This is a genomic window from Pseudomonas sp. IPO3747 (assembly GCF_013385245.1).
Lineage (GTDB): Bacteria > Pseudomonadota > Gammaproteobacteria > Pseudomonadales > Pseudomonadaceae > Aquipseudomonas > Aquipseudomonas edaphica.
In genome coordinates this window covers 597740-655410 of record NZ_JACAQL010000022.1, presented here as the reverse complement: position 1 = coordinate 655410, position 57671 = coordinate 597740, and the positions used below count along the sequence as shown (strand labels likewise).

Annotated in this window: 46 protein-coding genes and 1 pseudogene (2 of these 47 running past the window's edge); 22 read left to right on the top strand and 25 right to left on the bottom strand. The window is 60.2% G+C overall.

What is annotated here, in order from left to right:
- Positions 1-312, top strand: partial view of a dimethylsulfone monooxygenase SfnG gene (sfnG, locus tag HX790_RS24380; protein ID WP_099548248.1) — the final stretch only. Its footprint begins 774 nt before the window's first position; the window shows 312 of its 1086 coding nt (coding positions 775-1086); its start codon lies off the left edge, out of view; it ends in the stop codon at positions 310-312.
- Here sfnG and HX790_RS24375 read toward each other — a convergent pair.
- Positions 296-1396 (bottom strand): GNAT family N-acetyltransferase/peptidase C39 family protein, encoded by a 1101-nt coding sequence (locus HX790_RS24375; protein WP_176992302.1) that lies wholly within the window; start codon positions 1394-1396, stop codon positions 296-298. The two genes, sfnG and HX790_RS24375, sit on opposite strands and share 17 nt — an antisense overlap.
- Before the next feature lie 94 nt (positions 1397-1490).
- On the opposite strand from HX790_RS24375, the gene HX790_RS24370 reads away from it, so the two are divergent.
- Positions 1491-3077, top strand: a complete 1587-nt coding sequence (locus HX790_RS24370; RefSeq protein ID WP_218172186.1) for a RimK family protein — start codon at positions 1491-1493, stop codon at positions 3075-3077.
- Positions 3078-3083: 6 nt separating this feature from the next.
- The gene (locus HX790_RS24365; protein WP_170038443.1) at positions 3084-4022 is read left to right on the top strand and encodes a magnesium transporter CorA family protein; all 939 of its coding nucleotides are present in this window, start codon (positions 3084-3086) and stop codon (positions 4020-4022) included.
- 104 nt (positions 4023-4126) lie between these two features.
- Here the strand turns inward: HX790_RS24365 and map are convergent, their stop codons facing one another.
- Positions 4127-4876 (bottom strand): type I methionyl aminopeptidase, encoded by a 750-nt coding sequence (gene map / locus HX790_RS24360; protein WP_176992301.1) that lies wholly within the window; start codon positions 4874-4876, stop codon positions 4127-4129.
- On the bottom strand, positions 4876-5076 hold the full coding sequence (locus HX790_RS24355) for a ParD-like family protein (protein WP_017135045.1): 201 nt from the start codon (positions 5074-5076) through the stop codon (positions 4876-4878). Before HX790_RS24355 ends, map begins: the two co-directional genes overlap by 1 nt.
- A gap of 275 nt (positions 5077-5351) precedes the next feature.
- Between HX790_RS24355 and ilvA the strand changes: the two are divergent.
- Both ilvA and HX790_RS24345 read left to right on the top strand, forming a co-directional pair.
- Positions 5352-6350, top strand: a pseudogene (gene ilvA, locus HX790_RS24350) (threonine ammonia-lyase, biosynthetic); the annotation flags it as partial.
- 260 nt (positions 6351-6610) lie between these two features.
- Positions 6611-6877, top strand: coding sequence for a DUF1652 domain-containing protein (locus tag HX790_RS24345; protein WP_017135047.1), 267 nt, complete (start codon positions 6611-6613; stop codon positions 6875-6877).
- Positions 6878-6950: 73 nt separating this feature from the next.
- Here the strand turns inward: HX790_RS24345 and HX790_RS24340 are convergent, their stop codons facing one another.
- From HX790_RS24340 to HX790_RS24295, 10 genes are all read right to left on the bottom strand, one after another.
- Complete coding sequence (locus HX790_RS24340) at positions 6951-7211, bottom strand: DUF2790 domain-containing protein (RefSeq protein ID WP_099548257.1); 261 nt, start codon at positions 7209-7211, stop codon at positions 6951-6953.
- Positions 7212-7311: 100 nt separating this feature from the next.
- Complete coding sequence (locus HX790_RS24335) at positions 7312-8250, bottom strand: carbohydrate kinase (protein WP_176992300.1); 939 nt, start codon at positions 8248-8250, stop codon at positions 7312-7314.
- 12 nt (positions 8251-8262) lie between these two features.
- Entirely contained in the window at positions 8263-9744 is a 1482-nt protein-coding gene (xylB, locus tag HX790_RS24330) for a xylulokinase (protein ID WP_176992299.1), read from the bottom strand.
- A gap of 169 nt (positions 9745-9913) precedes the next feature.
- On the bottom strand, positions 9914-11395 hold the full coding sequence (locus tag HX790_RS24325) for a mannitol dehydrogenase family protein (RefSeq protein WP_099548262.1): 1482 nt from the start codon (positions 11393-11395) through the stop codon (positions 9914-9916).
- A gap of 16 nt (positions 11396-11411) precedes the next feature.
- Positions 11412-12515, bottom strand: a complete 1104-nt coding sequence (locus tag HX790_RS24320) for an ABC transporter ATP-binding protein (protein WP_017135052.1) — start codon at positions 12513-12515, stop codon at positions 11412-11414.
- A 22-nt stretch (positions 12516-12537) separates the two neighbouring features.
- Positions 12538-13368, bottom strand: a complete 831-nt coding sequence (locus HX790_RS24315; RefSeq protein ID WP_056859282.1) for a carbohydrate ABC transporter permease — start codon at positions 13366-13368, stop codon at positions 12538-12540.
- Between the two features lie 10 nt (positions 13369-13378).
- Complete coding sequence (locus HX790_RS24310; protein WP_017135054.1) at positions 13379-14269, bottom strand: carbohydrate ABC transporter permease; 891 nt, start codon at positions 14267-14269, stop codon at positions 13379-13381.
- A gap of 166 nt (positions 14270-14435) precedes the next feature.
- Complete coding sequence (locus HX790_RS24305; RefSeq protein WP_370589435.1) at positions 14436-15719, bottom strand: sugar ABC transporter substrate-binding protein; 1284 nt, start codon at positions 15717-15719, stop codon at positions 14436-14438.
- Between the two features lie 218 nt (positions 15720-15937).
- A complete protein-coding gene (locus HX790_RS24300) occupies positions 15938-16843 on the bottom strand; it encodes an AraC family transcriptional regulator (protein ID WP_176992298.1) in 906 nt (301 codons plus the stop codon).
- Positions 16844-16915: 72 nt separating this feature from the next.
- Positions 16916-18205 (bottom strand): glycosyltransferase, encoded by a 1290-nt coding sequence (locus HX790_RS24295; protein WP_099548266.1) that lies wholly within the window; start codon positions 18203-18205, stop codon positions 16916-16918.
- A 158-nt stretch (positions 18206-18363) separates the two neighbouring features.
- Between HX790_RS24295 and tpx the strand changes: the two genes are divergently transcribed.
- The 7 genes from tpx to HX790_RS24260 all read left to right on the top strand — a co-directional run bounded on the left by tpx (position 18364) and on the right by HX790_RS24260 (position 31450).
- Positions 18364-18864 (top strand): thiol peroxidase, encoded by a 501-nt coding sequence (gene tpx / locus HX790_RS24290; RefSeq protein ID WP_017135058.1) that lies wholly within the window; start codon positions 18364-18366, stop codon positions 18862-18864.
- A gap of 230 nt (positions 18865-19094) precedes the next feature.
- Positions 19095-20399 (top strand): MdtA/MuxA family multidrug efflux RND transporter periplasmic adaptor subunit, encoded by a 1305-nt coding sequence (locus HX790_RS24285; RefSeq protein ID WP_138450584.1) that lies wholly within the window; start codon positions 19095-19097, stop codon positions 20397-20399.
- Positions 20396-23497 (top strand): MdtB/MuxB family multidrug efflux RND transporter permease subunit, encoded by a 3102-nt coding sequence (locus tag HX790_RS24280; protein WP_017135060.1) that lies wholly within the window; start codon positions 20396-20398, stop codon positions 23495-23497. The genes HX790_RS24285 and HX790_RS24280 overlap by 4 nt, the downstream gene beginning before the upstream one ends.
- Positions 23494-26601 carry an efflux RND transporter permease subunit gene (locus HX790_RS24275; RefSeq protein WP_138450586.1) on the top strand — a complete coding sequence of 1036 codons (3108 nt, stop codon included), beginning with the start codon at positions 23494-23496 and terminating at the stop codon, positions 26599-26601. Before HX790_RS24280 ends, HX790_RS24275 begins: the two co-directional genes overlap by 4 nt.
- A 122-nt stretch (positions 26602-26723) precedes the next feature.
- Entirely contained in the window at positions 26724-28136 is a 1413-nt protein-coding gene (locus tag HX790_RS24270; protein ID WP_050547726.1) for an efflux transporter outer membrane subunit, read from the top strand.
- A 416-nt stretch (positions 28137-28552) separates the two neighbouring features.
- Positions 28553-30649, top strand: a complete 2097-nt coding sequence (locus HX790_RS24265) for a bifunctional diguanylate cyclase/phosphodiesterase (RefSeq protein ID WP_017135062.1) — start codon at positions 28553-28555, stop codon at positions 30647-30649.
- Between the two features lie 54 nt (positions 30650-30703).
- Positions 30704-31450 (top strand): SDR family oxidoreductase, encoded by a 747-nt coding sequence (locus tag HX790_RS24260; protein ID WP_017135063.1) that lies wholly within the window; start codon positions 30704-30706, stop codon positions 31448-31450.
- 116 nt (positions 31451-31566) lie between these two features.
- On the opposite strand, the gene mapR is transcribed toward HX790_RS24260, so the two are convergent.
- The 3 genes from mapR to HX790_RS24245 all read right to left on the bottom strand — a co-directional run bounded on the left by mapR (position 31567) and on the right by HX790_RS24245 (position 34966).
- Positions 31567-32976 (bottom strand): GntR family transcriptional regulator MpaR, encoded by a 1410-nt coding sequence (gene mapR / locus HX790_RS24255; protein ID WP_017139132.1) that lies wholly within the window; start codon positions 32974-32976, stop codon positions 31567-31569.
- Between the two features lie 156 nt (positions 32977-33132).
- On the bottom strand, positions 33133-34542 hold the full coding sequence (ccoG, locus tag HX790_RS24250) for a cytochrome c oxidase accessory protein CcoG (protein ID WP_176992296.1): 1410 nt from the start codon (positions 34540-34542) through the stop codon (positions 33133-33135).
- 184 nt (positions 34543-34726) lie between these two features.
- A complete protein-coding gene (locus HX790_RS24245; protein WP_176992295.1) occupies positions 34727-34966 on the bottom strand; it encodes a DUF3203 family protein in 240 nt (79 codons plus the stop codon).
- A gap of 120 nt (positions 34967-35086) precedes the next feature.
- On the opposite strand from HX790_RS24245, the gene HX790_RS24240 reads away from it, so the two are divergent.
- Positions 35087-35584, top strand: a complete 498-nt coding sequence (locus HX790_RS24240; RefSeq protein WP_017139129.1) for an MgtC/SapB family protein — start codon at positions 35087-35089, stop codon at positions 35582-35584.
- Positions 35585-35592: 8 nt separating this feature from the next.
- Here HX790_RS24240 and HX790_RS24235 read toward each other — a convergent pair whose 3' ends face one another.
- Together HX790_RS24235 and HX790_RS24230 are read right to left on the bottom strand one after the other, a co-directional pair.
- Positions 35593-36141 carry a hypothetical protein gene (locus HX790_RS24235; RefSeq protein WP_017139128.1) on the bottom strand — a complete coding sequence of 183 codons (549 nt, stop codon included), beginning with the start codon at positions 36139-36141 and terminating at the stop codon, positions 35593-35595.
- A gap of 178 nt (positions 36142-36319) precedes the next feature.
- Positions 36320-36487 carry a hypothetical protein gene (locus tag HX790_RS24230; protein ID WP_017139127.1) on the bottom strand — a complete coding sequence of 56 codons (168 nt, stop codon included), beginning with the start codon at positions 36485-36487 and terminating at the stop codon, positions 36320-36322.
- Between the two features lie 203 nt (positions 36488-36690).
- On the opposite strand from HX790_RS24230, the gene HX790_RS24225 reads away from it, so the two are divergent.
- The 4 genes from HX790_RS24225 to HX790_RS24210 all read left to right on the top strand — a co-directional run bounded on the left by HX790_RS24225 (position 36691) and on the right by HX790_RS24210 (position 45646).
- A complete protein-coding gene (locus HX790_RS24225) occupies positions 36691-38679 on the top strand; it encodes an alpha-1,4-glucan--maltose-1-phosphate maltosyltransferase (RefSeq protein ID WP_138453127.1) in 1989 nt (662 codons plus the stop codon).
- A 167-nt stretch (positions 38680-38846) separates the two neighbouring features.
- Positions 38847-42194: a maltose alpha-D-glucosyltransferase gene (treS, locus tag HX790_RS24220; RefSeq protein WP_176992294.1), complete on the top strand. Its 3348-nt coding sequence runs from the start codon at positions 38847-38849 to the stop codon at positions 42192-42194.
- Complete coding sequence (glgB, locus tag HX790_RS24215; RefSeq protein ID WP_176992293.1) at positions 42191-44428, top strand: 1,4-alpha-glucan branching protein GlgB; 2238 nt, start codon at positions 42191-42193, stop codon at positions 44426-44428. Before treS ends, glgB begins: the two co-directional genes overlap by 4 nt.
- A 51-nt stretch (positions 44429-44479) precedes the next feature.
- On the top strand, positions 44480-45646 hold the full coding sequence (locus tag HX790_RS24210; protein WP_017139123.1) for a GGDEF domain-containing protein: 1167 nt from the start codon (positions 44480-44482) through the stop codon (positions 45644-45646).
- 4 nt (positions 45647-45650) lie between these two features.
- Here HX790_RS24210 and HX790_RS24205 read toward each other — a convergent pair whose 3' ends face one another.
- The 3 genes from HX790_RS24205 to HX790_RS24195 form a co-directional block, all read right to left on the bottom strand.
- Positions 45651-47837, bottom strand: coding sequence for a GAF domain-containing protein (locus HX790_RS24205; RefSeq protein ID WP_176992292.1), 2187 nt, complete (start codon positions 47835-47837; stop codon positions 45651-45653).
- A gap of 161 nt (positions 47838-47998) precedes the next feature.
- Positions 47999-48850 (bottom strand): CAP domain-containing protein, encoded by an 852-nt coding sequence (locus HX790_RS24200; RefSeq protein WP_017139121.1) that lies wholly within the window; start codon positions 48848-48850, stop codon positions 47999-48001.
- A gap of 81 nt (positions 48851-48931) precedes the next feature.
- A complete protein-coding gene (locus tag HX790_RS24195; protein ID WP_176992291.1) occupies positions 48932-50146 on the bottom strand; it encodes an MFS transporter in 1215 nt (404 codons plus the stop codon).
- Positions 50147-50259: 113 nt separating this feature from the next.
- Here HX790_RS24195 and HX790_RS24190 point away from each other — a divergent pair, with 113 nt between their 5' ends.
- Both HX790_RS24190 and HX790_RS24185 read left to right on the top strand, forming a co-directional pair.
- Positions 50260-51165, top strand: a complete 906-nt coding sequence (locus tag HX790_RS24190) for a LysR family transcriptional regulator (protein WP_176992290.1) — start codon at positions 50260-50262, stop codon at positions 51163-51165.
- Between the two features lie 20 nt (positions 51166-51185).
- On the top strand, positions 51186-51857 hold the full coding sequence (locus HX790_RS24185) for a GNAT family N-acetyltransferase (protein ID WP_170038400.1): 672 nt from the start codon (positions 51186-51188) through the stop codon (positions 51855-51857).
- 59 nt (positions 51858-51916) lie between these two features.
- Here HX790_RS24185 and HX790_RS24180 read toward each other — a convergent pair whose 3' ends face one another.
- Positions 51917-53134 (bottom strand): MFS transporter, encoded by a 1218-nt coding sequence (locus HX790_RS24180; protein ID WP_218174718.1) that lies wholly within the window; start codon positions 53132-53134, stop codon positions 51917-51919.
- Positions 53135-53697: 563 nt separating this feature from the next.
- Here HX790_RS24180 and HX790_RS24175 point away from each other — a divergent pair.
- The gene (locus HX790_RS24175; RefSeq protein WP_017139116.1) at positions 53698-53934 is read left to right on the top strand and encodes a hypothetical protein; all 237 of its coding nucleotides are present in this window, start codon (positions 53698-53700) and stop codon (positions 53932-53934) included.
- 119 nt (positions 53935-54053) lie between these two features.
- Here the strand turns inward: HX790_RS24175 and HX790_RS24170 are convergent, their stop codons facing one another.
- Entirely contained in the window at positions 54054-54656 is a 603-nt protein-coding gene (locus HX790_RS24170; RefSeq protein ID WP_176992289.1) for a TetR/AcrR family transcriptional regulator, read from the bottom strand.
- A gap of 83 nt (positions 54657-54739) precedes the next feature.
- Between HX790_RS24170 and HX790_RS24165 the strand changes: the two genes are divergently transcribed.
- Positions 54740-55339, top strand: coding sequence for an NAD(P)H-dependent oxidoreductase (locus tag HX790_RS24165; RefSeq protein ID WP_138450232.1), 600 nt, complete (start codon positions 54740-54742; stop codon positions 55337-55339).
- Here HX790_RS24165 and HX790_RS24160 read toward each other — a convergent pair whose 3' ends face one another.
- Both HX790_RS24160 and HX790_RS24155 read right to left on the bottom strand, forming a co-directional pair.
- The gene (locus tag HX790_RS24160) at positions 55340-55729 is read right to left on the bottom strand and encodes a hypothetical protein (protein WP_017139114.1); all 390 of its coding nucleotides are present in this window, start codon (positions 55727-55729) and stop codon (positions 55340-55342) included.
- Positions 55730-55760: 31 nt separating this feature from the next.
- Complete coding sequence (locus HX790_RS24155; RefSeq protein WP_017139113.1) at positions 55761-57017, bottom strand: 3-phosphoshikimate 1-carboxyvinyltransferase; 1257 nt, start codon at positions 57015-57017, stop codon at positions 55761-55763.
- Between the two features lie 341 nt (positions 57018-57358).
- Here HX790_RS24155 and HX790_RS24150 point away from each other — a divergent pair, with 341 nt between their 5' ends.
- Positions 57359-57671 carry the beginning of a lytic polysaccharide monooxygenase auxiliary activity family 9 protein gene (locus tag HX790_RS24150; RefSeq protein ID WP_138450233.1) on the top strand. Its footprint extends 317 nt past the window's final position, so only the first 313 of its 630 coding nucleotides appear in the window; it begins with the start codon at positions 57359-57361; its stop codon lies beyond the right edge, outside the window.

Genomic DNA, 57671 nt, shown 5'->3' with positions numbered 1-57671 from the left:
GCCGACCCCGAAGCGGTGAATGCGTTTGGCGATGCGGCCAAACAGGCGGGCAAGGCCTCACCGGAAGGCGAGGGCAACTGGGCCAAGTCCAGCTTTGAGGACCTGGTGCAATACAACGACGGCTTCAAGACCAACCTGATTGGCACGCCGCAGCAGATCGCCGAGCGCATAGTCGCGCTCAAGGCTGTGGGCGTGGACCTGATACTGGCTGGCTTCCTGCATTTTCAGGAAGAGGTCGAATACTTCGGCCAGCGCGTCCTGCCGCTGGTGCGCGAGCTGGAAGCCAAGGCCGGCGTCAAGCAGGTGGCTTAAACAACACGACGGCCGCGCGCAATTTGTTATTGCCAAAACGGCACATGCGCTCGAACTCCCCATGGCTGACCGGCAGATGCTGGCAGTCCAGGGGCTGGCGATGCTGGCTGTGGTCCACGTCGGGGTCGTGCAGGTAGACGAACTCTTCATCGCAGTCGGTGACCATCACCCAATGTGGCGACTTGGAACGGGTGAGGCGGTAGCTGCTGATCAGTACCAGCGGCTGCCCGCCGGCCTGCAATACCTGCGGTAAATCCAGCGCGCCGCCGAATACCTGTTCGACGTCGCTGCCGACCAATTCCTCTTCAAACGCCTCATGCACTAAGCGCATCACGTCCTTTTTGTGCTGGTCGCGCACGCCATCCAGAAACAACGGCCCGCGCACATTCACCTGCATACGCACCCGAAAACCCCGGCGCCAGGCCGCCAACGCCAAGCCTTGCGGGCTGCAGCCGCCATGGCCTGCGGTCATGAACACGGTGGTGGCTTCACGCCAGATCTGCAGTTCTTCGCGCCGCCCGGCCACGCGCCCAGGCAGCAACGCGCCCATGGCCATCAGCAAGCACGCGGCGCCACAGGTGAAGTCGGTGGTCTGTTGGTAATACGGCACGCTCTGGGGGCGTGCGACCTGGTGCTGGAGGATGCGTTTTTCCAGTCGAATAGCGGCGGTGTGATCTTCGTAATAGTCATTTATCAGCGCAAAGCGGCGATAGCCGTTGCGCTCGTACAGCGCCAGGGCGCCGGGGTTGTCGGTGCGTACTTCCAGGCGCAGATAGGCGCAATCATGTTCCAGGGCGCAGGCCTCGATGCGCGTCAGCAATTGCTTGCCCAAGCCCATGCCGCGCGCACGCTCGGCGATGGCGATGGAGTACAGGCGCGCCAATGAAGTGCCGCGATGGAACAGCACCAGTGCATAACCTTGCAACTGCGCATCATTTTCCGCCACCAGCAACTGGCCATGGGCACGGCTGATCATCCACTGGAAACTGCGCAACGAGAGCCGGTCGGTGGTGAAACAGTGCTGTTCCAGTGCGACCAATTCAGGCACATCAGCAGGGGTTGCAACGCGAAAGGAAAGAGCCATATAACCGCCGTAAAAGTTGCGTAACGAAACGGGACTTCTCTAAAAGATCGTGCTTAATAGAAAAGGTCGAGTTCTCTAAAGCGGATCAAATATTATGTCAGCGGTACAAGGTCATTGGCGTGAAGTATCCGAGCAAAACGTCGCGGCGACAATAACTTCCAGCGGTTATTTTTCGGTCGCAAGCAAAGGTTCCAGCCAAGTGGTGATCATTGTCGAACGCAAGGAAGATTGGGCCTCTTACTTCCCCAGCGAAGACATCGTGACCGCCCAGGAATACCTTGAACAAACCCGTGAAAGCGAGACGGGCAAGCGTGTGCAGGTGATCAACCTGTGCCGCAGCTACAAGTATCTGGGGCACGGCTACTACTGCTCGTTGTTGGCCGAAGCGCGCGGCCACAAGGTGATTCCGTCGGTACGCACCATCAGTGAACTGACTAAAAAGTCGCTGTATGGCTTGTCACTGGATGACCTGGATAAAACCCTCGATAAAGCCTTGAGTCATCACCTTTACAGCAATACCGAAGGCTTTACCCTGACACTTTATTTTGGTCGAACCAATATAGAGCCGCTGCAAGAGTTGGCCCGCCAGTTATTTGAAACCTTCCCGTGCCCGATCTTGTTAATTGAGTTTCGCAAACACAATGGCTGGCACATCGACGGGGTCAAGTCCGGGGTCTTGCACAAGTTGCGCGATGACCAGGAAGACCAGTTCGCCCACGCCCTCGACAACTTCAGCCGCAAGATCTGGCGCCAGCCGCGCTCACGCCGCTTGGCGCGGTATGACCTGGCGATTCTTCACGACCCGCAGGAGCAACTGCCGCCGTCCAATGCTCGCGCCCTGGAAAACTTCGTGCGGGTCGGCAAAGGGCTGGGCATCGATGTGGAACTGATCGAGCGCAAGGATTACTCACGGCTGGCCGAGTACGACGCCTTGCTGATCCGCGAGACCACCAGTGTCGACAACCACACCTATCGCTTCGCCAAAAAAGCCGAAAGCGAAGGCCTGGTGGTCATGGACGACCCGGCATCGATCCTGCGCTGTACCAACAAGGTCTACCTCACTGACCTGCTCAACAGCCATCAACTGGGCATGCCCGCCACCGAGATTCTCTACAAGGAGCGACCGCAAGATTTCGAAAGGGTCGGCGAGCGCCTGGGTTTCCCGCTGGTGTTGAAGATCCCCGACGGCTGCTTCTCGCGCGGCGTAATCAAGGTGGAAAGCCAGGAAGCCCTGCTCAAGGCCACCGCCGAGTTGTTCGAACACTCTGTGCTGCTGCTGGCCCAGGAGTTTTTCTACACCGAGTACGACTGGCGCATTGGTGTGCTCAACCGCAAGCCGATCTTTGCCTGCCAATACTTCATGTCCAAGGGCCACTGGCAGATTTATAACCACAAGGCTATCGGCCAGGACATCAACGGCGAATGCCGCACCCTGGCGGTTCATGAAGCGCCCAAGGCAGTGGTGGAACTGGCGGTAAAAACCGCCAACCTGATCGGCGACGGCCTCTACGGTGTCGACCTCAAGCAGTCCGGCGACAAAGTGGTGGTGATCGAGGTCAACGACAACCCCAATATGGACGCCGGTATCGAAGATGCCTATTTGCAAGACGACCTGTATGCGCTGGTGCTCGAGGAGTTTGTACGGCGATTGGAGTTGAAACGCCAGGGCCAGGGCTGGTGACGCGCGATGATTCAGCGCTTTGAACTGACCGACGGAAAACTGTGCAAGGCGGACAAGGACGACGCTGCAATCATGCTGTTCAACAACCCGGACGCGGCCGAGCGCGAGTGGTTGCGCGACCATCACAAACTCGACGAGCACGCCCTGGCTTCGGCGCTTGACCCGGATGAAGTCTCACGCATCGAGTTTCACCCCGATAACCTGTTCCTGATCTGGAAACGCCCGGAGAACTACTCGGGCGGCGGCAGCCTGATGTTCGAAGTGGCCTCCTGCGGGCTATTGTTTTCACCCGGCCGCCTGCTGGTGATCGCCACGGATGACACCCCACTCTCCGGGCTCGGCGCGCGTCGGCCGTTGCATACGCCGCTGGATGTGCTGCTTGATCTGCTGCTTAACAACATTCACCACTACCTGGGCCACCTCAAGGTGATCAAGCTGGTGGCGCGGGAGTTGCAGCAACAGTTCAATGCGTCGATGAGCAACCAGCACCTGATGCAGATGTTTAACCTCAGTGAAAGCCTGATCTATTACATCAACGCGCTGCACAGCAATGGCGCGGTGTTGTCGCGGTTGCGCAACCACGCGGAAAAGGAGCATTTCAGCGCCGAGGTGCTGGGGTTGATCGATGACCTGATCATTGAGAACCACCAGTGCTACAAGCAGGCCGAGATCTACTCCAACGTGTTTTCCGGGCTGATCGATGCACGCGGCAACCTGATGAACAACAGCATGAACAACCTGCTGCGCAAGCTGACGTTGATCAACGTGGTGTTTCTGCCGCTCAACCTGATCGCCAGCGTGGGCGGCATGTCGGAGTTCAGCATGATGACGGCGGGCACGCCGTGGTGGGTGTCGTACCCGCTGTTGATGGTGGCGATGGGCGTTGGAGCGGGGTTGATGGTGTTCGGGCTCAAGCGCATCGCAGGCGGCGCCAGTCGCGCGTGAACACGGATTCCCCCTGTGGGAGCTGGCTTGCCTGCGATGCCGGCGCCTCGGTGTGTCAGTGACACACAGTCGATGCTGTCGCAGGCAAGCCAGCTCCCACAGGTTTACGGTTGCAGCGTCAGCACCTCAAAGCCGTCCGACGTCACCGCAACAGTATGTTCCCACTGCGCCGACAGGCTGTTGTCCTTGGTCACCACCGTCCAGCCATCCTTGAGGTCGCGCACCTTGGCGCTGCCCTGGTTGAGCATCGGCTCGATGGTAAACACCATGCCTTCGCGCAGTTCCAGCCCGGTGCCGGGGCGGCCGAAGTGCAGCACTTGGGGTTCCTCGTGCATCTGCCGGCCGATGCCGTGGCCGCAATACTCACGCACCACGCTGTAGCCGTTGGCTTGCGCATGGCTCTGGATCGCATGGCCGATATCGCCCAGGCGTGCGCCGGGGCGAACCTGGCGAATGCCGGCCCACATGGCTTCAAAGGTCTGTTCCACCAGGCGCCGGGCCTTGGGCGCCACGCTGCCAATCATGTACATCTTGCTGGAGTCAGCGATAAAACCGCCTTTTTCCAGGGTGATGTCGATGTTGATGATGTCGCCGTCTTTCAACACATCCTTGGCACTGGGCATGCCATGACACACCACTTCGTTGATCGAGGTGTTGATGCAAAAGGGGTAGTCGTATTGCCCAAGGCTCGCCGGGCGGGCTTTGAGGTCGTTGCGGATGAAGGTTTCGACGGCGCTGTCCAGCTCCAGGGTCGAACGTCCGGCGGCGACAAAGCCGTCGAGCATGCTGAATACCTGGGCCAGCAGGCGTCCGGATTCGCGCATCACCGCCAGTTGTGCGGGTGTCTTGATCATCAGCCGCGCCCTCGGATCAGGTCGGGTTTGTCCAGCAACAGCTTGTTGATCAGCTCGTTGTAGGGCAGGTGCGGGTTGAGTTCGGCCAACAGGCCGATCTTGATCCAGAACTCGGCCTGGGCATTGATGGAGCGGTCCATGGCGGCGCTGGCCAGGCGAAGCTGTTCGTGCAGTTGGTCGGTTATCTTGACGATGCCCATGGGTTTCACTGTGTTAGATGGATATACAAAGCGTATACGTTTCGTATATCTCTCGTAAACCCCAACCCGCTAAATGGCCACAGGCCATTGACTTGCCCAGCCACCGCCGGTTAATTTCGGTGCATGACCTTTCCAGCCTTGCGCCGCCAGCCGAGCATTATTATTACCGCCATTCCTCATTTGGCGGGATAGCACACGGCTGCACCCAAACCCGCCCTAGAGGCGGGTTTTGTTTTTCCGACTCCTGGGCAGCACACCAACACCAGGAGACGCCCATGAGTACCCACCGCGCCGCGCAAACCGCCAATACCGGGCTGCTTGAGCACTACGTGAAAAAGATCCTCGCCGCCCCGGTTTACGACGTGGCAGTGCGCACGCCCTTGCAATCGGCGCCTGCGTTGTCGGCGCTATTGGGCAACCAAGTGCTGCTCAAGCGGGAAGATTTGCAGCCGACGTTTTCCTTCAAGATCCGTGGCGCCTACAACAAGCTGGTGCAACTCGGCGATGAGCAGAAAGCCCGTGGGGTGGTGACCGCCTCGGCGGGTAATCATGCGCAGGGCGTGGCATTGGCGGCGCGGGAACTGGGCATCAAGGCCCGCATCGTCATGCCGTGCAGCACGCCGGAATTGAAGGTGCTGGGCGTGCGCTCCCGTGGCGCCGAGGCGGTGTTGCATGGCGAAAGCTTTCCGTTTGCCCTGGCCCATGCGTTGCAATTGGCCGAGACGTCGGGTTGCACCTTTGTTTCGCCGTTCGATGACCCCGATGTGATCGCCGGCCAAGGCACAGTGGCCATGGAAATACTGCGCCAGCAGCAAGGCCCGCTGCACGCGATCTTCGTGCCGGTGGGCGGCGGCGGCCTGATCGCCGGGATTGCCGCCTATGTCAAATACCTGCGGCCCGAGGTGCGCATTGTCGGCGTCGAACCCGAGGGTTCCAGTTGTCTGCTGGCTGCCTTGCGCGCCGGTGAGCGGGTGGTGCTGCCCAGTGTCGACGGGTTTGCCGATGGCACCGCGGTGGCGCAGATCGGCGCCTATGGCTTTGAGATCTGCCGCGATTGGGTCGATGAAGTGATCACCGTCAGCAATGACGAACTGTGCAGCGCCATCAAGTTGATCTACGACGATACGCGCTCCATCACTGAGCCTTCAGGCGCACTGGCGGTGGCGGGCGTTCGCAAGTACGTCACCCAAAACGGCGTGCGCGGGCAGACCTTGGTGGCAGTGAACTCAGGGGCCAATATCAACTTTGATAGTTTGCGACATGTTGCGGAGAGAGTAGCGGCGCAAGGTGCAATTTAGTGCATAAACGTTTAATCGACGCAGTTCGACGATAATTCACGCGGGGTAAACAGATTTATATACGTCAGCGCGGCGCTTATGAGGAAAGGTTACAACGAGAATGGATTTTGCCGAGTAGGCTGATGAATGAAAGCGTCTGCCAGGGTCGGTAAGACGCCGCAGGCACGCGCCTGCACCGTACCTGAATATCTGTACCTAAAAATCTGTTGGCAGTCTCAAAAAAGCAGAGGTTGGCCATGCTTTCGGAACTAGAGCTACGCAGCATTATTGAAGGAAGTTTCCTGCCCAAGCGGTGTGAATGTACCAAAGCCGAAGACGCCTCGTTGACGATCAAGGTGTATGACGACCGCGACCGTGACCGGGTGGATTTGGAAGTCAAAGGTATCAACGCGGAAAAACTCGACAGCAGTCGAGCCATTTGCAACCTGATCAGCGGGTTGCGCGAAGACCTCAAGCACACTCAAGCGCCTGCTCAGCAAAGAGTGGCGGGGCGCGGCTACTAGTCAGCCAAGTGTTTGAGAGTGATTCACCGACGACCTGTGGGCCTGGTAAACGCCAGGCCCAATGCGGTGTGTTTCAATTCTGAAAATCGCAGGCTTCGGACATTTTTCGGTAGCCCACATCTTCGATCTTCCCGGCTTTGTCCACGAACTTGATATCGGCGTTGATCACCTTGCACACGTCGGTGTCTTCCTCGTGCATGGCGATCACTTTGTCGACGTTCAAGGGCATGCCGTATTGATACTGCACAGGCTTGGCGGCGGTGTCGGCCTGGGCCATCCCCGACACCGCGGCAAGGGCCAAGGTGGCGGTGAATAACAAGGTACGCAGTTTCATGGTGGTGCTCCGCAAGTGAGTTCAATTTCACTCTCGGCTTGCGGGATTAACCATCGATTAATTTTGCCTTGGCTGACAAAACCTTCATGAAACCCAGGCTTCAGCCCAACTGCTGGCGATACGGCAGGTCCGGCCCGGTCTTGCTGCAGGTCAGCGCGGCGGCGCGGATCGCGAAGCCCAGCATGCTGTCGATCTGCGCGCGTGTCAGCTGTTGCAGGCCGTCAATAGAATCCAGCTGCTGCTCGGTCAACCAGGCAATCAACGCGGCCTGGAAGGTGTCGCCGGCGCCCACCGTATCGGCCATCACCACCTTGACCGCAGGTTGCGACCAACTGCCGTGCTGGCGGCTGAACACGCTGGCGCCATCGCCGCCACGGGTGAGGAACACCAATTGGCAACGGTGCTGCAACCAGCCTTGCAGCACGCTCTCGGGCGACTGGTCGGGGTAGAGCAGGTGCAGGTCTTCATCGCTGACTTTAATCAGGTCGGCATGCTTGACCAACTCGGCCACGCGCTCACGCCACAGCTGGATATCCGGTTGCGGGTTGAGCCGCACATTGGGGTCCAGGCTGATCAGGCGCTTGCCGCTTTCGCGCTTGACCAGGCTCAGCAGGGTGTCGCCGATCGGCTGCACCACCAGCGAAAACGAGCCGATATGCACGCCACGAATCTCATCGCCCAAGGTCGGCAGATGCTCAAGCGTCAATTGCCGATCGGCGCAGCCTTCGCCGCGAAAGCTGTATTGCGGTGAGCCGTTGGCGCCCACGGCAACCATCGCCAGGGTGGTTGGCGCGGCAAACTCAAGCAGAAACTGCTGGCTGACGCCTTCGTCCTTGAGCACTTGCAGCAAGCGCTGGCCAAGGAAGTCGTTGGACACGCCACCCAACAGCGCGGACTCAATGCCCAGGCGGCGCAAACCCACGGCCACGTTGAACGGCGAACCACCGGCAATGGCCTTGTAATTGACCCTGGAAGCCTGCCCGCTGGCATCCTCCTCGCTGAAAAAATCGAACAGCGCTTCGCCACACACCAGATACATAGTCGTTCGCTCTTAAAGGGTTGCCACGAGCTGCTGATAGCGCTCGTAAGCCTGTTGATAGGCACTGACATTGGCCGCCACCGGCAGCGTGCGGCTGCTTGGGTCGACACTCACACATTTGTCGCACAGGCTGGCCAGGGTGTTGCCGGACTGGCTCCACGCCGCCTGGATCGCCGCGCCCAGGGCAGCGGCTTCGCTTTGTTCGGTACACACCACTTCGGTGTTCATGATATCGGCGACCATCTGCCGCCACACCGGGCTTTTCGAGCCGCCGCCGATCAGGCGGATGCTGTGGCTTTGCAGGCCGGTCTGGCGCAGCAGGTCGAGGCCGTAGCGCAGGCCGAAGGTGGTGCCCTCGACCACCGCGCGACACAGGTTGGCGCGGGTCAGGTTGGTCATGGTCAGCCCGTGGAGGCTGCCGGTGGCGTGGGGCAGGGCGGGCACGCGTTCGCCATTGAGGAACGGCAGCATGCTCACGCCATCGGCGCCAATCGGCGCTTGCGCAACCAGGCTGTTGAAGGTCGCAAGGTCAAGCTCGAACAGCTCGCGAATCACCCCGGTGGCGTTGGTCAGGTTCATGGTGCAGATCAACGGCAGCCAGCCACCGCTGGACGAACAGAAGGTCGCGACCGATGCTTGCGGGCTGACATTCGGCTGGTCGGCAAATGCGTAGACGGTGCCGGACGAACCCAGGCTCATGGTGATCACGCCGGGGGCGATATTGCCGGTGCCGATGGCGCCCATCATGTTGTCGCCGCCGCCGCTGGACACCTTGGCATTGGGGTTGATCCCCAGGCGTTCGGCGATGGCCGGCAAGATGCTGCCGACAGCTTGATCCGCCGCAATCAACGCGGGCAGGGCTTTTTCCAGGCGCCCGCTCGGGTCGATGTGCGTAAGCAGTGCCACGTCCCACTCGCGGCTGCGCACGTTGAAGTAGCCGGTGCCCGACGCATCGCCGTATTCCGCCACGGCGCGGCCGGTGAGCCAGTAGTTGAGGTAGTCGTGGGGCAGCAGGATATGCGCGATGCGTGCGAACACGTCCGGGTGTTGTTCGCGGGTCCACAGCAGTTTCGACACGGTATAGCCCGGCGCAATCGCCACGCCGAGGCGTTCCAGCGAGCCGCTTTCGCCGTCCAGGTACGCCAGCAGGCGGTCGTTCTCCGGGGCGGTTTCGGTGTCACACCAGAGTTTGGCCGGGCGTAGCACCTCACCGTGCTCGTCCAGTAGCACCAGCCCGTGCTGCTGGCCGGAGACGCCGATGCCGAGAATGTCCTGGCCGTCCACGCCAGCCTGTTGCAGGGCGCGGTGAGTGGCTTCGGTAAAGGCATCCAGCCATTCCTGGGTGTGCTGTTCGCGACGGCCATTGGCGCCGCTGATCAGCGTATGCGCGGCGGCGCCCAGGCCCAGGACCTTGCCGCTGGACGCGTCGAGGACGATGGCTTTGGTGCCCTGGGTGCCGCAATCGATGCCGAGGTACAGGTTTTGCTGGGTCATGAAGGAGTGCTCAGCAGTATTATTCTTGGATTGTTAACCCGCTCAAATGTGGACGCTGGTCTGTGTGGGAGCTGGCTTGCCTGCGATGCCAGCACCTCGGTCTATCAGTCAAACCCAGGTGATGCTATCGCAGGCAAGCCAGCTCCCACACAAGCCAGCTCCCACATTTTTAATCGGGTGTTTTCAGCAGTTGCTGCAGTGTTGCGGTGACGCCGTTGTCGCGCAAGCTGACAAAGCAACGCTCAAACGCTGCCACAAACTCAGCCGAGTTGGGAATAGCCTTGCCAAAAATCTCTTCCACACCCAGCAGGCGCTGGCTGATCAGCGCATCGTCACTCACCAGCCCTTGGCAGAACTCGGCGCGTGGGTCGGGGATCTTGTAAGTCACGCCGTTTTCATCAACGCCTTTGAGGTACAACGCCCAGGCGGCGACAACCAACGCCGCGCGCTCAGTCTCACGCCCATCGGCAATCAAGCGATTGATGGTCGGTACGGTGAACTTGGGAAACTTCGACGAGCCATCGGAACATACACGCTCCAACTGGTCGGCAATCGCCTGGTTGGAAAAACGATCCACCAGCGTCTGCTTGTACTGGGTCAAATCGATGCCCGGCACCGGCGCCAGGTTTGGCGTGACGTCCAGGTCCATGTAGGCACGCATGTAGGCCACAAACACCGGGTCATTCATGGTGTCGTGCACAAACCGATAACCCTTGAGAAAACCCAGGTAGGTAAGGGCCAGGTGGCTGCCATTGAGCAGGCCGATCTTCATTTCTTCGTAAGGCGTGACGTCATCGGTGAACTGCACACCGACGGTTTCCCACGCCGGGCGGCCGTTAACGAATTTGTCTTCCAGCACCCATTGCACAAACGGCTCGCACACCACCGGCCAAGCGTCGTCGATGCCGTGCTCATCGTGCAGTTGCAGGCGGTGGGCGGTGCTGGTCATCGGCGTGATGCGGTCGACCATGGCATTCGGGAAGCTCACGTTGGCCTTGATCCAGTCATGCAGCTCGGCGTTGTGCAGGGCGGCAAATGCCAGCAGGGCCTTGCGCGTGACGGCGCCGTTGTGCGGCAGGTTATCGCAGGACATCACGGTAAACGCCGGGGTCCCGGCGGTGCGGCGTTGGGTCAATGCGGCGCAGATAAACCCGAACACGGTTTTCGGTGCATTAGGGTGCGCCAGGTCGTGCTGGATCTGCGGCAGGTGCGCCATGAACTCGCCGTTACTGTCATCGATGCAGTAGCCGCCTTCGGTGATGGTCAGCGAGACAATCCGAATCTCAGGGCTGGCCAGCTTGTCGATCAGCGCCTGGGCGCCGTCTTCGGCCAGCAGCATGTCGCTGATGGCGCCGATCACGCGCACTTCGGTGTCGTCGGTGTCGCCCAGTTCATACAGGGTGAACAGGTAATCCTGGCCGGCCAGGTCGTCGCGGGCCTTGCGGTCCTCGCTGCGCAGGCCGACGCCGCAGATGCTCCAGTCCAGGCCAGCGCCGGTATTCATCAGCGCATCGGTGTAATACGCCTGATGCGCACGGTGGAAACCGCCGACGCCGATATGCGCGATGCCCTGGGAGGTGCTCGCAATGGCGTAGGCCGGAATTTTTACTTGCGGCGCCAATTGGGTGAGGTTCTGTTTATTCAGTTTCATCACAAGTCTCGCGAAATCAGGCGGCAGCGCGCAGTGGACGAGCCACGGCCACGCCATCGGTGTCGAACAGATGGCAGTGCGCCGGGTCCAGGTGCAGGTGCAGGGTTTCGCCGTATTGGCTGGCCATGTCGCCACGAATCCGCATGGTCAGCGGCTCGCCGTTGGCGGTGATGACGTGGCAGAAGGTGTCGCTGCCCAGGCGCTCGCCGACGTCGGCGGTGACGGTCAGGGTGGTTTGCCCAGGCGAGGCAATTTCCAGGTGCTCGGGGCGAATCCCCAGGGTCACCGCGCTGCCCACGCTCAAGCTGGCACCGCTCAATGGCAGGCTGATCAGGGTGCCGGCGTCCAACTGCACGTCGCAGCCCTGGCTTTCAATACGGGTGACTTTGCCCTTGAGGAAGCCCATTTTCGGCGTGCCCAGAAAGCCCGCCACAAACAGGTTGGCCGGCTGGTGGTACAGCTCCAGCGGCGAGCCGACCTGCTCGATACGGCCGCTGTTGAGTACCACCACCTTGTCGGCCAGGGTCATGGCCTCGACCTGGTCGTGGGTCACGTAAATCATGGTGGCTTGCAGCTCTTTATGCAGGCGCGCCAGTTCCAGGCGCATCTGCACGCGCAGGGCGGCGTCGAGGTTGGACAGCGGTTCGTCGAACAGGAAAATCTTTGGGTTACGCACGATCGCACGGCCGATTGCCACGCGCTGACGCTGGCCGCCGGAAAGCTGCTTGGGCTTGCGCTCCAGCAACGGGCCGAGTTCGAGGATGCGCGCCGCTTCGCTGACTTTGCTCTCCACCAGCTTCTTGTCGACGCCGGCCAGGTCCAGGGCAAACGACATGTTCTTGCGCACGCTCATGTGCGGGTACAGCGCGTAGGTCTGGAACACCATGGCCAAGTCGCGCTTGGCGGGGGTGACTTCGGTGATATCGCGGCCATCGAGTTCGATGGTGCCTTCGGTGACTTCCTCAAGGCCCGCGATCAAACGCAGCAGGGTGGATTTACCGCAGCCCGACGGGCCGACGAACACCACAAATTCCTTGTCGTTCACTTCCAGGTCAATGCCCTTGATGATCGAGAAACCTTCGAAGCCTTTTTGCAAATTCTTGATTTTCAGGTTGGCCATGATGGGCCTCCGCTTGGAATTATTATTTAACTGCGCCGAAGGACAAGCCACGCACCAGCTGTTTCTGGCTGATCCAGCCAAAGATCAGGATCGGCGCACACGCGAGGGTCGAGACGGCGGACAATTTGGCCCAGAACAAACCTTCGGGGCTGGAGTAAGAGGCGATCAGCGCGGTCAACGGCGCGGCATTCGAGGAGGTCAGGTTCAGCGACCAGAACGCCTCGTTCCAGCACAGGATCAGCGACAGCAGCACGGTAGAGGCCAGGCCGCCCTTGGCGATCGGCAGTAGCACGCGGACCATTTCCTGCCACAGGGTGGCGCCGTCCAGGCGCGCGGCTTCGAGGATGTCCTTGGGGATGTCCTTGAAGTAGGTGTACACCATCCACACCACAATCGGCAGGTTGATCAGGGTGTAGATGATGATCAGCGCAATGCGCGTATCCAGCAGGCCAAGGCTCTTGGCCAGCAGGTAGATCGGCATCAATACGCCCACTGGCGGCAACATCTTGGTGGACAGCATCCACAGCAAGGTGCCCTTGGTGCGTTTGGTTTCATAGAACGCCATGGAGTAGGCGGCCGGTACCGAGATCAGCAGGCACAAGGCAGTGGCACTGAACGAAATCACCACCGAGTTCCAGGCGTAGGCGAAGTAGTTGCTGCGCTCGTTGATGTGCAGGTAGTTCTCCAGCGTCGGCGTGAAGATGAACTGCGGCGGCGTGGCGAACGCGTCGATTTCGGTCTTGAAGCTGGTCAGCACCATCCAGAAGATCGGGAAGAAAATCAGGATTGCGATGGCCCAGGCCAACGTGCCGAGCAACAGGCTTTGCAGGCGGCGGGATTGTTGAAGCGTCATGGCGCGGCCCTCAAGGCTTGTCAGTCAGGTTTTTGCCGATCATCCGCACCAGGATGATCGCCGCGATATTGGCGATGACCACGGCGATCAAGCCGCCGGCCGAGGCCATGCCCACGTCGAACTGCACCAGCGCCTGGTTGTAGATCAGGTAGGCGAGGTTGGTCGAGGCGTAGCCGGGGCCACCGTTGGTGGTGGTGAAGATTTCGGCGAAGACCGAGAGCAAAAAGATCGTTTCGATCATCACCACCACGGCAATCGGGCGGGCCAGGTGCGGCAGGGTCAGGTGCCAGAAGATCGCGATGGCGCCGGCACCGTCCAGGCGCGCGGCTTCTTTTTGTTCCTGGTCGAGGGACTGCATGGCGGTCATCAGCAGCAGGATGGCGAAGGGCAGCCACTGCCACGACACAATGATGATGATCGACAGCAATGGGTAGTGCGCCAGCCAGTCCACGGGTTCGGCGCCGAACAGCTTCCACACGGCGGCGAGAATCCCCGACACCGGGTGGAAAATCAGGTTCTTCCAGATCAGCGCACCGACGGTGGGCATGATGAAGAACGGCGAAATCAGCATCACCCGCACGATGCCGCGGCCCAGGAACTCACTGGCCTCCAGCAACGCGCTGATCAACACGCCGAACACCACGCTGATCAACAATACGCTGCCCACCAGTAACAGGGTGTTGGTGGCGCCAGGCAGGAAGCCCGAGTCGGTGATGAAGTAGGTGAAGTTTTCCAACCCCACGAATTGGTTTTCGCCAGGGTAGAGCAGGTTGTAGCGGATCAGCGAAAAGTACAGGGTCATGCCCAGTGGCACGATCATCCACAGCAGCAGCATGGCCACCGAGGGGCTGACGAGGAACCAGCCGGGGTTGGCCAGGCGGTTTTTGGGTGTTGTATTCATTAGGATCAAGACCAGTCGGGTGCATGCAAAACTAGAATCGGAGCGCGCTCAATGTGGGAGCTGGCTTGCCTGCGATGGCATCACATCGGTCTGGCTGACAGACCGAGTCGCCCGCATCGCAGGCAAGCCAGCTCCCACACAAAGCATTTATCGCGGTGATGCTGAGTTATTTGGGATAACCCGCCCGCTTCATCTCACGCTCGGTGGTGGTCTGCGCGGCGGTCAAGGCTTGGTCCACCGTTTGCTGACCGGTCAGCGCGCCCGAGAAGAACTTGCCGACCTGGGTACCAATCGCCTGGAATTCAGGAATGGTCACCAACTGGATACCGATATACGGCACCGGCTTGAGCGTCGGTTTAGTCGGGTCAGCGACTTTCAGCGATTCGAGGGTCACCTTGGCAAACGGTGCGGCTTTGAGGTATTCGTCGCTGTAGGTCGATTTGCGCGTGCCAGGCGGTACGTTGGCGATGCCGTCGGTCTTGGCTACCAGTTCGCCGTATTCCTTGGACGTTGCCCAGGTGGTGAACACCTTGGCGGCATCCTTGGCTTTGGAACTGGTCGGGATGGCCAGGCTCCAGGAGTACAGCCACGAGGTGCCCTTGTCGGTCTTCTCGTGCGGCGCGAAGGTGAAGCCGACACTGTCAGCGACTTTGCTCTGAGACTTGTCGGTGACGAACGAACCGGCCACGCTGGCGTCCACCCAGATCGCGCACTTGCCACTGTTGAACAGCGCGAGGTTTTCGTTGAAACCGTTGCTGGAAGCACCCGGCGGGCCGGATTTCTTCATGTTGTCGACGTAGAAGTTCAACGCGTCCTTCCATTCCGGACCGTTGAATTCCGGTTGCCATTTTTCATCGAACCAGCGCGCGCCGTAGCCGTTGGCCAGGGTGGTGATCAGCGCCATGTTCTCACCCCAACCGGCTTTGCCACGCAGGCACAGGCCGTATTGCTCTTTGCTCTTGTCGGTGAGTTTGGCGGCGAATTCACCGATCTGAGTCCAGGTCGGGTGCTCGGGCATGCTCAGCCCGGCGCCCTTGAACAGGTCGGTGCGGTAGTAGGTGATCGAGCTTTCGGCGTAGAACGGCAGGGCATACAACGAGCCTTTGACCGACAAGCCGTCACGCACCGAAGGGAACACGTCGTCGAGGTCGTAGGACGCCGGCAGGTCTTTCATCGGCTCCAACCAACCCTTGGCGCCCCACAGTGCAGCTTCGTACATGCCGATGGTCAACACGTCAAACTGGCCGCCTTGGGTAGCGATGTCGGTGGTCAGGCGTTGGCGCAGTACGTTTTCTTCGAGCACCACCCAGTTCAGCTTGATGTCCGGATGTTCGGTCTCGAAGGTTTTCGAGAGCTTTTGCATGCGGATCATGTCGCTGTTGTTGACGGTGGCAATGGTCAGGGTTTGCGCGCCAAAGCTGACGGCGCTGAGGGTCATGCAGGTGGTCATGCAGGTGGAGACAAGCAGTGCTTTTGCTGTGAACTTCATCGCGCACTCCATTTCCGTGCCCAGAGGGCTACAGAATGACAGTTATTGTTGTTGTGTCTTCCCACAAGGTGTCAGGAAGAGTGTGCGTTGATTACAGCCTTGAAATGGGCGTGTGACAAATCCTTGGGCACACTTGAGCTGATACTTTTTTGCACTCGGCAAGTCATGGGCTTAAACCATTAAGCCAGGTTCTGTTCGGTCAACCGTTGCACCGCCAGGCGTCGGTAGTGAGACGGCGTCATGCCCTTGAGCTGCTGAAAACGCCGGTTGAAGTTGGAAATATTGTTAAAACCCGACTCAAAGCACACATCCGTCACGGCTTTGTCGCCATCGGCCAGCAGCTCGCAAGATTTGCTGATGCGTAGCCGGTTAACAAACTCTATAAACGTGCGCCCAGTGGCTTGTTTAAACACCCGTGAGAAATACGTCGGCTTCATCCCCAGGTACTGCGCCACTTCCTCCAGCGACAATTCGCGGGCGTAGTGGGCAAAGATATAGTCCACCGCGCGGTTGGTGCGATCGATGCTGTGCTCGTCGGCCACTTGCGGTGTCGTCCCGCCGGACAGCAGTTGGTAATCCTCACAGGCGCTCAACACCTCCAGCAGAATAAAGAAGTGCCCCAGGCGCGCTATACCTTGGGCGTCTTCGATGCGCTGCATCAAGGTCATGGCTTGGGCGATGGTTTTTTTGCAACGGAACTCGATGCCGTACTGCGCCCGTTCCAGCATCGGCGCCAGCGTCTTGAGTTCGGCAAACACGGGGCTGCCCTGTTCAAACAGTTCGTCGGTGAAATTCACCAGCATGTCGCGCTTGGGCACCACCTCGTCTTCCTCCACCTGGCTGATCCAGTTGTGGGGCAGGTTGGGGCCGGTAAGGAATAGGCTTTCGGGGTAGAAGTTACCGATGTAGTCGCCGATAAACACTTTGCCCGAGCTGGCGACGATCAGGTGCAGCTCGTATTCCTTGTGGAAGTGCCAGCGCACCAACGGGCAGGGGAAACCATGCTGGCGATAGATGATGGACAGACCGTTGTGATCGTCCATCAACTCGTAGGAAGGGTCGGTAATGCGCATTGCTCGGGTCATGCTGCCGTCGCTTTATTGTGGTTGCTGCGTAGGATAATGCCCCCTTGCGCGCAACCTCGCTAGCGTCATCCTTTATACGCTGCGGTTTTTTGCCTCGATCCACTGCGACATGTACTGGGTACTTTTATGCGCATGGTGACGCAGCATGCTGCCGGTGAAGTTGTCCCGGCGATGGGCGGCGAGGCGGCTGCGGCAGTGTTCCAGGCAAGCCACCAGGGCGGGGCCATGCAGGCTCTGGTCGTAGCGCCGAGCCAGCAATCGGCGGCCGTCTTGCTGGGCCTGGGTCCAACGCTCGCGGTCTTGATACAGCGCCACGGCGGCAGCGGCCAGGGCCTCGGCACTTTGCTCGATGGTACCGGGCCATGGCTGATCGTCGCCCATGGCCTCGGCGCCAATCGGCGTGGTGATGTTTGGCGTGCCGCAGAGCATGGCATCCATCAGTTTGCCCTTGATGCCGGCGCCGAAACGCAGTGGCGCCAGGCAGATACGGGCCGCGGCCATGACCTGCAGCGCATCTTCAGCCCAATTCATCACGTGAAAACCCTGCGCCGGGTTGTGCAGGGCGGTGGCCTTGGGGGGCGTGTAGGCACCGTAGATATGCAGCTGTGCGCCCGGCAGTTGCTGGCGGATCAACGGCCACAAACTGCTCTTCATCCACAGCACCGCATCCCAATTGGGCGCGTGGCGGAAATTGCCGATGCTCAGGAAGTGCGCGCGGTCTTCAAACGGCGCAAAGGCTTCAACCGGTGGTTCCAGCATCAATGGGCACCAGTGGAGCAGGGCGGCCGGCACCTTGAATTGTTCGGTGAGCAGGCGGATTTCCACATCGGAAATCATCAGGCTGATATCACAGCGGTAAATGGCGGCGATCTCGCGCTTGGCGAGGTCGGTGTCGGCCATCCACTGGAACGCTTCCTGCAGGGCCGGCTTGAACAGTGCGCTGAAGTCGTCACTGTCGGGGTGAGCCTTGAGGTGGGCCTTGAAACGCTGATGGCGCGCATCGCGCAGGCTTTGCAAATCGGAGGTTTCAAGCACGCGCAGGGCATCGGGGCAGCATTGCTCCACACGCCAGCCGAACTGTTCTTCCATCATAAAACGGTCGAACAACACGATATCCGGGGCTAACGCGCGGATAAAATCGTCGAAGCTGCTGTTGTTGAGCTCGATGGCGCACTCGGCGATACCCAGGGCAGGCAAGTCGGCCTTGTGTTCACCAATAGTCGCCGGGCTACTGAAGGTAATGTCCCAACCCTGGTCCAGGAAGCTCTGCAGAATCTGCATCATATGCCCGCCGGCGGCTGAGGAGCGGGGCTCCGGCCAGACATAACCTATGACCAGGACTTTGGTGGCGGGCTGATTCATCTAAAGCAGATCCTTGAAGGGCGGGCAAAAAACGCGCAATTAAACCACACCTGCGGGGCATGACAATTTGTGTCCGGTGGTAGGTAGTCACTGCACTTTGTGGTTAACTTCGGCCTCTCGAATTCGTTTAACCAAAACCCAGCATAAGGATTCCGTTCATGGCTCAAGTCACCCTTCGTGGTAACCCTGTCCAGGTTGAAGGCGAATTGCCGAAAACCGGTTCCACCGCTCCAGAATTCAATCTTGTCGCCGTCGACCTGTCAGAGGCGACCCTGGAAACGTTCGCCGGCAAGCGCAAAGTGCTGAACATCTTCCCAAGCGTCGACACCCCGACCTGTGCCACTTCGGTACGCAAATTCAACGCCCAGGCCAACGACGTGAGCAACACCGTTGTACTGTGCATCTCCTCTGACCTGCCGTTTGCCCAGAAGCGCTTCTGCGGCACCGAAGGCCTGGACAACGTGCTGAGCCTGTCGGACTTTCGCAACGCCGACTTCGCCGTAGACTACGGCGTATCCCTGGCCGATGGCCCGCTGCAAGGCCTGACCGCCCGTGCCGTGGTGGTACTGGACGAAAACAACAACGTGCTGCACAGCGAACTGGTGCCTGAAATCGGCCAAGAGCCAAACTACGAAGCAGCCCTGGCTGTTTTGAAGTAACTGTTTCGGCGCATTACTGTCATTTTGCAGTAGCACGCTTGATGCAAGATTGCGGCCTGGCCTAGTCCAGGCCGTTTTTATTTGCGGCTCAAACGCTTAGCGAAATAGCCAACGGACTAAGCTCAGAAGTTAAAAGTTGTAATCCAAGGTAAATAGCCGGTAAAGGCGCTTTTCTTAATGCGCCCCAGTGCTTATCTTTCAGCCTCCCAAAGAAGAAGCTCTCGCGCCCAATGGTTGATCACTCCATGCAATCCTCCCCCCGCAATTCCCGCCGCTGGCTGTTCGGCCTGCTCGTGCTGTTGGTTATCGCCGGCCTGTGCTGGAAATTCTGGCCCGCAGGCCATACAGATGCCAGCGCGCAGAAACCGGCCGGGCATACCGGCAAGACGGGGATGGCGCGCCCAGGTTTCGGGGGTTCCACCGGCCCGATCCCGGTGCGCGTGGCGCCAGCGGTACTGGGCGAGTTCCCGGTGTACTACAAGGCCTTGGGCACGGTGACCGCGCTCAACACCATTAATGTACGCAGCCGGGTGGGCGGTGAGCTGGTCAAGATCGCGTTTGAAGAGGGTCAGATGGTCAAGGCAGGCGACCTGCTCGCGGAGATCGACCCGCGTAGCTACCAGAACGCCTTGCTCCAGGCCCAAGGCACGCTCTTGCAGAACCAGGCCCAACTGAAAAACGCCCAGGTTGACGTGCAACGTTACCGTGACCTGTATGCCCAGGACAGTATCGCCAAACAGACCCTGGACACCGCCGAAGCCCTGGTCATGCAGTACCAAGGCACGGTCAAGACCAACCAGGGCGCGGTAGACGACGCCAAGCTTAACCTCGAATTCACCAAGATCCGCGCGCCGATCAGCGGCCGCGTCGGCCTGCGTCAGGTTGACGTCGGTAACCTGGTGGCGGCCAACGACACCACCTTCCTGGCGGTGATCACCCAGACCCAGCCGATCAGCGTGGTCTTCACGCTGCCGGAAAACACCCTCGATACCGTACTCACCCGTTACCACGCCGGCAACAAGCTGCCCGTTGAAGCCTGGGACCGTGGCGACGTGAAGCAGCAGGCGGTCGGCGTGTTGCAGAGCCTGGACAACCAGATCGACGTGACCACCGGCACACTCAAATTCAAAGGCCGTTTCGATAACAAGGACCAGGCGCTGTTCCCCAACCAGTTCGTTAACGTGCACCTGTTGGCCGACACCTTGCACAACGTAGTGCTGGCGCCGTCCGCGGCGATCCAGTTCGGTAACAGCGGCACCTTCGTCTACAAGCTCGACGGTGACAAAAAGGTCAAGATGCAGCCGTTGGTGGTCGGTGATACCGATGGCGATAACACCGTCATCAAGGAAGGCCTGGTGGCCGGTGACCGCGTGGTCCTGGAAGGCACTGATCGCCTCAAGGACGGCAGCGACATTGAAGTGGTCAACGACAGCAGCGAAGTGCCGACCACGCCGACCGAACACCTGCAAGGCAAGCCTGCGGCAAAAGGGGAGACCGGCGCTAACGCCGGCAAGGCGCAAAAGGTCGGTTCATGAACCTGTCGCGACTGTTTATCCTTCGCCCGGTTGCCACCACGCTGAGCATGCTGGCCATTGTTCTGGCCGGCATTATTTCTTACCGTTTGTTGCCGGTCTCGGCCTTGCCCCAGGTGGACTACCCGACCATCCGGGTGATGACCCTGTACCCCGGCGCCAGCCCGGACGTGATGACCAGCGCAGTGACTGCGCCGCTGGAGCGTCAGTTCGGGCAAATGCCCGGCCTCACACAGATGGCGTCGACCAGTTCGGGCGGCGCCTCGGTGCTGACCCTGCGCTTTAACCTCGACATCAACATGGATGTCGCCGAGCAACAGGTGCAGGCCGCGATCAACGCCGCGACCAACCTGTTGCCCAAGGATTTGCCGGCGCCGCCGGTGTACAACAAGGTCAACCCGGCAGATACCCCGGTGCTGACCCTGGCAATTACCTCCAAGACCATGTTGCTGCCCAAGCTCAACGACTTGGTTGACACGCGTATGGCGCAAAAAATTGCCCAGATCAGCGGCGTCGGCATGGTCAGCATCGCCGGTGGCCAGCGCCAGGCCGTGCGTATCAAGGTCAACCCCGAGGCCCTGGCGGCCAACGGCTTGAACCTGTCGGACGTGCGCACCCTGATCGCTGCCTCCAACGTCAACCAGCCCAAGGGTAACTTTGACGGCCCCACACGGGTATCGATGCTCGATGCCAACGACCAGTTGGTCTCGCCCGAGCAATACGCCGAACTCATATTGGCCTACAACAATGGCGCGCCGCTGCGCCTCAAAGACGTGGCACAGATCGTCGACGGCGCCGAAAACGAGCGCCTCGCTGCCTGGGCCAATGAAAACCAGGCCGTGCTGCTCAACATCCAGCGCCAGCCCGGCGCCAACGTGATCGAGGTGGTGGACCGTATCAAGGCGCTGCTGCCGAGCATCACCGATAACCTGCCGGCGGGCCTGGATGTGACGGTGCTTACCGACCGTACCCAGACCATTCGGGCCTCGGTGAAAGACGTACAGCACGAATTGCTGATCGCCATTGCCCTGGTGGTGATGGTGACGTTCCTGTTCCTGCGTCGGGTCAGTGCCACGATCATTCCGTCGATCGCCGTGCCGCTGTCGCTGGTGGGCACCTTTGGCGTGATGTACCTGGCAGGCTTCTCCATCAACAACCTGACGCTGATGGCCCTGACCATCGCCACCGGGTTTGTGGTGGACGATGCCATCGTGATGCTGGAGAACATCTCGCGCTACATCGAGGAAGGCGAGACGCCCATGGCGGCTGCGCTCAAGGGCGCCAAGCAAATCGGGTTCACCCTGATTTCCCTGACCCTGTCGCTGATCGCGGTACTCATTCCGCTGCTGTTCATGGCCGATGTGGTCGGGCGGCTGTTCCGCGAATTTGCCATCACCCTGGCGGTGGCGATCCTGATTTCCCTGGTGGTGTCCCTGACCCTGACGCCGATGATGTGCGCGCGCTTGCTCAAGCGCGAACCCAAGGAAGAAGAACAAGGTCGTTTCTACAAGGCCAGCGGCGCCTGGATCGATTGGTTGATCGAAGCCTACGGGCGCAAATTGCAGTGGGTGCTCAAGCACCAGCCGTTGACCCTGCTGGTGGCCATCGCCACCTTGGGCCTAACCGTGGTGCTGTACCTGGTGGTGCCCAAGGGCTTTTTCCCGGTACAGGATACCGGGGTGATCCAGGGCATATCGGAAGCACCGCAGTCGATTTCATTTGCCGCCATGAGCCAGCGCCAGCAGGAATTGGCCAAGGTGATCCTGGCCGACCCATCGGTTGAAAGCCTGTCGTCCTATATCGGTGTGGATGGTGATAACGCCACTCTCAATAGCGGCCGTTTGCTGATCAACCTCAAGGCCCACGGCCTGCGCGACGTGAGCGCGGCCCAGGTCATCACGCGCCTGCAACCGCAGATCGACAAGCTGGTGGGCATTCGCCTGTTCATGCAGCCGGTGCAGGACCTGACCATTGAAGACCGCGTGAGCCGCACCCAGTACCAGTTCAGCATGTCCTCGCCGGACGCCGACCTGCTGGCGCTGTGGAGCGACAAGCTGGTGCACGCCTTGCGCCAGTTGCCGGAACTCACCGATGTGGCCAGCGACCTGCAGGACAAGGGCCTGCAAGTGTTCCTGGTGATCGACCGTGACGCCGCCTCGCGGCTGGGCGTGAGTGTGTCAACCATCACCGACGCACTCTATGACGCTTTCGGCCAGCGGCAGATTTCCACCATCTACACCCAGGCCAGCCAGTACCGTGTGGTATTGCAGGCCCAGTCCGGTGAAACCCTGGGGCCGGCGGCACTCAACCAGATCCATGTGAAAACCACCGACGGCGGCCAGGTGCGGTTGTCGAGCCTGGCGCATGTGGAGCAGCGTCAGGCGCAACTGGCAATCGCGCATATCGGCCAGTTTCCGGCGGTGATGATGTCGTTCAACCTGGCCCCTGGCGTCGCGCTGGGCAAAGGCGTGGAGCTGATCAACCAGACCCAGAAGGACATCGGCATGCCGGTGGGCGTGCAGACCCAGTTCCAGGGCGCGGCCCAGGCGTTCGAAGCCTCGCTGTCGAGCACTTTGCTGCTGATCCTGGCGGCGGTGGTGACCATGTACATCGTGCTCGGCGTGTTGTATGAGAGTTACATTCACCCGATCACGATTCTCTCCACGCTGCCATCCGCCGCAGTCGGCGCCTTGCTCGCGTTGCTGCTCAGTGGCAATGACCTGGGCATGATCGCGATCATCGGCATTATCCTGCTGATCGGTATCGTCAAAAAGAACGCGATCATGATGATCGACTTTGCCCTCGACGCCGAACGCAACCAGGGCCTGGACCCGCAAACGGCAATTTATCAGGCGGCGTTGCTGCGTTTTCGGCCGATTTTGATGACCACCCTGGCCGCCTTGTTTGGTGCGGTGCCATTGATGCTGGCCACGGGTTCCGGCGCGGAGTTGCGCCAACCGCTGGGCCTGGTGATGGTCGGCGGCCTGCTGGTGAGCCAGGTGCTGACGCTGTTCACTACGCCGGTGATCTACCTGTATTTCGACCGCCTGGGCCGTCGCTGGCGCAAAGAGCCACAAAGCCTGGAGCCGGCTGAGTCATGAACCTGTCCGGACCTTTCATTCGCCGGCCAGTAGCCACCATGCTGCTGAGCCTGGCGATTATGTTGCTCGGTGGCGTGAGCTTCAACTTGCTGCCGGTGTCGCCGTTGCCGCAGATCGACTTCCCGGTGATCGTGGTGTCGGCCAGTTTGCCCGGCGCCAGCCCCGAGGTCATGGCGTCTACCGTGGCGACGCCGCTGGAACGCTCATTCGGCGCGATTGCCGGCATCACCACCATGAGCAGTTCGTCGAGCCAGGGCTCTACGCGGGTGATTCTGGCATTCGACTCCGACCGTGATATCAACGGTGCGGCGCGGGAAGTGCAGGCGGCCATCAATGCATCGCGCAACCTGCTGCCCAGTGGCATGCGCAGCATGCCGACCTACAAGAAGATCAACCCGTCCCAGGCACCGATCATGGTGTTGTCACTGACCTCCGACGTGTTGCAAAAGGGCGAACTGTACGACCTGGCCTCCACCATTCTTTCGCAAAGCCTGTCCCAGGTGCCGGGGGTAGGCGAAGTGCAGATCGGTGGCAGCTCCTTGCCGGCAGTGCGCATCGAGTTGGAACCCAAGGCCCTGGACCAATATGGCGTGGCCCTGGACGATGTGCGCAATACCATCGCCAATGCCAACCAGCGGCGGCCCAAGGGCTCCCTGGAAGACAGCGAGCGTAACTGGCAGATCCAGGCCAATGACCAGCTGGAAAAGGCCAAGGACTACGAGCCGCTGCTGATCCGCTACCAGAACGGCGCGGCCTTGCGCCTGGGGGATGTCGCCAAGATCAGCGATGGCGTGGAAGACCGCTACAACAGCGGCTTCTTCAACAATGATTCGGCGGTGCTGCTGGTCATCAACCGCCAGTCCGGCGCCAACATTATCGAGACCGTCCGGCAGATCAAGGCCCAGTTGCCGGCGTTGCAGGCGGTGCTGCCGTCCAGCGTCAAGCTCAACCTGGCCATGGACCGTTCGCCGGTGATCACCGCGACCCTGCATGAAGCCGAGATGACCCTGCTGATTGCCGTGGCCCTGGTGGTGCTGGTGGTGTACCTGTTCCTGGGTAACTTCCGCGCTTCGTTGATCCCGACCCTGGCGGTGCCGGTGTCGCTGGTCGGCACCTTTGCGGTGATGTACCTGTTTGGTTTTTCGTTGAACAATTTTTCGCTGATGGCGTTGATCCTGGCCACCGGCCTGGTGGTGGACGACGCCATCGTGGTGCTGGAAAACATTTCCCGGCATATCGACGACGGCGTGCCGCCGATGAAGGCGGCGTACCTGGGCGCCGAGGAAGTGGGCTTTACCTTGCTGTCGATGAACGTGTCGCTGGTGGCGGTGTTCCTGTCCATCCTGTTTATGGGCGGCATCGTCACCAACCTGTTCCGTGAGTTTTCCATCACCTTGTCGGCGGCGATCATAGTGTCGCTGATCGTCTCGCTGACCTTGACCCCGATGCTCTGCGCGCGCTGGCTCAAACCGCACGTCAAAGGGCACATGACCGGTTTGCAGCGCTGGAGCCAGAAGGTCAACGACCGCATGGTTGCAGCCTACGCCACCAGCCTGGACTGGGTGCTGCGCCATCGCCGCCTGACCCTGCTGAGCCTGTTGATCACCGTGGGCGTGAACATCGCGCTGTACGTGGTGGTGCCGAAAACCTTCATGCCGCAGCAGGACACCGGGCAGTTGATCGGTTTTGTGCGCGGCGATGATGGGCTGTCGTTCAATGTGATGCAGCCAAAAATGGAAACCTTCCGCAAGGCGGTCCTCAAAGACCCGGCGGTGCTCAGCGTGGCCGGCTTTATCGGTGGCAACAATGGCACTAACAATGCGGTGATGCTGGTGCGCCTCAAGCCGATTGCCGAACGCAAGCTCTCGGCCCAGGCAGTGATCGAGCGTCTGCGCAAGGAAGTGCCGCTGGTGCCGGGCGGACGGCTGTTCCTGATGGCCGACCAGGACCTGCAATTTGGTGGCAGCCGTGACCAGACCAGCGCCCAATACTCCTACATCCTGCAAAGCGGCGACCTGGCTGCGTTGCGCTTGTGGTACCCGAAAGTGGTCGCTGCCATGCGCGAGCTACCGGAGCTGACCGCCATCGACGCCCGCGAAGGTCGCGGTGCGGCGCAGGTGACGCTGGTGGTCGACCGCGACCAGGCCAAGCGCCTGGGCATCGACATGAGCATGGTCACCTCGGTGTTGAACAACGCCTACAGTCAGCGGCAGATTTCTACTATCTATGACAGCCTCAACCAGTATCAGGTGGTGATGGAGGTCAACCCGAAATACGCCCAGGACCCGATCACCCTGAACCAGATGCAGGTGATCACCTCCACGGGCGCGCGGGTGCCGTTGTCGACCATTGCCCATTACGAAAACAGCCTGGCCGACGACCGTGTCAGCCATGAAGGCCAGTTTGCCTCGGAAAATATTGCCTTCGACATGTCGCCCGGCGTAACGGTGGAGCAGGGCACGGCCGCTATCGAGCGGGCGATTGCCAAGGTCGGTTTGCCCGAAGACGTGATCGCCAAGATGGCCGGCACCGCCGATGCGTTTGCGGCGACCCAGAAGGGCCAGCCGTTCATGATTCTTGGCGCGCTGGTGGCGGTGTACCTGGTGTTGGGCATTCTGTATGAAAGCTATATTCACCCGCTGACCATCCTGTCGACCTTGCCGTCGGCCGGTGTCGGCGCACTGCTGTCGATCTACCTGCTGGGCGGTGAATTCAGCCTGATATCCCTGCTCGGTCTGTTCCTGCTGATCGGCGTGGTGAAGAAGAATGCGATCCTGATGATCGACCTGGCGCTGCAGCTGGAGCGCCACGATGGCATGAGCCCGTTGGAGTCGATCCGCAGCGCCTGCCTGTTGCGCCTGCGGCCGATTTTGATGACCACGCTCGCCGCGATCCTCGGCGCCTTGCCGTTGCTGCTCGGTTCCGGCGATGGCGCCGAAATGCGCCAGCCGCTGGGCCTGACCATTATCGGTGGGCTGGTGTTCAGCCAGATCTTGACCCTTTACACCACTCCGGTGGTTTATCTTTATCTTGACCGCGCGCGCCATCGCTTCAACGCCTGGCGTGGCGTGCGTACCGATGCTGCCTTGGATACTGCGCTATGACCGATTCAACGAATGCCCAGACACTGTGGCGAGGGAGCTTGCTTCCGCTGGGCTGCGCAGCGGCCCCAAACCAGCAGCCTCGCCACACCACACGTATCGGCAAGGGTGTGAAGGGGGTAACGATGCTGTTGTGCGGCGCCTTGCTCAGCGCCTGCGCCATCGGCCCGGATTACAAGCGCCCGGAGGTGGTCGAACCCGCGCAGTTCAAGGAAGCCCAGGGCTGGCGCCAGGCCAACCCAAGCGATTCCCTGGCCCGTGGCGCCTGGTGGGAGTTGTACGGTGACCGTCAACTTAACGAGCTGGTCACGCGCCTCAATAACTCCAACCAGACCGTGGCCCAGGCCGAAGCGCGCTTCCGCCAGGCCCAGGCCCAGGTGCGCAGCGCACGCGGGGCGTTTTTCCCAACGGTGGACTTCAGTGCCGGTAAAACCCGTGCCAGTCAGGGCACCGGCAGCAGTAACGCCAGCCTCAGCAGTTCCAGCAGTGGTATTCGTGACACGCTCAATACCCAGTTGGGCGTGAGTTGGGAGGCCGATGTGTGGGGCAAGTTGCGCCGTGGTCTTGAAGCGAATGAGGCGACGGCTGAGGCCAGTTCCGCGGATCTGGCGGCGATGCGTTTGAGCCAGCAGTCGGAGTTGGTGCAGGACTATCTGCAACTGCGCGTGATGGACGAGCAGACACGTTTGCTGCAGGCCACGCTGGAGACTTATCAGCGCTCCCTGAAGATGACTGAAAACCAGTACCGGGCGGGGGTTTCCGACAAAGCCGCGATTGCTCAGGCACAGACCCAACTGAAGACGACCCAGGCCAGTTTGATCGACTTGATCTGGCAGCGTGCGCAGTTGGAAAACGCCATCGCAGTGTTGATCGGCGAAGCGCCGGCCAACTTCAATCTGGCGGTGAGCAAAGACATACCTGCCTTGCCGCAGATTCCGCTGAGTGTGCCATCGCAATTGCTTGAGCGGCGCCCGGACATTGCGTCGGCGGAGCGCTCAGTGATTGCGGCCAACGCGAATATCGGTGTGGCCAAGGCGGCTTATTACCCGGACCTGACCTTGAGCCTGGCGGGCGGGTATTCCAGCAGCACCTATGCTGATTGGATCAGTTTGCCGAACCGGTTCTGGTCGGTGGGGCCCAAGCTTGCGATGACCTTGTTTGACGGTGGGCAGCGTTCGGCTGAGGTCGATCGTAGTGTGGCGTCTTATGACGAGACGGTGGCCAAGTACCGCCAGACCGTACTGGATGGTTTCCGCGAAGTGGAAAACTATATGGTGCAGTTGAAGGTGCTGGAAGATGAGGCGGTGGTCAGCAATGAAGCCCTGGAGGCCGCGCGCGAGTCCCTGCGCTTGACGCAGAATCAGTACAAGGCCGGGTTGATCGCCTACCTGGATGTGGTGACGGTGCAGGCCACTGCGTTGAGCAATGAGCGCACGGTCTTGACCCTGTTGCAGACGCGGTTGGTGGCAAGTGTGCAGTTGATTGCGGCGTTGGGTGGCGGCTGGGACGGGCAGACGTCTTTGGCTGAGAAGCAGTGACTGAGTAGCTATTAAAAACAACTCAAGCACCTTCCCAATCAAGGCTGGGCACTGTCACTGTGGCGAGGGAGCTTGCTCCCGCTGGGCTGCGCAGCAGCCCCATAACACTTGCGGGCGCTGCGCACCCGAGCGGGAGCAAGCTCCCTCGCCACAACAGCCCGCACTTGTTACTCCTCGGCACATCGCTGATCAAAATCCGCCCGCGCCTGTTCAATCGCCCACGGCCTGATTTTCAAGCAGATGATCCGGCTCAGCGGGCTGAAGCAAGGGGCATTTCAAGGTCAGTAGATTGGCGTCAAAATGCCACTAATGGCCCCTTGATAATTAATCAAACCGGCAATAATTATTCTCGCTACAATCGCCCGCTTTGCCACTTGGCACGGGCGTTTTCAGGCCCGTCAGTCTTGAGAAGTCCCATGCTGATCGGTAGTTATTCCCCCTCTCTGGTCGTCATCTCCCTGTGCGTCGCGATCCTGGCGTCCTATACCGCGCTGGACTTGGCCGGCCGTATTGCGACCGCCAGGGGCCGCGCAGCGTACATGTGGATGACCGGCGGGGCATTGGCCATGGGCGTGGGCGTTTGGTCCATGCACTTTATCGGCATGCTGGCGTTGCGCCTGCCCTTTGCTCTCGGGTTTGACCTGGGTATCACCGCGCTGTCGTTATTGATCGCCGTGTTATCCAGTGGCTTTGCACTGTGGCTGGTCAGCCAGCCACGTCTGCCGGCTTGGCAGTTGGCATTTGGCGCGTTGGTGATGGGGGCTGGTATTGCCTGCATGCACTACACCGGAATGGCCGCGATGCGCATGACCCCGGGCATCGATTACGACCCCGGGCTGTTTGGCGCCTCATTGTTGATCGCCGTGCTGGCGTCCGGCGCGGCCTTGTGGATCGCTTTCAACTTGCGGCGCAACACGCCTTACGTACGCCTGGCGCGGGGGGGCGCCGCGGTGGTGATGGGCATTGCGATCGTTGGTATGCACTACACCGGCATGGCTGCCGCGCGTTTTGATGACAACAGTTTCTGCGGCGCCGCGCTGACGGGACTGAGTGGCAAGGGCCTGGATAACCTGGTGCTGGTCACTTCGCTGGCGGTCTTGATCATCGCGTTATTGACCTCATTGCTCGACGCCCGGCTTGAAGCCCGCACTGCCGTGCTCGCAGACTCACTGACCCTGGCCAACCAGGAACTCACCCATCTGGCCCTGCATGACATGCTCACCGGGCTGCCTAATCGCACCTTGCTCGCCGACCGCATTCAACAAGCCATACAGGCGGTCAGGGAGCAGGGTGGTTGTTTTGCGTTGATGTTTATCGACCTGGACGGTTTCAAGCCGGTCAATGATGCATTTGGCCACCACATGGGTGACCAATTGCTGCGCGAGGTGGGTTTGCGTCTGCGCGAGGACCTGCGCAGCCAGGACACCTTGGCGCGCATCGGTGGCGATGAGTTTGTGCTGCTGGTGCAGTTGACCCAGCCGGACGACGCCATGGGCCTGGCCGAGCGCCAGGTTGGCTTGATCAACCGTACGTTCAAGGTAGCCGAGCATGAACTGAAGATTTCCGCGAGCATCGGCATTGCCATGTTCCCCGGTAACGGCGTTAACCCTCAGGAACTGCTGATGAACGCTGATGCCGCCATGTACCACGCCAAGGGCATGGGCAAGAACGGTTACAGCTTCTTTGATGTGTCGATGAACACCAATGCGCGCAAACAGCTGCAGTTGTTGCAGGACCTGCGCAACGCCGTTGAGCACCAACAGTTCCGCCTGTACTACCAGCCCAAGTTCGACGCGCTCAGCGGTATTGCGGTCGGCGCCGAAGCTTTGTTGCGTTGGGAGCACCCGCAACAGGGGCTGTTGTTGCCGGCGATGTTCATCGAGCTGGCGGAAAAAACCGGGTTGATTATTCCCATCGGCGAGTGGGTGCTCAACGAGGCTTGCCGCCAGATGGCTGTCTGGTACGCGCAGGGTTATGAAGACTGGCGCATTGCAGTCAACCTGTCGGCGTTGCAGTTCTGCCATGCAGGGTTGGTTAAAAGTGTCGCGCAGGCGCTGGAGCGTCACCGCTTGCCGGCCAACAGCCTGACCCTGGAAATCACCGAAACCACTGCCATGAGCGATGCCGATGCGAGCATGACGGTGCTGCAGCAACTGTCGGACATGGGCGTGGACCTGTCCATCGACGACTTCGGCACCGGTTATTCGAGCCTGATGTACCTCAAACGGTTGCCCGCCAACGAGCTGAAGATCGACCGCGGGTTTGTGCGCGATCTTGAACACGACAGTGACGACGCCGCCATCGTCTCGGCCATTGTCGCCCTCGGCCAGGCGCTAGGGCTGCGCATTGTCGCCGAAGGCGTGGAGACCGATGTGCAGCAAAGTTTCCTCACCCGGCTGGGGTGCAACGCGCTGCAAGGCTACTTGCTGGGCCACCCATTGCCGGCCGAGGGGTTCATGGCCGATATCCAGCGCGCCGAAGACGCCTTGGCGCCTGACAAAAGCCGTGGATGACGGGTATTCTTGGATCCAACCTTGAACTGTTGGTTTATTCAGGAGACCGCACGCATGGACAAAGTCGTCATTATCACTGGAGGCAGCCGTGGTATCGGCGCTGAGACGGCCTTGCTGGCTGCACGCCAGGGCTACCGCATTTGCATCAACTACCAGTCTGATGAGGCAGCGGCCCAGCGTGTGCTGGACCAGGTGCGCGCCTTGGGTGCACAGGCCATTGCGGTGCGGGCCGATGTCAGCATCGAGGATGAAGTGATCGCATTGTTCAATCGCGTTGATGCCGAGCTTGGGCGCGTGACGGCACTGGTCAACAACGCCGGCACCGTGGGGCACAAGTCGCGGGTCGATGAAATGTCCGAGTTCCGCATCCTCAAAATCATGAAGACCAATGTGCTGGGGCCGATCCTGTGTGCCAAGCAAGCGGTGCTGCGCATGTCGCCCAGGCATGGCGGGCAGGGCGGCAGCATCGTCAACGTGTCGTCGGTAGCCGCGCGCCTGGGTTCGCCGGGCGAATATGTCGACTATGCCGCGTCCAAGGGCGCGCTGGATACCTTCACCATCGGCCTGTCCAAAGAGGTGGCGGGTGAAGGGATCCGTGTCAACGCGGTGCGCCCTGGCTACATCTTTACCGACTTCCATGCCCTGAGCGGCGACCCGGACCGAGTCAGCAAGCTGGAGTCCGGCATCCCCATGGCCCGTGGCGGGCGCCCGGATGAAGTGGCGGAGGCGATTATCTGGTTGTTGTCGGACAAGGCTTCGTATACCACTGGCACTTTTCTGGATTTGGGCGGTGGCCGTTGAGTCTTTAGCGCCAGTCAAGGCGCCATCGCGGGCAAGCCCGGCTCCCACAGTGGAACGCATTTCACTGTGGGAGCCGGGCTTGCCCGCGATGGCGTCAGATAAGGCAACAACCGAGCCTAGAAGGACCGCACAATGCGCCCGAGTGTTTCCATGGCCTTTTCCGATGCCTCGGTCCACGGGCTGCCGTAGTTCAAGCGAATGCAATTTCTGAAGCGCTGGGTCGCCGAAAAAATCGGCCCCGGCGCAATGCTGATGCCCTGGGCCAGGGCCATTTGGAACAGCTTCAACGAATCGGTTTGCTCCGGCAGTTCCAGCCACAGGAAATAGCCGCCAGCCGGCTGGCTGACCCGCGTCTGTGCCGGGAAATAGCGCGCGATGGCGGCCAGCATGGCGCTCTGCTGTTCTTCCAGGGCGTAGCGCAATTTACGCAGGTGCCGGTCATAGCCGCCGTGTTGCAGGTAGTCCGCAATCGCCGCCTGGGCCGGCATCGAGGGGCACAGCGAAGTCATCAGCTTCAGGCGTTCAACCTTCTGCGCATAGCGCCCGGCCGCTACCCAGCCGACGCGATAGCCAGGTGCCAGGCTCTTGGCGAAGGAACCGCAGTGCATCACCAGCCCTTCAGTGTCGAAGGCCTTGGCCGGTTTTGGCGCGTGCTGCCCGTAATACAACTCGGCGTATACATCGTCCTCGATCATCGGCACTTGATGGCTGCGCAGCAGTTCCACCAGCGCCTGTTTTTTCGCCTCTGGCAGCGTGGCGCCCATGGGGTTCTGGAAGCTGGTCATGGTCCAGCAGGCTTTGATCGGGTAGCGCTCAAGGGTTTGCGCCAGGGCATTGAGGTCGATGCCATCGCGTGGGTGTACGGGGATTTCCACCGCCTTGAGCTTCAGGCGTTCGAGCACTTGCAGGCAGGCATAGAACGCCGGGGCTTCGATAGCGACCAGGTCGCCCGGCTCGGTCACCGCTTGCAGGCACAGGTTCAGCGCTTCCAGGGCGCCGTTGGTGATCAGCAGCTCTTCCATCGGCAGCATCAGGCCGCCCACCATGTAGCGCAGGGCGATCTGCCGGCGCAGTTGCGGGTTACCCGGTGACATGTCGGTGACGACAAGGCGCGGGTCCATCTCACGGCCGGCACTGGCCAACGAGCGCGCCAGGCGTGGCAGCGGGAACAACATGGGGCTGGGGAAGGCCGAGCCGAACGGTACGGTGTTGGGGTCTTTGATGGAGTCGAGCACTGAGAACACCAACTCACTCACATCGACTTCGGTGGACTCGTGCACCTGTTCACTCACCACCGGCTCGGAAAACGGGCTGGGCGCGTGAGTGTTGACGAAGTAGCCGGAGCGCGGCCGCGCACGAATCAGGCCACGGCGTTCGAGCAGGTAGTAAGCCTGGAACACCGTGGACGGGCTGACCCCATAGGTTTGGCTGGCATAGCGCACTGAGGGCACTCGCTGGCCAGGGCCGAGGACGCCGGAGCGGATCAGTTCTGCGATGTCGTCGGCAAATTTTTCGTAGCGTTTCATGGCGGCCTGATTAACTTTCCAATAGTGTTCGCAGGGCAAAATGTGGGAGCTGGCTTGCCTGCGATGACGGTGGCACATTCAACATCATCCGTGCCAGACCGGGCGCCATCGCAGGCAAGCCAGCTCCCACACTTGATCTTCTGTGTGTGTTGGATATCAACGATTCAACGGCGCCACAAAGCGACTGTCCGCTGCACTGTAAATCCACGGTTCATCCACATCCACAACCTTGAAGCGCAAGGTCTGCGAGCTGCTCGCCGGTTTATCGGCCAGCAACGCTACCGACACCGGCACGTCGCTGATTTCCCCCGGCGCCAGGCTGAGCCGGGTCTTGCCTTGCAACTGGAAGGCCTCGGCGTCCACCAGTTCCAGGCGGTAATCCTGGCGCTGCTGGGTCTTGTTGATGACCTTCAAGCTGTAGATGTTTTCGATCAGCCCCTGGCTGTTTTCACGGAACATGCCACGGTCCTTGGTCACGTCCAGCGACACCATTGGCCGTTCAATCAAGGCCACCACCAAGGCGGCGATCATTAGCAGCAGCACGGCACTGTAGCCGATCAGGCGTGGCCTGAGCAGGTGCGTTTTGCCACCTTGCAGTTGATGTTCGCTGGTATAGCTGATGAGACCACGGGCATAGCCCATCTTGTCCATGATCGAATCGCAGGCGTCGATGCATGCGGCGCAGCCAATGCATTCCATTTGCAGGCCATCGCGGATATCGATGCCGGTGGGGCACACCTGCACGCACAGTTGGCAGTCGATGCAATCCCCCAGGCCAACCTGCGCCGGTTTCACCTCGCGTTTGCGCGGGCCTCGGCTTTCGCCACGCGCCGCGTCGTAGGAAATGGTCAGGGTGTCTTTGTCGAACATCACGCTCTGAAAACGTGCATACGGGCACATGTGCATGCACACCGCTTCGCGCAGCCAGCCGGCGTTGATGTAGGTGGCTGCGGTAAAAAACAGCACCCAGAACAGGCTCACACCGCCCATCTGCCAGGTCAGCAACTCACTGGCCAGCGGGCGGATTGGCGTGAAGTAGCCGACAAACGTCAGCCCGGTCAGCACGCTGATACCCAGCCACAGCGTATGTTTTGCCGAACGCCGCGCCAGTTTGTTGAGACTCCAGGGTGCCGCTTGCAGTTTGATGCGTTGGTTGCGTTCACCTTCGGTGACCTTTTCACACCACATGAACAGCCAGGTGAACGAGCTTTGCGGGCAGGTGTAGCCGCACCAAACGCGGCCGGCAAATACGGTAATGGCAAACAGGCCGAAAGCGCAGATGATCAACAGCGCCGACAGCAGGATGAAATCCTGGGGCCAGAAGGTGGCACCGAAGATGTGGAATTTGCTTTCGGCCAAGTCCCACAGCACGGCTTGGCGCCCGGACCAGTTCAGCCACACGGTGCCAAAAAACGCCAGGAACAGCACAGCGGCACCGCCCACACGCAAAGTGCGGAACACGCCGGTGAAGCTGCGGGTATGGATCAGGTTGTCACTGGATTTGGCCTTCACCTTCTTTGGGTGTATGGGCTCAAAGGTGTCCACGGTTGGGATTCTTTCGCTCATGGTCGTTCGCTCATCAGCCTCCATCAGGCCAATGAACTATGAACTTCACGCTGTTTGCATAACAGACTCAGGTAGGTCGATAAAAAGCGGATCAGATGGGCTTTTTATACGTCACTGTGACAATGTGCTGCACCCCGTAGCGCCTGGGGTGCAGCTGGCTTGTGCGCAGGTTGATACAGATCAATCAAATCACCGAATCACTGTCGGTCGCCTTCAAGTGTTTGCGACCGTCCCTGGCACCGGCGACGGTCAGTGCGTCCGCTTCGGCTTCAGTGATGTAGACCCGATCGCCTTGTAACTCTACAAAAGACATGGATTTGGCGCTGTCGGTACTCACCGTCACACCCGTGGCGGGCAGGGCGTATTCCTGGCCGTCGTCAGCGACCTTGAAAAAGCACGTTTGATTGTCGATACGTACAGGCATGGTGCTCTCCTTTTTATGGGCAGTCATGGGTTAGGGCGTCGCGCAGTGCCAGGTGTTCCAGGCAACTGACTGGCGGTCGGCGCTGTCCATCCTCTAACCACACTAAAACGGATAACGACCATGGACGCCTGGTGGCAAGAAGTGCTTCAAACCCTGCATGCAGAATTTGCTGACATCGCTGATGCAAAGCAGCTCACTCAGATAACCGTTCGCCTGCTTATCGCCGCGATCCTGGGCGGTATCCTGGGGTTTGAGCGTGAGCAAAAGGGCAAGGCGGCGGGGGTGCGCACCCACATGCTCGTGGCCTTGGGCGCTGCACTGTTTGTGCTGGTGCCGCAGATGTCAGGCAGCCAGTCGGACGCCATGAGCAGGGTCTTGCAGGGGGTTATCGCCGGGATCGGCTTCCTGGGTGCCGGCACTATCCTCAAGGGCAAGGAGGATGAAGAGGGCCAGCACGTCAAAGGCCTGACCACCGCTGCCGGGTTGTGGATGACCGCCGCCATTGGCGTGGCGGCAGGGGTTGGGCGTGAATCAACGGCGGTATTGAGTACACTGCTGGCGCTCGTTGTACTTGGCTTAATGCCCAAAGTCGTCAGGCTCTTCGAGAAGGAACGTTGAGTCCATGATCAGTGAGCCTTCATCCTTGATTTAATGTGTGTTGGGTTGAGCGCCTCGGTGATGGTGTTCATATCCATCACCGTTTGGGCTGTGTCCTTCACGCACCCATTCAGGTGCTCGAATGCTCCGGCCGTGCCTTTGAAAAACTCATAGACATGGCGAAAGCCATAATCGTCCTTACCCGATATCAACTTTAACAGTAAGGCGATTTTCTGTTTGTCATAGGCTGCCTGATAGTCGCTGAAATAAAGTTGGGTGGATAATTTTACGCAGGCCTCGTCACTATTTTTTTGCAGGAACTTGCCGATGTCCGTCAGGAGGTGAGCAACTTCCTCGGCGTCTGGTTCTTTCAACATGGAGTCGACACTTTCCTGGCTGAAATGCATGCGCATTTCATTGAGGACTTTACGCGACTTCAGGTCGTTGGGCGCACGCAAGACCTGGGCGATGTCCTCCTCTGTGAGGCTTGCTTTAAGCTCGGTGAGATAACGCCGGCTGACGGAAACGTCTGAATGTACGTGTTGGTGGCGGCTTTGCTTCACGTGAATGTCCGACATGGTATTAACCTGCTCGCGTTTAAGAGGGGGGTAAATGAAATGTGCTCAAGTAAGCGCGTGTGGGACTGTAGCAATAGGCGCACAGGCGAGATGTAGGCTATTTCACCTGTGCGCGCAGGTTAATGCGTTTTTAAGGCAGGCATCCTGACGCGAGTACGCGTGTGAGTGATGGCGTTGATCAACAAGGTTGAACAATCACCGGCGGCATGGTTGTGGGCGGCTCCTCCACGGGTGGCGGCAGGTTTTCCGGTGGTTCCTTCTCCGGGATCGGTTCCGGTTCACTCGGCGGCAGCGTTGGGTTGTCGATATTCGGGTCCGGAGTTTCAGCCGGGATCGGGATATTCATCGGTGTGGCCTCCTTTGTGCTTTGCTCTATCGGTGGACAACCGCCGGGCAGGTTTGATTCCCGCCCAATGGCGGCACATCCACCTGAACTTTTGCGCGCAGCCCAGGCTCGGACCTATTACGGCCCTGCTCAGGGAGAGCGTCGCCGTCTCAGAATTCGGATCAAGCAAAGAGCGTCCACAGGGCGTAAGGGGAAGATGCTCGATGACTGCTGAAACACTGACTCCAGAAGACTCCATATTGCCGCTGTCCCAGGCCTTGTTGTTGCCAAGGATCGCGATTGAAAGCACTACGCCCGTCATAGATGGCGGCGAATTTGCTGTGAAGGCCGTGGTGGGCCAGCGCGTCACCGTCACCAGCAAGGTGTTTGCCGACGGCCATGACAAGCTCGCCGTGCTGATCCGCTGGCGCCCGCTGCAGGACGAAAGCTGGCACAGCGTAGTGATGACGGATGTGGGCAACAATGGCTGGGAGGGCGCGTTTACCGTGGCCCAGCAAGGCCCGCACGAATACTGCATCGAAGCCTGGATTGATACCTTTGCGAGCTTCTGCTACGAACTGCGCAAAAAACATGAGGCCGGTGTGCCGGTCAGCCTTGAGCTGCAGGAAGGCCGCAGCCTGGTGTTGCAGGCCGCCGAGCGCAGCGACAATGAGTTACGCGACCGCTTGATGCTGCTGCACCACGAGCTGTCGGGCTTGCTGGAAACCGAGCAGGTCGCGCAGTTCTTGCACGAAGACAGTGCACATTTGATGACCCAGGCCGACCACCGCGCTTACTTGAGCATCAGCACCGTATACCCGCTCGACGTGGAGCGTGAGGCCGCACAATTTGCCAGTTGGTACGAGCTGTTTCCGCGCTCGGTCACCGACGATCCGGCGCGCCACGGCACCTTTAATGACGTGCATGCGCGGCTGTCGATGATCCATGACATGGGCTTTGACGTGCTGTATTTTCCGCCGATCCACCCGATCGGCCGCAGCCATCGCAAGGGCAAGAATAACTCGCTGACCGCAGGCGCCGATGACCCCGGCAGCCCTTATGCGATCGGTAGCGAGGAGGGCGGCCATGAAGCCATACACCCGCAGTTGGGCAGCCGCGACGACTTCCGCCGGCTGGTCAAGGCCGCCGCCGAGCATGGCCTGGAAATCGCCCTCGACTTTGCCATTCAGTGCTCCCAGGACCACCCGTGGCTCAAGCAGCATCCAGGCTGGTTCAACTGGCGCCCGGACGGCACGATCAAATACGCCGAAAACCCGCCGAAAAAATACCAGGATATCGTTAACGTCGACTTCTATGCCGCCGACTCTATTCCGAGCCTGTGGACCGAGTTGCGCGACATTGTTATAGGTTGGGTGCAAGAGGGCGTGAAAACCTTTCGCGTGGATAACCCGCACACCAAGCCGCTACCGTTTTGGCAATGGCTGATCAGTGACGTGCGCTCCAGGCACCCGGAGGTGATCTTCCTGGCTGAAGCCTTCACCACACCAGCGATGATGGCGCGCTTGGGCAAGGTCGGTTATTCCCAGAGCTACACCTACTTCACCTGGCGTAACACCAAGGCCGAGTTGAGCGAGTACTTCACACAGTTGAACGAATCGCCGTGGCGCGAGTGCTTCAGGCCGAATTTCTTTGTCAATACCCCGGACATCAACCCCGGCTTCCTGCACGAATCCGGGCGCCCGGGCTTTCTCATCCGCGCCGCCCTGGCCACCATGGGCTCAGGCTTGTGGGGCATGTATTCGGGGTTTGAACTGTGCGAAGCGGCGCCGGTACCGGGTAAGGAGGAATACCTGGACTCGGAAAAATACGAAATCCGCCCCAGGGACTTCACCGCGCCCGGCAACATCATTGCCGAGGTCGCCCAGCTCAATCGTATTCGTCGGCAGAACCCGGCACTGCACACCCATCTGGGCTTGAAGCTCTATAACGCCTGGAACGACAACATCCTGTACTTCGGCAAGCGCAGCGATGACGGCAGCAATTTTATCCTGGTGGCGGTCAACCTTGACCCGTTTAACGCCCAAGAGGCCCATTTCGAATTGCCCCTGTGGGAGCTGGGCCTGCCGGACGATGCCCAGACCCAAGGCGAAGACCTGATGAATGGCCATCGCTGGACCTGGTATGGCAAGAACCAGTGGATGCGCATCGAGCCGCAGATGCCATTCGGGATCTGGCGAATCACCGTCTCCTGAGCCTGACAGGGATTAACTGTCAGGGATCAACGGTGGGAGCTGGCTTGCCTGCGATAGCGGTATGTCAGCACCGAAAAGGCTAGCTGGCCCACCGCTATCGCAGGCAAGCCAGCTCCCACCTTGATTGCATGTCTTCTGCACAATTTTCAGTGTTCCAGGAGTTTCCAATGGCGAAGAAACCCACCCCAGCCACTTTTATCAAAGACCCGCTCTGGTACAAGGACGCGGTGATCTACCAAGTTCACGTCAAATCCTATTTCGACTCCAATAATGACGGTATCGGCGACTTTCCCGGCCTGATCGCCAAGCTCGACTACATCGCCGATCTGGGCGTCAACACCATCTGGCTGCTGCCGTTCTACCCGTCGCCGCGCCGCGACGACGGCTATGACATCGCCGAGTACCGTGGCGTGCACAGCGACTACGGGACGATGGCCGACGCCAAGCGCTTTATCAGTGAGGCGCACAAACGGGGCCTGCGGGTCATCACTGAACTGGTGATCAACCACACCTCCGACCAGCATCCGTGGTTCCAGCGGGCGCGCAAGGCCAAGCCGGGCTCGGCGGCACGGGACTTCTACGTGTGGTCCGATGACGACCAGAAGTACGACGGCACCCGCATCATTTTCCTCGACACCGAAAAGTCCAACTGGACCTGGGACCCGGTCGCCGGCCAGTACTTCTGGCACCGGTTCTATTCGCACCAGCCGGACCTGAACTTCGATAACCCGCAAGTCATGAAAGCCGTGCTCTCGGTGATGCGCTACTGGTTGGACATGGGCATCGACGGCCTGCGTCTGGACGCCATTCCCTACCTGATCGAACGCGACGGCACCAACAACGAGAACCTGCCGGAAACCCACGGCGTGCTCAAGCAGATCCGCGCCGAGATCGACGCGCATTACCCCGACCGCATGCTGTTGGCCGAAGCCAACCAGTGGCCGGAAGATACTCAGCTGTACTTTGGTGACAAAAAAGGCGACGACGGCGATGAATGCCACATGGCCTTCCACTTCCCGCTGATGCCGCGCATGTACATGGCGCTGGCCCAGGAAGATCGTTTCCCGATTACCGATATTCTGCGCCAGACCCCGGAGATCCCCGCCAACTGCCAGTGGGCGATCTTCCTGCGCAACCACGATGAACTGACCCTTGAAATGGTCACCGACAAAGAGCGCGACTACCTGTGGAACTACTACGCCGCCGACCGCCGTGCGCGCATTAACCTGGGCATTCGTCGGCGCCTGGCGCCGCTGATGGAGCGTGACCGTCGCCGCGTTGAACTGCTCAACAGCTTGTTGCTGTCGATGCCCGGCACGCCGACGTTGTACTACGGCGATGAAATCGGCATGGGCGACAACATCTACCTGGGCGACCGCGACGGCGTGCGTACGCCGATGCAATGGTCCATCGACCGTAACGGCGGCTTCTCGCGCGCCGACCCGGCCAGCCTAGTGTTGCCGCCGATCATGGACCCGCAATATGGCTACCTGTCGGTCAACGTCGAAACCCAGGCCCAGGACCCGCATTCGCTGCTGAACTGGACCCGGCGCATGTTGGCGGTGCGTAAGCAGTCCAAGGCCTTCGGGCGTGGAAGCCTGAAAATGCTCTCGCCGAGTAACCGCCGCATCCTGGCGTATACCCGTGAGTTCACCGGCGACGATGGCCGCACGGAAACCATCCTGTGCGTGGCCAACGTGTCGCGCAGCGCCCAGGCGGCCGAGCTGGACTTATCCGCCTTCGCCGGCATGGTGCCGGTGGAGATGCTCGGCGGTAACGCGTTCCCGCCCATCGGCCAGCTGAATTTCCTGCTGACCCTGGCGCCCTACGGCTTTTATTGGTTTGTGCTGGCGGCCGAAAACCAGATGCCCAGCTGGCATGTGGAGCCGGCGCAGAGCATGCCGGATTTCACCACGCTGGTGCTCAAACAACGCATGGAAGAGTTACTCGACGAGCCGTGCCGCACCACCCTGGAGCACACCTCGCTGCCGGCATGGTTGCCCAAGCGGCGCTGGTATGCCGGTAAAGACACGGCCATCGACCAGGTGCAAATTGCCTACGGCGTGCGGTTTGGCGACCCGCAGCATCCGGTGCTGCTCAGTGAGGTCGATGTGACCAGCGGCGGCCAGGTCAGTCGTTATCAATTGCCGTTCGGCTTTTTAGCCGAAGACCAGTTCACCAGTGCCTTGCCCCAGCAACTGGCGCTGGCCCGCGTACGCCGGGGGCGTCAGGTCGGTTTGGTGACCGACGCTTTCAGCCTGGAACACTTTGTCCGGGCGGTGATCCAGGGATTGCAGGCGGGCACGGTGTTGAACACCCACGAAGGTGATTTGCGTTTTGAAGCCACGCCGCACTTGGCCGCGCTGCAACTGACCGATGAGGCGCAGGTGCGCTACCTGTCGGCCGAGCAGTCCAACAGTTCGGTGGTGGTGGGCGAGAGCCTGGTGCTCAAGCTGATCCGCAAAGTCAGCGCCGGGGTGCACCCGGAGCTGGAAATGAGCGCTTACCTGACGGCCGCCGATTACCCGAATATTTCGCCGTTGCTGGGCTCGATGATTCGTCGCGATGGCGAGGGGCAGGACAACCTGCTGATGATTGCCCAAGGCTACCTGAGCAACCAGGGCGACGCCTGGAGCTGGACCCAGAACAACCTGGAGCGCGCGATTCGCGACGAGCTGGCCCAAGCGATTTCCGAGCAGGAGCAGCATTACAACGCCTTGGGTGAACTGCAGGATTTTGCCGGTTTACTCGGCCAGCGCCTGGGCGAAATGCATGGGGTGCTGGCAGCACAAACCACCAACCAAGACTTCAAGCCCGAGACCACCACGGCCAAGGACACCCAGGCCTGGGCCAAGGACGTCGGCGCGCAGATCGACCGCGCGCTGCAGTTGTTAAAACTTCATCAAAGCCAGTTGAACCCCGCCGATCAGGCGCTGGTCAGTGAAATGCTGGGGCATAAAAAAGCGCTGGCCAGCAGTGTCCAGGCCCTGGCGAAAGCCACGGCCGGCGGTTTGCGCATTCGGGTCCACGGTGACTTGCACCTGGGGCAGGTCCTGGTGGTCAAGGGCGATGCGTACTTGATCGACTTTGAAGGCGAGCCGGCGCGCCCGCTGCATGAACGGCGCGGCAAGCACAGCCCGTATAAAGATGTAAGTGGCGTGCTGCGCTCGTTTGATTACGCTGCCGCCATGGCCCTGAATGTGCAAGGTGTGGATCACTCGCCGCAAGCGGATACCGCCCGCCAGCGTGTGACTGACCGTTACCTGAGTGAAGCGCGCAAGGCATTTATCCAGGCTTATCATCAGGCTACGTCTACACTGGCGCATGACTGGCAGGATGCCAATGGGCAGGACGCAGCGCTGACGTTGTTCAGCCTGGAGAAGGCCGCGTACGAAGTGGCTTACGAAGCAGAAAATCGCCCGACCTGGTTGCCGGTGCCCCTGCAAGGGCTGCACGGTTTACTCAGCGGGCTGCTATCTCAAGCGAATAATGCACGCGGTGGGGAGACGTCATGAGTTTTACACAGAGAGAACCGCTGCAAGCGAAGTTGACCGCCATGCCGGCGCCCAAAGATGTAGAAGCGCTGGTGCGCGCGGAACACCCGGACCCTTTTTCCATCCTGGGGCCGCACGATGACGAGCAGGGCGGGCAATTTATCCGCGCGTTCCTGCCCGAAGCCTTGAGCGTCCACGTGTTGGCCCGCGAAAGCGGTGAAGCCATCGGCAGCCTGGACGCGACCCAGGTGCCGGGTTTGTTTGTCGGGCATTTTTCCACGCGCCAGGGCTACCTGCTGAAGATCCAGTGGGCCGGCGGCGAGCAGATCACCGAAGACCCTTACAGCTTCAGCCAGTTACTGCTGGGTGAGATGGATTTGTACCTGTTCGCCGAAGGCAATCACCGTGACCTCAGCAGTTGCCTGGGCGCGCAGGTCACCAGCGTCGACGGCGTGCAAGGCGTGCGTTTTGCGGTGTGGGCGCCGAATGCGCGGCGCGTATCGGTGGTGGGTGACTTCAATATCTGGGATGGCCGCCGCCATCCGATGCGACTGCGGCATCCGTCGGGCGTGTGGGAGATCTTTATCCCACGTCTGCAAACGGGCGCGGCCTACAAGTACGAGATTCTCGGCGCCCATGGGATTCTGCCGCTCAAGGCCGACCCCATGGCGCTTGCTACTCAACTGCCGCCCGACACTGCCTCAAAAGTCGCCGCGCCGTTGCAGGTGGACTGGCAAGACCATGAGTGGATGCAGACGCGTGCCGACAAGCAAAAGGCCTCGGCGCCATTATCCATCTATGAGCTGCATGTCGGTTCCTGGCAGTGTGAACTCGACGAGGCCGGTGAAGTGTCGCGCCAATATGGCTGGCGCGAACTGGCCGAGCGCTTGATTCCTTATGTGCAGCAATTGGGCTTTACCCATATCGAGCTGATGCCGATCATGGAGCACCCGTTCGGTGGCTCCTGGGGTTACCAGGCGCTGTCGCAGTTTGCGCCGAGCGCACGCTTTGGCTCGCCGGAGGACTTCGGGTTTTTCGTCAACGCCCTGCACCAGGCCGACATTGGTGTGATTCTGGACTGGGTGCCGGCGCATTTCCCCACCGATACCCACGGCCTGGCCCAGTTCGACGGCACGGCCTTGTACGAATACGCCAACCCGCTGGAAGGCTTCCATCAGGACTGGGACACGCTGATCTACAACCTGGGCCGCACCGAAGTGCACGGCTTTATGCTCGCTTCGGCGTTGCATTGGCTCAAGCACTTCCACATCGACGGTTTGCGCGTAGATGCCGTGGCCTCAATGCTGTATCGCGATTATTCGCGCAAAGCCGGTGAGTGGGTGCCCAACCGCCATGGCGGCCGCGAAAACCTGGAGGCCATCGACTTCCTGCGCCATCTCAATGATGTGGTCGCGCTGGAAGCGCCGGGTGCGCTGGTGATTGCCGAAGAGTCCACAGCCTGGCCGGGCGTCAGCCAGAGCACGCAGCAGGGCGGCCTGGGTTTTAACTACAAATGGAACATGGGCTGGATGCACGATTCGCTGCACTACATCCAGCAAGACCCGGTGTACCGCGCCCATCATCACAATGAGCTGAGTTTCGGCCTGGTGTATGCGTGGTCCGAACGCTTTATCCTGCCGATCTCCCACGATGAAGTGGTGCACGGCAAGCACTCACTGATCGACAAGATGCCCGGCGATCGCTGGCAGAAATTCGCCAACCTGCGCGCCTATCTGAGCTTTATGTGGATGCACCCCGGCAAGAAGCTGCTGTTTATGGGCTGCGAATTCGGCCAATGGCGCGAGTGGAACCACGATCAGCAGTTGGATTGGTACTTGCTGCAATACCCCGAACACCGAGGCGTGCAGAAACTGGTCGGTGACCTTAACCGCCTGTACCGCGAGGAACCGGCGCTGCATGAGCAGGACGATGCGCCCCAAGGGTTCCAGTGGTTGATTGGCGACGATGCGATCAACAGTGTCTATGCCTGGCTACGCTGGAGCAAGGACGGCAAACCGGTGCTGGTGGTGGCCAACTTCACCCCGGTGCCGCGTGAGGGCTATGCGGTCGGCGTGCCGTTTGCCGGGCGCTGGAGCGAGGTGATCAACAGTGATGCCGACACCTATGCCGGCTCCAATTATGGCAACGGCGGCGAAGTGCTCACCCAAGAGGAGCCGCGCCATGGGCAGCCGGTGTCGCTGTCGCTGAATCTGCCGCCTTTGGGCGTGTTGATTCTTCGCCCGCAAGCGCTGTAACGGCTCTAGTGTGGTGGATTCTGTTGTCCGCACTACTGGCAGGGTGCCACAATGGCGCCTTTGTCGTGGCAGTCGAAGCAGGCGCATTTCATGAACGGCCTTGGGCGTGGGCAAGACCCGGATGAACTCATCGAACAGCAGGTGCGAACCGACCGTTTGCACCAGCTGTTTCGCCAATCGTTCTCGGCTATTTTCGGCAGCTACCTGGGCGCTGTCATGCTCTGCTGGCTGTGCTGGGGCCGGTTTGACCACAAGGTCATGCTGGTCTGGCTGGGGTTGCTGGCGGTGACATCGCTGGTGCGCGTCAAACTGTTCACCGACTGGTTTCGCTGCCCCGACAGCGAGCGCACGCCCCGGCGCTGGGAGCGCCGCTATTGGGTCACGCTGATGCTGTCAGCCGGCACCTGGGGCCTCGGCGCCCTGGCCGTGATGCCGACGGATGATCGTGTTTCCCAGGTGCTGGTCATGCTGTTTACCGTGGGCATGTCAGTGAGCGCGGTTTCGTGTTATTCGGCCTATCGCTATATGACCCTGGGCTCCATGGCGCTGGTACTGTTGCCGTGCACCCTGTGGTTGCTGTTCCAGCCGGCGCCGATGCAAGTAGGTGTGGCGATCGCGGTGCTGGTGTTCTCGACCTTTGTGGTCAGTGCCACGCGCAAGCTCTCGGATGCGCTGGAAAAAGCCTTCCGACTGACCCGACAGATGGAACGTGCTCACCATATCTCCACGCGTGCTGCCCAGACCGACGAGCTCACCGGGCTGATGAACCGTCGCGCGTTTTTCGAACAGGCCCACCTGCTGTACGCGCATTGCCACCACCACCAGCAGCCGCTGAGCGCGTTGATGATGGACATGGACCATTTCAAGGACATCAACGACACCTACGGCCATCAGGCCGGCGACCAGGTGTTGCGCCAGATTGGCGGGGTGATCAGCACGTCGTTTCGCCAGGCCGATGTTTATGGTCGGCTCGGTGGTGAAGAATTCGCGGTGTTGCTGCCCAACACCTCACTGGAAACCGCGCGAGGCATCGCCGAGCAACTGGTCCAGGCGATTTCGGGCCTGACCTGTGAACCGGTGAAGGGCTTGACCGCCAGCCTCGGTGTGGCCACTACCCGCAGCCTTGATCAGGACTTGCACAGCCTGATGAACAACGCCGACAAAGCGCTGTACCGCGCCAAGGCTATGGGGCGTAATCAGGTGGCCGTCGCGCAGTAGCGCCTCACTCCTTGAGCATCGACCTGGCCAATGCCCGCGCCACTTGGTCGGCGGAGTAGGGCTTGGGGAGGAATTCGAAGCCTTCATAACCGCTGTCGGCCAGTTCTTCGCTGTAGCCTGACGTGAGCACCACCGGCAAGTCGGGGCGGCGCTGGCGCAGCAGTTTGCTCATGGCCACGCCGGTCATGCCTGGCATCACCACATCCGAGAAAATCGCGTCAAACGCCATGCCGTCCGGGCCGGCCAGTGCCAGTGCCTGCTCGGCATGGGTGGCCCAGGTGGTGCGGTAACCCAGGTCCTGCAGGATCTGGTTGGCAAAGCGGCCGACCTCGAGGTTGTCTTCGACTATCAGGATGTGGCGCGCCGCAGTGGCGGGCAGCGGGCTCTGATCTTCCTGGACCGGGCAGGCCTGCACCGCCACAGGCTCGGCCTCGGGTAGATACAGGGTAAACACGCTGCCCTGGCCGAGGTTGCTGGTGACGTCGACGTTGCCACCGGACTGTTTGGCAAACCCGAACACCTGGGACAAGCCAAGCCCGGTACCTTTGCCCACCGCCTTGGTGGTAAAGAAGGGTTCGAAAATGCGCTCGACGGTGTCAACGGCAATGCCGCTGCCGGTATCGGCCAAGGCAATGCTCACAAAGGGCTGGTTTGATTCGGCATCGCCACGGATACGCGGCAGTCTGGCAATGTGGGCGACGCGCAGGGTCAGGGTGCCTTGACCTTCCATGGCATCGCGGGCATTGAGCGCGATATTGATCAGGGCGGTTTCAAATTGGCTGGAGTCGACGCGCACATGGCACGGTCGCTGCGGCAACTCCAACTGCACGCGGATACGCGCACCGGTGAGGCTTTCGAGCATCTCGCCGATGTTCTTGACCCGCAGGCTCACATCGAAAACTTCCGGGTTCAGCGGTTGGCGGCGGGCAAAGGCGAGCAGTTGGCTGGTGAGTTTGCTGGCCCGCTCGACAGTGTCGGACACCGCGCTCATGTAGCGTTGGCGGCGCTCTTCGGACAACCCCGGCTGGCGTAGAAAATCCACCGAGGAGCGGATGATGGTCAGCAGGTTGTTGAAGTCATGGGCCACGCCACCCGTCAACTGGCCGATGGCTTCGAGTTTCTGCGACTGGCGCAGAGCGGCTTCGGCCTGGGCCAGCGCCAGGGTGCGTTCTTCGACACGCTGCTCCAGGGTGGTGTTGAGTTCGGCAAAGGCTGCCAGCCCTTCACGCACATGGGCATCGGCGCGCACGCGCTCGATATGCGCCCAGGAGCGCTCGGTGACTTCGCGCAGCAAAGCCAGGTCGTAGCTCGACCACAGCCGTGGGACTTTATCGTGTACCGCCATCAAGGCCGTCAGCCGACCATTTTTGATGAGTGGCATGCAGATCGTGGCGCTGACGCCCAATGCCTGAAAGGACGCTGACTCTTCTGGTGGCAGCTCGCGCAGGTTGTCATGGATCACCAGTGGCTCACCGGCCCGCAGGCAGTTGACGGCCGTTTCACCGAAAGCCGCCAGGCTGTAGCAGCCGATAATGCTGGGCGAACCGGGGGCTGTCCAATTGTCACGGATGGTGAAGCCGTCTTCATCGGCGTCCATATCGGCGTAGGCGCAGTTACTCACCTGCAGATGTTCGGCGACCAATTGAGTGGTGCTGCTCAGAATGGTTTCGGCATCTGCCGCATTGGCCACCGTGTGGCTGATGGCTTCCAATACCGCCAGGCGACGGGCGAGGAATACTGTGGTGGTGGTTTCCGACACGGTGTCGAGAATGCCGACTACCTTGCCCTCGGGGTCGCGAATCGGGCTATAACAAAAGGTGAAGTACGCCTGTTCCCGCGTCGGGCCGCGTTCAATCACCAGGGGGAAATTTTCGATGTAGGTGGCATGGCCTTGGAAGGCGGCATCGGCGATGGGGCTGATATCCGCCCACACCTCATGCCACACCTCGTTGAACGGGCGCCCCAACGGGTCGGACTTGGTGCCCAGGATCGGAATGAATGCATCGTTGTAGAGTGTGATCAACTGCGGCCCCCAGACAATCGCCTGGGGAAAGCTCGATGCGAAGCACAGCGCTACGGTGGTCTTGAGCACGTCGGGCCACTGCTCCAGCGGGCCTAGTGGCGTGTTCGCCCAGTCATGCTGGCGAACCCGCTCAGCCATTTCGCTGCTGCTTTGCAGCCAATTCATCATTGCGAAAACACCTTGTTTACCACGGTCTGTCGAGGGCCTGAAGCGGTCAGGCTAACAAGCAACAGACCGGAATGAATGCTGCCAGTTCAGCACGATTATTCAGGTGATAGCAATTTGATGTTCTATACAAATGAATAGGCCTGCAGTCGGGCCTAAGACGCCTATTGCGCGCCGAGAACCCCCGTCCAATAAATGCCGGCATCACTCTTGGGGTCCATGGCGTAAGCCGCGCCCAATTCACGAAATTGCGGGTTCATCAGGTTGGCGCAATGCCCGGGGCTGGCGAGCCAGCCGTCCACGACCTTGCGCGGGTTGTCGAGGCCGGCGGCGATGTTTTCGCCGATGTTTTTTGCGATGTACCCGGCCAGTTCCGCACGATCGCCAGGCGTGCGGCCGTCATGATCCAGGTGGTCGAAGAAATTGCCATTAGCCATGTTGCGCGAATGGCTGTTGGCGGCGCTGGCCAAGTCGTCATTCCACGACAGCGGCGTGGTCGCGCTAAACGCCTGGGTGCCGCATTGGCGTGGTTGTTGACGGGCGGTGTTGACCAGATCGAGAAGTTTTTTGCCCTCGGTCTGCCAGTCGCCAAGGCCGCTGGTGAGCAGCGGGCGTGCCAGCACGATGCGCCAGTCCTGGCCGCTGTTGCTCACGCCAATATCGACAAATTGCGGGTCCAGCACCACGCGGCAGAAGCTTTCGCGCACGGCCTTCATCGCCGCCTCGGCGTCTTTGGGGCCGGAGAGGCTGATGGCCTGCACATTCACCATCGGGTACGCGGCCCGCGCGAGCGCCTGCTGCAAGTCGCCGACATTGGTGGCCGGCAGCACCAGCCGCGTATCGCTGGCCAACGGTGGCAGTTCCTGGGAACCCTGGTTGCCGCAGCGTTGTACGTGGCTGCGGTATTCGTTGATCTGTTGCACTAACTGACTTTCTTCATTCGCCATCGCGCTGGCGCAGAACACCACATTGGCGGCCAGCGTCGTCAGACCCATCATCAATGACAGCACGCGCATGGACGTTACCCTTGAGCTTGAAAGTGCCCATGATGCGCGAAGTAACCCGGTTTGGGGCAACGCCTTTTTTGTTTTTTTGCCTCAACGGGTGTTCTGCGGGCAGATCGTGGCGCGGTTGCGCCCCCAGGCAAACGTGCTGGCGGTGACGATCAAGACCAACGCCATGGCGAAGGTCACATGCAAGCCATTGGCAACACTGGGCGGCGCTGCGTGGGCCACATCGGGGCTGGCCCAGGCAAATACCGCGCCCAGGGCCCAGGCACCGAAAATCAGTCCCAGGTTGCGCGACAGGTTCAGCAGGCCAGAGACGGTTCCTCGGCGTGTCGGCGCGACATCGCTCATCACCGCGGTGTTATTGGCGGCTTGAAACAGGCTGTAGCCTGTTGTGAGCAGGATCAGGGCGCCGAGGTAAGCGAGCAGTCCCGCGGTCAACGAAAGCGACAGGGCACCCAGGGCCATCACCCCCAAGCCCGCGAGGGTCATGCGATGGCTACCCAGGCGATCGGTGAGGCGGCCCGCCGGCAGACCGGTCAGCGCCGCAACACAGGGGCCGAGGGCCATGGCCAGGCCCATCCAGGCGGGGTCGAGCCCCAGGCCACGGGAGAGGTAAAACGGCCCGACCACGAACGTGGCCATGATCACTGCCGCCACCAGCGCGCTCATCGCCAACCCGGCCCGCAGCGACGGGTCTTGCAAAGGCTGCCAGAAAGCACCTGCCGATTCGCGGGCGCCGGCCTGGCGGTCTGCCGGTAAGTAATAAAAGGCGAGGGCGGCGGCCAACAGGCCCAAGGGTACGCCGACCGCGAACAACGCGCGCCAGCCCCACAGGCTCAGCAACACGCCGCCGACACTGGGGCCCATGGCGGTGCCGACTGCTGACATCGTTCCGAGCAAACCCATCACCTGCCCGGTACGCGCCTTGGTGACCGTGTCGCCCACCATCCCGAGGGTCATCGCCATCATGCTCGCCGCCCCCAGGCCTTGCAGGGCGCGCGCGGCAATCAGCCATTTAAGCGATGGTGCTGCCGCGCACAGTGCACACGCCACGGCGAACAGCAGCAAGCCGGCGAGCAATACGCGTCGGCGCCCCCAACGATCGCCCAGGCGGCCGGCACCGACAATCACCGCCGTGATCGCCAGCAGGTAGGCGAGCACCACCCACTGCACGGCATGAAAGGATGCATCAAATGCCTGGGCCAGGCTGGGCAGGCCGACATTGGCGATGCTGGTGCCCAAAGCGGCCAGCAACATGGATAGCGACAGACTGACGAGCGCGGCGCGTGAAGAGTTGTGCATGGACGATTCCTTGAGTGAAGGCAACTGACACAACTCTACGGCGTGGCCTAATATGGCGGAAGACGCATGGGTTGCAGCTAATACCTGCATCAAACGCCTGATAAGGAACACGTATGCCCGACCTGAATTTGCTCATTACCCTGGATACGTTGCTTAGCGAGGGCAGTGTCGCCGCTGCCGCCAGGCGCCTGCGCCTGAGCCCTTCGGCCATGAGCCGCGCGCTGGCACGCCTGCGTGAAACCACCGGTGACCCCTTGCTGGTGCGCGCCGGGCGCGGGCTGGTGCCGACCCCGCGGGCGGTCGAACTGCGTGAACACGTCAGCCGTTTGGTGCAGGAGGCCCAGGCGGTGCTGCGCCCTGCGCAAACCTTGGACATGGGCCAGGTGGTACGCACGTTCACGCTGCGCTCGAGCGAGGAGTTTGTCGAAAACCTCGGCCCGGCGTTGCTCGCGCGTATCGCCCAGGAAGCGCCGGGCGTGCGCCTGCGTTTCGTCGACAAGAGCGACAAGGACTCGGCGCTGCTGCGCGAGGGCAGTATTGACCTGTCGATTGGCGTGGTCGACGCCAGCGCCAGTCCCGAACTGCTGACCCAGGCGCTGTTCCGTGACCGACTGATCGGTGTGGTCCGCAGCGGCCATGCGCTGAGCCAGGGTGAAGTCAGCGCCGAGCGCTTTGCCCAGGGCCAGCATGTCTACGTGTCACGCCGTGGGCTGGACCGTGGCCAGGTCGACGACGCCCTGCAAGCGCTGGGCCTGACGCGGGAGATCAGCACCATCGTCGCCGGCTTTGCCACCGCCATCGCCCTGGCCCGCGACACCGACCTGATCGCCAGCGTGCCCGAACGCTACACCGCCCATCAGCGCGACGGGCTGTACAGCTTCGCGCTGCCGATAGTCGTGCCGCCGTTCACCGTGGCCATGCTCTGGCACCCACGCCTGGATGCCGATGTGGCCCACCGCTGGTTGCGCGGCTGTTTGCGCCAGGTGTGCGGGCAGCAGGTACAATCACCGCTGCCTTGACGCTAAACCCAGGAATTTGCATGTTCAGCCTTACCCGCTACACCACCGCGTGCCCCGAGCCGATCAACAGCCAGATCCTGCAGATGGTGGTGGACAACCTCACCGACATCAGCAGTGTGGCGTTGCCGCCGAGCAACCTGCTCTACAACATCTATCAATATGCCGTCGGCTTTGAGGTGCACCTGTACCTTGAAGCGCTGAATGGCGCCAAGGGCATCGCGGTTGAACTGGTGGTGGCGATGCGGGACGAACAGGTGATCGGCTTTTGCCTGTACCTGCCCGTCAAGGACGATCCGCACGCCTGTGGCATCGCCTTCATGGCGGTGCAAGCCGGGCACCGGCGCCAGGGCGTGGCCCGCGCGATGCTTGGCGAGGTGCTGGCGCATTACCCCCACGCAGAGCTGGCCTGCTCAGTGGAAAAAGTGCCGGCGTTCCAAGCGCTCGGCTTTCAGGTGCGTGGCGCACGCGGCACCCAAGTGTTGATGAACACCCGCGATTACGGCACCGATGGCTTGATGGGCGTGCTGGACGTGGCTGCGATCTATAGCTCGCTGGAGGTGCGACAGATTCATACCTACTTGCTGCAAAAACACGGCAAGCGCGCGATGGTTGATGCCGAGAAGCAGCGGGATCGGCATTTGGATCAATTGGGGCGTAAGGTACAGCTGTTTGTAAGTGAGTATCGGGACTGAATTCAAAAAAACTCTCTTGGGAGGTTTTTTATTGGGTGCAGCAAATCGGAATGATCGTACTAATTAACCGGGGTATGTGCTTGTTTTCTGCACACATATAAATAGACGGCAATTGACACTGAAGCAGTTAAAAATGCTATGCCGGCTGACACAATAAAGGGGGCTGGGCGACCACCTGCGATTATTATTAGTGTTCCTAAAGAAGGTCCGATTATAACGCATAAAATTTGGACGCTTCTGAAAGACATGGATACCCTTCCGATAGTGTCAGGAGGGCATAATTGTTGAAGGATTATATTTGAGGATATTATTAGTGTTTCATGGCCGAAGCCATTAAGAAACCAAGCCAGTGGATAGATATAGGCTCTTCCAGGTACTTGGAAAAATACTAAGGTCGCGGTCAGGATTAATGCGGCGGAGAAAACAACCAGTGCATGTGTCCGGAGTAGCAGTTCATCGATATGGCTGAACTTGAATTTTACCAGCAGTGCGGCGCCTATCGCGCCAGCCGCTGTTGCGGAGACGATGACTGAGAAATTAACTGAAGGTAAACCTTCGTAGGCTAAGAAGGATGCCAAATGCGGGTCGTAGATTCCTAAAGCAAGTGAAGTGAGTAGGGAGTACAAAAAGCCGATGCGTAGCTGAAAGGGTAAGGTATTGAATATTGCAATTCCTCTTGCTATGTCACGATAGAGTGGAAGGGGGTTCGTGGAGGCGTCGATGATTTTCGGTTGGAAGACCCTGCAGATAGACCTCAGGAGTGGAAAGGTCAAAAGAACGGCAGCGGCTGATAAAAAGAATAAGTCCTTTGGTGATAATATTATCGTCAATATACCTGCTAGTAACGGCGCAAGTATTTTTGTGGATTGGTCAAATACACTGATGTAGCTAAAAAAAGATTTGCGCTCATCAGCAACTATCAGTTGCCGAACCATAATGGTTATTGAGGGGAAGTAGAATAAGTTTGATACGCCTTTCAAGATAACGAAAAGCAAAAAAATCTTAAGATCTGGAGAGACTGCGAGGGCTAAAGTAGACAGTGTGCGGACTAAAGCCCCAAATGCCAGTGTTTTCCTTGCGTCATGTCGATCTATCAGCGTTCCGACAATAGGGCCTAGAAACAACATGGGGGCACCTAGGCAAAAAGCCAGGAGCGCTATCGACGAAGGCGAGGCATGCCACAAATAGACGGGGATCGTGAAAATCAAAAAAATATCAAGCCATAGTGAGAGGCTGGAAAGCGCTTGCACACAAATAAGCTTACTTGACGTTTTCATGATGTCTATCTGAGTTCAGAAAAAGTTTGTCTTCAATTACGAAGCTATCGAGGTCGTGCTCGCTCGCGAAGCGATACAGGTTGCTTAATCTATTTATGAGGCTGCGTCCATTAAGGTTTAGGGGGGTTATGTTATGCCGACTCTTGACGCATTAAGATAGTGTCGGCTCTGTAATTGTATATATCATCTCAGGGTTGTTGTCTCCAAAGGTTTGTGACGCGTTTAAATCGTATGTGTGCCTACTGGTGATTGTCAATTCTGTTTTTTGAATAATAGTGTTTTTCATAGGTTTTTGGTGTGTTTTTACAGAGGTGTATCAGATAGTTCTGATCGGCATTTCCTACGTTGCGCTTCGCCGTTGATTTCTAAAGATACTTATTTATACATAGGGCTGTAATGTTTGGTTGCATTACATCAGGCCGCTACCCATGGCGGCCATGATTTTATTTCTAAACTAGTTCCGTGTGTGAAAAGCCTGGAACTCAATAAGGAATTGTCGCCACAGAAGGCTCGCTGATCAACGCAGTTGCAGCAGTCTTTCTACCTGAATTGGAGTTCTATCTATGCACATTGGCGGCTTCAACGCTAAATCTGTACACGGCAATTTTGAGATGTCTCAGATGATGGGCAGGCCGAAGAGCCTGGAAATGAGCGATGCAAAACAATTCGATCCGGCGCAAAAGCCTGAGGTCAATGAGCAGTCTGCCAAGGACCTCAGCGCGCACAGCCAAATGTTGACGGCGCGTAGGGGCGGCAGTGATCTGCTGCCTGGCGTCGGCAGCAAGAAGATCTCGTTCTGATTGCACAGAGGCCCGTATCGTCAGATACAGGTTAATGAGATGGTCACTCCCAACACCCTGTGAGGGCTACGCTTTCACGGGGTGTCGCGGCGCTTGATTCCTTGTGCGCGAAGAATTAGTTAAACGCAGCCGCGATTGACCATTGCCAGAATCGTCGCCACCAGCTCCTGCTGCGCCTCCTCACGGCTGATCTCACCACTGGCGGCCGCCTGGGACAAGGCTTCGGCGGCACCCAGCATGGCGCGTAAGCCTGCCTGGGAAACAGTGCCGTTGGGCGCGAACGGCGCCAGTGCGTCGCGGCACTTTTGCAGGAAGATCGCCTCGTATTTGCGCTTCAGCGTTTCCAGTTCCGGCGAGCTGCTCAAGGCGGCAATCACCCCCGGAATTTCCCGCCCTTGCAACAACACGCAATCGACGTAGCACGACGCGATGACCCAGGCTTGCTCCTGCACGGTCGCGGCGCTGGAGTCCAGCGCATCGGCAAACACCTGGTTCTGGCGGCTATCGAAGTCTTCATACAGTGCGGCCAGCAGGCCGGCGCGGGTGACGAAATGGTCGTAGACCACCGGCTTGGTGACGCCCGCCAGCTCGGCCAGGCGGCCCAGGGTCAGGGCTTCGGTGCCTTCTTCGCGTACCAGTTGCCAGGCCATGTCGAGCAATTGGCGCAGGCGATCCTCGCGGGACAGGCGGCGGCGTGGGGCAGGGGATTCAGCGCTTGACATGCTTATATACCAAAAGTAACTTAAGGTGCGTAACCTACTAAAAGTAGCTAGCGCCCAGCCTAGCCCGAAATGGAGTCAATGTCATGCACGCACTGATCGTTGTAGGCCATCACGACCCGCAATCCCTCACCCATAGCCTCGCCGCGCAAGTGGCGGCCGGGCTCACGGCGGGCGGCCACACTTATGAGGTTGCCGACCTCGCCGCCGAAGGCTTCGATCCGCGCTATACCGCCGCTGACCACCTCGTACACCGCACTCGCGCTGAGCCGCCCGCCGATGTGCTCGCCGAGCAGGCGCGCATCGACCGCGCCGATGCATTGGTGCTGGCGTTTCCGATTTATTGGTGGTCCCTGCCGGGGCTGCTCAAAGGTTGGGTTGACCGCGTGTTCGTCAACGGCTGGGCGATTGATTACGGCCCCGATACGCCGGTGGTGAAAAAACTGCGGCACTTGCAGGTGCACCTGCTGGCGTTGGGTGCGGCAGATGAAAGCGCGTTTGATCGGCACGGTTATGCCAAGGCCATGCGCACGCAAATCGACTACGGGATTTTTGATTACTGTGGGGCGCAGGTGGTGACGTCAACGCTGCTGCTGGATTCGGAAAGCGGCGCTGCGCAGGCGCACTTGCACACCGCGAAAGCCATAGGGCAGGGCTTGTTTGCACACGAAACGGTGGCTGGTTAGTCAGCCTTCGCGAAACAGATCGTGAGCATCCAACAGGCGGTAGGCGATTTCCGGGCGCTTCTCCATGCCACGGCGAATCGCTGCCGGAATCGCCTGGCGGGTTTTGCGGCACAGGCCGGGCTGCTCATCGATGTTGATCTGAATGCCGCGCATGCTCTTGACCTCGGTGTGCCCCGGCGCTACCTGCACGCGGATCCCCAATAGTTCGAACATCTTCTGTTGCATGTATTCCAGGTCTTGCAGGCTCTGGAGGTTTTCCAGGCGCTCGACCAGCTTTTTTTCTTCCTGACGCGTCAGGCTGAGAATGCGCAGGTCGGCGCCGGGCGCTTGTAACAGCTGTTCGCGGTCGCAAGCGCAGACGCCGGGTGGGCAGGGTTGGCGAATTGACATGTGCATTCCCTCCCTACGCCGACGTGCTGGCTCAGTAGCTGAGCGTTACCCCAAGGCTGCCCAAGGCCTTCCAGTATTCAGGGTAGGTCTTGGCCACGCAGTCCGGGTCTTGAATGCGGATTCCCGCCACCTTCAGCCCGGCCAGGGCAAAACACATCGCGATGCGATGGTCGGCGTGGGTGTCGATCAGCGCATTGCAAGAGGTGCCGGCCAGCGCCGGGTCGCTGGCCACCAGCAGGTCGTCGCCCTCGATGGTCGCCAAGCCTGGACGAATCTCGTTGAGGCCGTCGTGCAGCGCCTGTACACGGTCACATTCCTTGACGCGCAGGTTGGCCAGTTCAGTGAAGCGCACCGGGGTGTTGTTGAACGCAGCCAGCACGGCCAGGGTCGGGATTGCGTCCTGCATCTGCGAGCCGACTACCGTGGCTTGCATGTTCGGGAACTGCGCGATCACGGCCTGGGCCTTGGCGTCCGGCTGGGTGAAGTGCTGCGCGGCCACGCCGATGTCGATGCGCCCGCCGGTCAACACTTCGGCGGCCCACAGGTAAGTGGCGGCGGAGGCGTCGGGTTCGATCAGGTAGTCATGGGCGCTGTAGCCGGTGGGGGCTACGCGCCAGGTGGTGTCGTCGACCACCTCGACCTGCGCACCGAACGCACGCATGCAGTCCAGGGTCAGGTCGACGTAGCCACGGGCGCCGATGTCCTTGCCGGTCAACGCCACTTCAATCGGCGCCTGGCCGCAGGCGGCGAGCATCAACAGGGCTGACACGTACTGGCTGGACAAGCCGCCATCAATCTCAAAACGCTTGGCCTGCACCTTGCCCACGCCGTGTACGGTTACCGGCGGGCAGCCGGTCGGGCTGTCGACGCGGATGCCGTTCTGGCCGAGGGTGGCCAGCAGCGGGCCGATCGGACGTTTTTGCATGTAGTCGTCGCCGTCGAGCACCACGGTGCCTTCGACGGTCGCCACGGCGGCAGTCAGAAAACGCATCGCGGTGCCGGCATTGCCGAGGAACAGCGGCTGCGACGGCAATTGCAACTTGCCGGAGCCGGTCACAACGAAGGTGGTGTCGTCCGGTTCATCGATGCTCACGCCCATCTGGCGCAAGGCCACCGACATGTGGCGGGTGTCATCGCTTTTCAGTGCGCCGCTCAAGCGGCTGGTGCCCTTGGCCAGGGCGGCCAGCAGCAGGGCGCGGTTGGTAATGGATTTGGAGCCGGGGGGCGCGACCTTGCCGTTCAGGGCGAAATTGGGCGGTGTAACGGTCACGGTTTTCTGCGAACTCAAGGTACAAGGCTCCTGATCAAGGCAAGGCGGTAGGGAGTGGCCGACGGGCGGACCCGAATAATCAGCTAAACACGCCACCCTTGTCGAGCAGGGATCGTGGTAGGGCGCGTATTTCGAGGCGGTCGCCGACTTGTCCGGGGAATGGACTGCTCCTGTAGTCGAACTACTCCTGCGGGCGTAGGACAAGCAGCAAATCTGATGCAGGACAACGGCGCTCACTTAGCGAAACGAGGGCGACGTGAGATCTTTCCGAGAGAAGTGGCGACTGGACAATAAAGCCCGCCAAGGTAAGTTCAAGGCGTGCCCCATGACGGGGCACATTCAATCAAGGAGTGAATGAAATGAACAAACCCCAGACCCAACTTCGTCACGGTCGCGTGGTGACCCCGGCCAGCCGTGGTTCAGTGGCGGTGGAGCGTGGGCTGCTCGGCAACTGGCAAGTCAACGAGATGGAAGGCGGTAAAAACTTCCCATCGCTCGCCGCCGGGCCATTCCCGGCACCTTATGAAACCGATGATCAAAGCGTCACACCGCCTGGCGACGGGCATATCTTGAGCGGCGGCAAAACCGACGACCGCGATTGCATCAACTTCACCGACGAGGAGATGAGCAAAAAGCTCAATAGCCCCTTCACTTGGCCGTTGCTGAATGTCG

Bases quoted from the DNA above. Each gene is read 5' to 3' on its own strand.
- HX790_RS24310 (WP_017135054.1), bottom strand. From the start codon at position 14,269: ATGAATACAACACCCAAAAACCGCCTGGCCAACCCCGGCTGGTTCCTC.
- HX790_RS24170 (WP_176992289.1), bottom strand. From the start codon at position 54,656: ATGTCAAGCGCTGAATCCCCTGCCCCACGCCGCCGCCTGTCCCGCGAG.
- HX790_RS24165 (WP_138450232.1), top strand. From the start codon at position 54,740: ATGCACGCACTGATCGTTGTAGGCCATCACGACCCGCAATCCCTCACC.
- HX790_RS24265 (WP_017135062.1), top strand. From the start codon at position 28,553: ATGCTGATCGGTAGTTATTCCCCCTCTCTGGTCGTCATCTCCCTGTGC.
- HX790_RS24175 (WP_017139116.1), top strand. From the start codon at position 53,698: ATGCACATTGGCGGCTTCAACGCTAAATCTGTACACGGCAATTTTGAG.
- HX790_RS24260 (WP_017135063.1), top strand. From the start codon at position 30,704: ATGGACAAAGTCGTCATTATCACTGGAGGCAGCCGTGGTATCGGCGCT.
- ccoG (WP_176992296.1), bottom strand. From the start codon at position 34,542: ATGAGCGAAAGAATCCCAACCGTGGACACCTTTGAGCCCATACACCCA.
- HX790_RS24190 (WP_176992290.1), top strand. From the start codon at position 50,260: ATGCCCGACCTGAATTTGCTCATTACCCTGGATACGTTGCTTAGCGAG.
- HX790_RS24185 (WP_170038400.1), top strand. From the start codon at position 51,186: ATGTTCAGCCTTACCCGCTACACCACCGCGTGCCCCGAGCCGATCAAC.
- HX790_RS24235 (WP_017139128.1), bottom strand. From the start codon at position 36,141: ATGTCGGACATTCACGTGAAGCAAAGCCGCCACCAACACGTACATTCA.
- HX790_RS24195 (WP_176992291.1), bottom strand. From the start codon at position 50,146: ATGCACAACTCTTCACGCGCCGCGCTCGTCAGTCTGTCGCTATCCATG.
- HX790_RS24325 (WP_099548262.1), bottom strand. From the start codon at position 11,395: ATGAAACTGAATAAACAGAACCTCACCCAATTGGCGCCGCAAGTAAAA.
- HX790_RS24245 (WP_176992295.1), bottom strand. From the start codon at position 34,966: ATGCCTGTACGTATCGACAATCAAACGTGCTTTTTCAAGGTCGCTGAC.
- mapR (WP_017139132.1), bottom strand. From the start codon at position 32,976: ATGAAACGCTACGAAAAATTTGCCGACGACATCGCAGAACTGATCCGC.
- HX790_RS24315 (WP_056859282.1), bottom strand. From the start codon at position 13,368: ATGACGCTTCAACAATCCCGCCGCCTGCAAAGCCTGTTGCTCGGCACG.
- HX790_RS24205 (WP_176992292.1), bottom strand. From the start codon at position 47,837: ATGATGAATTGGCTGCAAAGCAGCAGCGAAATGGCTGAGCGGGTTCGC.
- map (WP_176992301.1), bottom strand. From the start codon at position 4,876: ATGATCAAGACACCCGCACAACTGGCGGTGATGCGCGAATCCGGACGC.
- HX790_RS24275 (WP_138450586.1), top strand. From the start codon at position 23,494: ATGAACCTGTCCGGACCTTTCATTCGCCGGCCAGTAGCCACCATGCTG.
- tpx (WP_017135058.1), top strand. From the start codon at position 18,364: ATGGCTCAAGTCACCCTTCGTGGTAACCCTGTCCAGGTTGAAGGCGAA.
- HX790_RS24295 (WP_099548266.1), bottom strand. From the start codon at position 18,205: ATGAATCAGCCCGCCACCAAAGTCCTGGTCATAGGTTATGTCTGGCCG.
- HX790_RS24335 (WP_176992300.1), bottom strand. From the start codon at position 8,250: ATGTATCTGGTGTGTGGCGAAGCGCTGTTCGATTTTTTCAGCGAGGAG.
- HX790_RS24370 (WP_218172186.1), top strand. From the start codon at position 1,491: ATGTCAGCGGTACAAGGTCATTGGCGTGAAGTATCCGAGCAAAACGTC.
- HX790_RS24230 (WP_017139127.1), bottom strand. From the start codon at position 36,487: ATGAATATCCCGATCCCGGCTGAAACTCCGGACCCGAATATCGACAAC.
- HX790_RS24180 (WP_218174718.1), bottom strand. From the start codon at position 53,134: ATGAAAACGTCAAGTAAGCTTATTTGTGTGCAAGCGCTTTCCAGCCTC.
- HX790_RS24345 (WP_017135047.1), top strand. From the start codon at position 6,611: ATGCTTTCGGAACTAGAGCTACGCAGCATTATTGAAGGAAGTTTCCTG.
- HX790_RS24270 (WP_050547726.1), top strand. From the start codon at position 26,724: ATGCTGTTGTGCGGCGCCTTGCTCAGCGCCTGCGCCATCGGCCCGGAT.
- HX790_RS24355 (WP_017135045.1), bottom strand. From the start codon at position 5,076: ATGGGCATCGTCAAGATAACCGACCAACTGCACGAACAGCTTCGCCTG.
- HX790_RS24300 (WP_176992298.1), bottom strand. From the start codon at position 16,843: ATGACCCGAGCAATGCGCATTACCGACCCTTCCTACGAGTTGATGGAC.
- HX790_RS24200 (WP_017139121.1), bottom strand. From the start codon at position 48,850: ATGCGCGTGCTGTCATTGATGATGGGTCTGACGACGCTGGCCGCCAAT.
- HX790_RS24280 (WP_017135060.1), top strand. From the start codon at position 20,396: ATGAACCTGTCGCGACTGTTTATCCTTCGCCCGGTTGCCACCACGCTG.
- HX790_RS24225 (WP_138453127.1), top strand. From the start codon at position 36,691: ATGACTGCTGAAACACTGACTCCAGAAGACTCCATATTGCCGCTGTCC.
- glgB (WP_176992293.1), top strand. From the start codon at position 42,191: ATGAGTTTTACACAGAGAGAACCGCTGCAAGCGAAGTTGACCGCCATG.
- HX790_RS24285 (WP_138450584.1), top strand. From the start codon at position 19,095: ATGGTTGATCACTCCATGCAATCCTCCCCCCGCAATTCCCGCCGCTGG.
- treS (WP_176992294.1), top strand. From the start codon at position 38,847: ATGGCGAAGAAACCCACCCCAGCCACTTTTATCAAAGACCCGCTCTGG.
- HX790_RS24320 (WP_017135052.1), bottom strand. From the start codon at position 12,515: ATGGCCAACCTGAAAATCAAGAATTTGCAAAAAGGCTTCGAAGGTTTC.
- HX790_RS24340 (WP_099548257.1), bottom strand. From the start codon at position 7,211: ATGAAACTGCGTACCTTGTTATTCACCGCCACCTTGGCCCTTGCCGCG.
- HX790_RS24365 (WP_170038443.1), top strand. From the start codon at position 3,084: ATGATTCAGCGCTTTGAACTGACCGACGGAAAACTGTGCAAGGCGGAC.
- HX790_RS24305 (WP_370589435.1), bottom strand. From the start codon at position 15,719: ATGACCACCTGCATGACCCTCAGCGCCGTCAGCTTTGGCGCGCAAACC.
- HX790_RS24210 (WP_017139123.1), top strand. From the start codon at position 44,480: ATGGCGCCTTTGTCGTGGCAGTCGAAGCAGGCGCATTTCATGAACGGC.
- xylB (WP_176992299.1), bottom strand. From the start codon at position 9,744: ATGACCCAGCAAAACCTGTACCTCGGCATCGATTGCGGCACCCAGGGC.
- HX790_RS24160 (WP_017139114.1), bottom strand. From the start codon at position 55,729: ATGTCAATTCGCCAACCCTGCCCACCCGGCGTCTGCGCTTGCGACCGC.
- HX790_RS24375 (WP_176992302.1), bottom strand. From the start codon at position 1,396: ATGGCTCTTTCCTTTCGCGTTGCAACCCCTGCTGATGTGCCTGAATTG.
- HX790_RS24240 (WP_017139129.1), top strand. From the start codon at position 35,087: ATGGACGCCTGGTGGCAAGAAGTGCTTCAAACCCTGCATGCAGAATTT.